Below are 55,420 nucleotides of genomic sequence, written 5' to 3'. Positions count from 1 at the left end.
GTACCGGAATCAACAATCGGCGCATCCTCGGGCACGCTCGGTCTTTCCGGTTTTTCGGATCCTTCGGGTCCTACCAAGACGTCCCCCAACAGAACGTGAAGCACGGATTCCGTATCCGCGCGCACAAGAGACCCATGGCTGGTACATGAGGTTGCACGGATGTTGATCACGATTCGGAATACCATGACGACCATGGCGAACAAGCTCGTGATCAAGGTGACAGCGGGGGCCGACGCCCCGGAGCGGTGCTCACAGGCGTTCACCGTCGCCGCGGTGGCCGTGGCCAGTGGTGTGGAGGTCTCCCTCTGGCTGACCGGGGAGTCCTCCTGGTTCGCGCTGCCGGGGCGCGCCGCCGAGTTCGAACTGCCGCACGCGGCGCCGCTGCCCGATCTGATCGACTCGGTCCTGGCGGCCGGGCGCGTCACCCTGTGCACCCAGTGCGCGGCCCGGCGCGACATCACGGAGAAGGACGTCCTGGAGGGCGTGCGGATCGCGGGCGCGCAGGTGTTCGTACAGGAGGCGATGGCGGACGGGACGCAGGCGCTGGTCTACTGACCGCCCTTACACCGGCCGCCGTTCCGCCGGCGGGGGCGGCGCTCGTCGCCGTCGGTCCGCGCGCCCCTACGGACCCCGTCTGCGCCGCGCGCGCGTGTCCACCCAGAGACAGAAGGGGTGGCCCGCGGGGTCGAACAGCACCCGTACGTCGTCCTGGGGCTGTTGCTCGGCGAGCCGGGCGCCCTGCTCCACGGCACGGACGGTCTCCTCGGCCAGGTCGTCGACCTCGATGTCGAGATGGAGCATCATCCGCTGGTCGCCGGGACCGGCGGGCCATACCGGCGGTGTGTAGAGCGGCTCGGTCTCGAAGGCGAGCGCGATGTCCCCGAACGGTGGGCCGATGAGCACCCAGTCGGGTTCCTCGGCCCGCACCTCGTACCCGAGCAGCCTCCGGTAGAAGTCGGCGAGTTCATGGGCGTCGGGCGCGTCGAGCACCACGGTGGACAACCTCGTTCGCGACATAGACGCTTTCCGCTCCTACTGCTGCCGCCGTTTCTTGCCGTCCAGCTCGTCCCACCACTCGTCGGACTTCGGGTCCCCGGACGGGTCGTCCCACCATCGGTCCTCGGGCCCCCGCCGGTTGGCCACCATCGCGGCCACCGGCGGAATCAGCATGGCCACCACGCACATGGCGACGGCCGCGGGGACCGACCACAGCCGTACGACGGCCCAGGCGAGGACGAACAGCACGATGCACGTCCCCATCATGGCGAAATACAGATGCCGCCTGCGCGCGTACATACCACCAGCGTAGGCCCGGACAACCCGTCCGGCGCAGTGCCGACGGGCCCGGACGGCGGAGCGGGCAAGCCGAAGGGCCGCACCCCGATCCGGTAAGCGTCCAACCCCCGGGGGTGCGGCCCTTCGGCCGTTCGATCGACTGCCGTCAGGGACGGCGGTCCACAGTTCAGACGGCGATCGCGACCTCGGCGAGGCCGCCCGTCTGGGCGACGACCGTGCGGTCGGCGGTGCCACCGGGGACCAGCGCGCGGACGGTCCAGGTGCCCTCGGCCGCGTAGAAGCGGAACTGGCCCGTCGCGGAGGTCGGAACCTCCGCCGTGAACTCGCCGGTCGAGTCCAGGAGACGGACGTAGCCCGTCACCGGCTCGCCGTCGCGGGTCACCTGGCCCTGGATCGTGGTCTCACCGGGCTTGATCGTCGAGGCGTCGGGGCCGCCGGCCTTCGCTCCACACATATTTCGATTCCGTCCTTCAGGCCTTGGGGATTACTTGTTGGCGCCGAGCTCGATCGGCACGCCGACGAGGGAGCCGTACTCGGTCCACGAGCCGTCGTAGTTCTTGACGTTCTGCACACCGAGGAGCTCGTGCAGCACGAACCAGGTGAGCGCGGAACGCTCACCGATGCGGCAGTAGGCGATCGTGTCCTTGGCGAGGTCGACCTGCTCGGCGGCGTAGAGCTCCTTGAGCTCGTCGTCCGACTTGAAGGTGCCGTCGTCGTTGGCGTTCTTCGACCACGGGATGTTGCGGGCGCTCGGGACGTGGCCCGGACGCTGCGACTGCTCCTGCGGCAGGTGCGCCGGGGCGAGCAGCTTGCCGCTGAACTCGTCGGGCGACCGGACGTCGACCAGGTTCTGCGAGCCGATCGCGGCGACGACGTCGTCACGGAAGGCGCGGATCGAGGTGTTCTGGGCCTTGGCCTTGTAGGCGGTGGCGGCGCGGCCGGGGATCTGCGAGCCGTCGACCAGGTCGCGGGAGTCGAGCTCCCACTTCTTGCGGCCGCCGTCGAGCAGCTTCACGTTCTCGTGGCCGTAGAGCTTGAAGTACCAGTAGGCGTAGGACGCGAACCAGTTGTTGTTGCCGCCGTAGAGGACGACCAGCGTGTCGTTGCCGATGCCCTTCGACGAGAGGAGCTTCTCGAAGCCCTCCTGGTCGATGAAGTCGCGGCGGACCGGGTCCTGGAGGTCCTTGGTCCAGTCGATCCGGATGGCGTTCTTGATGTGGTTCTTCTCGTACGCCGACGTGTCCTCGTCGACCTCGACGACCGCCACGTTCGGGTCGTCCAGGTGGTCCTGGACCCAATCGGCGTCTACCAGGACGTCGCTGCGGCTCATGCTCGTTCTCCTCCGGGGCAGTTGCGGCGGGGTGGTGCGGTGTGGAGAGGGTGCGCGGTGCGGTGCTGCAAGCCCGTGAGGGCTGCGCGGCGCAATCGTGGCCCGGACTAGAGAGGTCCAGGGGCCCGGCTCGCGGAAGTCGGAACGCTTCCGCTCAGAAGGTGCGACAGAGCATGGCGGCGACGCGGCACAGGTCTACTGCCCGCCGCTTCGTGAGGTCCGCCTGTCGCTTCATGGGTCCGATCGTAGGGACGGACAGGCGGGCATGTCACCGGCGTGTCGAATATTGAGACGCGATCGTCCGCACTACGAGACGAGCAGCCCTCCGGAGCCCGTACCGCACGGATTCCGGGGCCTCGCGCCGGCCTCCGCCCCGAGAGCCCATCTGCGGTACGGACGCGACTGTCTCGCCTTTCGGACAGCCCTCTCCGACGGGCCTCCCGCCGGTCCGGGCGCCCCTGACCGGCGGCACCCTCACGCCGGTCCGGACCGGCCGGCCGGACCCTTCGGACCCGCCGGTCCGGTCGGGCCTTCTACCCGACGAGCCTGACGTCCGAACCCTTCACCGAGATCTCGACGCCGTCCGGAGCCGCCTCGACCTTGTCGAGCCTGATACCGCCCGGCAGCTGCTCGATCTTCTGCTGGAAGTCGGTGATCGAGCGGATCCGGCCCTCGGCGAGCTGGACGCCGAGCTTGGGCAGGGAATCGGCGTGCACCTTCACCGTGTCGCCGGAGACGGTCACGGAGCTGAGCACCGAGAGCGTCTTGGCCGTCTTGGAGCCGACCGTCACCTCCACCGCGACCTTGACCTTGCCGTCACCACCGTCGGAGAGGCCGGTGACCCGGGTCCTGATCCCGAACCCGACGTCCACGGGCTCGGGCTTGGCGGCCTTGAGCAGTTCCGCGTACGAGATCGACGCGGTGCCCGTGGCGCTGTTCGCGGTGGCCGAGCTGTAGCCACCGCTGAAGGCGACACCGCGCATCTCCGCGTCGAGGTCGTCGATGCGGATCGTGCCCGCGGAGGAGTCCGTGCCGCCCGTCGACGCCTCGTAGTCCTTGATGCCGATCTTCACGTCGTCGAGTTCGCCACCGACGACCTGGGTGAGGAAGGGGAAGCCCTCGATGGATACGTCGGGGGTGGCGGAGAGTCCTTCCGTGCTCTTGATCCGGTCCGCCGCCTCGTCCTCCGCGAACCCGACGGCCACCCGGTCGGCGAGCACGAACAGTCCACCGAGAACGACTAACAGAATCAGGGTTATTCGCAGTGCGCGCATGCTCGTTGTTCCCTCACCTGGGACGGCCTCGTCTGGACGGCCGAGTGGCCACCGAACGCGAGCCTAACCCCGAAGGGCCCCCGAATCGGGGGCCCTTCAAGGTAGTTGTCGATCACCTGTGACGAATCGGCGAGGCCGGACGACCGCGGCCGGCCGCCTGACCGGCCGGTCAGCCCAGGGCGCGGCCCAGCAGGTAGACCGCCGGAGCGGCGGCGGCCAGCGGCAGCGCCACACCCGCGGTGAAGTGGACGAAGCGGGACGGGTAGTCGTAGCTCGCCACCCGGTGACCGATCAGCGCGCAGACAGCCGCGCCGAGGCCGAGGAAGGCGCCCTGCGTGCCCAGGTCCGTCATCCCGCCGACCGCGATGCCGGCGCCCGCGGCGGCCAGCAGCGCGACGACCACGGAGGCCGCCGTGGGCAGCGGCAGCGCGCGGGCCAGGATCGCCGCGGCGACCGCTGCCGCGCCCACCGTGACGGCGTCCGGCTCGGCCGCCAGATGACCGGTCGCGATGATCGCCAGCGCCGCGGAGACGACGGTGGCCATCAGCCCGTACATCCGGGTGTCCGGGTCGGCGTGGCTGCGGAGCTGGAGCACCAGGGTCAGCAGGACCCACACGCCGAGGGTGCCGAGGATCGCGGCGGGCGCGTTCTCCCGGCCGGCGGCGAGCAGCGCCACGTCGGCGGTCACCGCGCCCAGGAACGCCAGCGCGATGCCCTGCCGGGCGGGCCACATCCCGTTCAGCCGGAACCAGCCGGCCGCGGTGACGGCCTGGAGCAGGACGAGCGGCACGACGAGCGCGTACTCCCCGATCGCCGCCGTCCCCGAGAGCAGCAGCGCGAGCAGCGCCGTCAGCGCGGCCGGCTGGACGCCCGGCTCGATGATCGGCGACCGGCCCTCGGCGCGGGCGCGCTGCGCGTCGGTGATCCGGCTCTGCCCGGTGACCGTCGCGGGCCCGTAGGCGTCGCCGGCCTCGTCCACGCTCTCGGGCAGGGTCCCGCTGTCACGGAGCGTCCCGCCGGGGCGGGACGGGTCCGCCGGGCCGTCGGCGGCCGGAGCGTGGCCCGGGTTCCACGGCTGCGCCGGGGCCTCGGGCGGCAGGGGCGCTCCCGCGACGCCGCCGTACCCCTGGGACTCGTTGTAGGTCTGGTACCCCTGTGGAGGCAGGTACGAGGTGTCGGCCTCCTGGACCGGCGCCTGCGCCTGGGTCTCCCAGGTCCGCCCCTCCCACTGCTGGGTGTGCTGCGGCCAGTCGGCGTGCTGCTGGGGCTCCTGGGACGGTTGCTGCTGCGGTTGCTGATACGGGTCGTATCCCTCGCGGCGACCCTCGTACGGCTGGTTGCTCATCGTCTCGTTCACCCTCCTGCGAACGGCGGGAGCACCTCGACCGTGCCGCCCTCGGCCAGCCGTACCGTCTCATGCCCGCGGGTCCCCACGGGATCACCGTCGATCAGGAACGAGCATCGCCGCAGGACGCGGACGAATTCGCCGGGGTGCCGTTCGCGGGCCGCGTCGAGCGCCTCGGCGAGCGTGCCGGCGTCGTACGGCTCGTCGCCGACGCCTGCCGCGGCCTTGGCGGCGGCCCAGTAACGCACCGTGCCCTTTGCCATCTCGTTCCTCAATCAGCGATCTGGTGTGCTCTTGTGTTCTGGTGTGCTTGCTGTGGTGTCCGCGCACCTGTTTGCGTGAACCCCGCCAGGCTAGGCCCTGTCGTCAAATTCCCGCGTGGGCGGCACCCCAGCCCCCGATGCGGGTGAGCAGGTCGTCGGGGGCGGCGTTCTCCGCGTGCCCCATGCCGTGCTCCAGCCACAGTTCGGCGTGCCCGCCGGAGGCGTCGGCCAGCATGCGCGGGTGGTCGACCGGGAAATAGCCGTCGCGGTCGCCGTGGACGATGAGGAGCGGGGTCGGCGCGATGCGCGGGACGCACTCGACCGGGGACGCCGGCACCGGATTCCAGTCCCGGTGGTGGATACGGGTCCGCAGACCGATCCGGCCCACGATCCGGCCCGCCGGACGGGTCACCAGCCAGTGCACCCGCCGCATGGGGGCCGTACCCCGGTAGTACCAGCGGGCCGGCGCGCTCACCGACACCACCGCGTCCGTACTCGCCTCCGCGCGCCCCTCGCGCTCCGGGCCGGGCACCTGCTCACCGTCCGCGGATCCCACGCCGTAGAGGGCCGCGTGCCGCAGCACCACCGAGCCGCCCATGGAGAAGCCGACCGTCACGATCCGGGTGTGCCCGAGTTCACGCGCCCAGGCGACCGCCGCCGCCAGATCGTGCACCTCACGGTCACCGACCGTGGAGCGGCCGCCGGACCGGCCGTGACCGCGGAACGAGAAGGTGACCACCGCCCCGCGGCGGGCGAGGACGCCGGCCGCGCGGCGGACGTGCGGACGGTCGAGACCACCCGTGAATCCGTGGGCCACGATGAACGCAAGGTCACCGGAGGAATCCGTTCCGGGGTCGTACGCCGCATCGATCGTCACCCCGTCGACCGTGCGCAGAAACCTCCGCGAAGGGACGCGCGACGTTGTCTCAAGGCGTGGACTCTTGAAAGATCGCGTCACTTGACCTGCCGGACCTGAGCTCATGTGGGCTATTCTGCTGGGCATGAGGACTCGGGCAGAGTAGCCCCCGGGTCCTTTTGTGCTTTCGGAAGCGTTGTATACGAAGCGGGAAACCGCAGGTGTACGGGCCGCGAAGGCACAGCGGATCCTTGAGGGTTCGGGAGCCGCAAGTACCGAGCAGTGCCGCAAACGTCCTCGCAGGGACCGAGGAGGAACCAGACGTTATGGGCGAGCGAACCGTGCACGAAGGCAGGACGACCCGGGTGGGTGAGGCTCGATGAGCTCTCTTCTGCTCCTGACCAACGCCCTTCAGCCGTCGACGGAGGTGCTTCCCGCTCTCGGCCTGCTGCTGCACAACGTGCGCGTGGCGCCGGCCGAAGGCCCGGCTCTCGTCGACACCCCCGGTGCCGACGTCATCCTGATCGACGGACGCCGTGACCTCCCGCAGGTGCGCAGCCTGTGCCAGCTGCTGCGCTCCACGGGACCCGGCTGTCCACTCGTCCTCGTCGTGACCGAGGGCGGCCTCGCGGCCGTCACGGCCGACTGGGGCATCGACGACGTCCTCCTCGACACGGCGGGCCCCGCCGAGGTCGAGGCGCGCCTGCGGCTCGCGATGGGCCGCCAGCAGATCGTCAACGACGACTCCCCGATGGAGATCCGCAACGGCGACCTCTCCGTCGACGAGGCGACCTACAGCGCCAAGCTCAAGGGCCGGGTCCTCGACCTGACCTTCAAGGAGTTCGAGCTCCTGAAGTACCTCGCGCAGCACCCGGGCCGCGTCTTCACCCGCGCCCAGCTCCTCCAGGAGGTCTGGGGCTACGACTACTTCGGCGGTACGCGGACGGTCGACGTCCACGTACGGCGCCTGCGCGCGAAGCTCGGGCCCGAGCACGAGTCACTGATCGGAACGGTCCGGAACGTCGGTTACCGATTCGTTACCCCGGAGAAGGTGGAGCGCGCCGCGGACGGTGCGAAGGCCAAGGCCGCCCAGCCAAAGCCGGAGGATGCGGACGAGACGGCGCACACGGACGCCACCGCCCCGGCGCAGGCCGCGGTGGAGCCCCAGGAAGCCGCCGTACGCCCTGCCCAGAGGTAGGTCCATCCGCGTAGACTCCGCGCGTGGCCAAGGTGACTAGGGATGATGTAGCGCGACTGGCGGGTACGTCCACCGCCGTCGTCAGCTATGTCATCAACAACGGACCCCGGCCGGTCGCCCCGGCCACGCGCGAGCGCGTTCTCGCCGCGATCAAGGAGCTGGGGTACCGGCCCGACCGGGTCGCCCAGGCCATGGCCTCGCGGAAGACCGAGCTCATAGGACTGATCGTGCCGGACGCGCGCCAGCCCTTCTTCGGGGAGATGGCGCACGCCGTCGAACAGGCCGCCGCCGAGCGCGGAAAAATGGTCCTGGTCGGCAACTCCGACTACATCGCCGAGCGCGAGGTCCACTATCTGCGCGCCTTCCTCGGCATGCGGGTCTCCGGACTGATCCTCGTCAGCCACGCGCTGAACGACCACGCGGCCGCCGAGATCGACGCGTGGGACGCCCGTGTGGTGCTCCTGCACGAACGTCCCGAGGCGATCGACGACGTGGCCGTCGTCACCGACGACATAGGGGGCGCCCAGCTCGCCACCCGGCACCTTCTGGAGCACGGGTACGAGTACGTGGCCTGTCTCGGCGGCACGGCCGAGACGCCCGCCGTCGGCGACCCCGTCTCCGACCACGTCGAGGGCTGGCGGCGCGCCATGCAGGAGGCCGGCAAGCCGACCGAGGGGCGCCTCTTCGAGGCCCCGTACAACCGGTACGACGCCTACAAGGTCGGACTCGAACTGCTCGCCGGGCCGCACCGGCCGCCGGCCATCTTCTGCTCCACGGACGACCAGGCCATCGGGGTGCTGCGCGCCGCGCGCGAGCTGCGCATCGACGTGCCGGGGCAGCTCGCGGTCGCCGGGTTCGACGACGTCAAGGAAGCGGGCCTGACCGACCCTCCTCTGACAACGATCGCATCGGACCGGCCGGCGATGGCCCGCGCGGCCGTGGACCTCGTACTGGACGACGGGCTGCGGGTGCCCGGCTCCCGCCGCGAGCGGTTGAAGCTGTTCCCCTCGCGGCTGGTGGTACGCCAGTCCTGCGGCTGCGCGTAGGCCCTCCGGGGCGGCCCGGCGCCCCGCGCACCGCACGCGCGGACACCACACACGGACGACGGCGGAGATCCCCGCGCCCCTGAGGGGACGCGGGGATCTCCGTGTGCCGTGACGGGCCCGGCGGGACCTAGAACAGCAGGTTGTACTGGTTGAAGCCGGTGCCGAGGCTCTTGCGGGTGCCGAAGAGGCCGCTGGAGGCCTTGCCGGTGCCCGGGTAGAGCCAGAGCGTGCCGCCCGAGTCGCGGGCGATGACGTCCGCGATCCCGTCACCGGTCACATCGCCGTTGGCCACGTACGCGGTGAAGTTCCAGCCCGTACGGGCCTGGATGCGCGCGGCGAACGGGGTCTTCTCGACCTGCGTGCCGCGGTAGAGGTACAGGACGCCCGAACTGTTGCGGACCAGCAGGTCGGCGCGGCCGTCGCCGGACAGGTCGCCGTGACCGAAGATCCTGACGTTCTTCCACGCCTTGTCGACGATCTTGACGCGGCCGTAGAACTGGCCGGTGCCCTTGCCCGGGTAGAGGTAGACCGAGCCGTCCGCGTCCACCGCGACCAGGTCGGGGCGGGAGTCACCGGTCAGGTCGCCGGGGACGGCGTACGACTTGTAACCGCCCCACACCGAGCTGATCTGCATCCACTCGAAATCGCCCGAGTCGTGGTTCAGGTAGCTGCGGTAGAGCTTGCCGTCGCCCTTGTCCCGCATGATCAGGTCCTGGTAGAAGTCCCGGTCCAGATCGGCCTGGAGGACCCAGCTCGCGTTCTGCCAGCCGTTGCCCTGGTAGGCGCGGGTGGCGAGGGAGGTGCCCTTGCTGTCCTGCTCGAACAGACCGCCGGAGGGCGTGCGCTCCAGCAGGTCGGCCCGGCCGTCGAACGTCAGGTCGGCGTCGTCGATGCGGGGCTGTGCGGCCCAGGTGTACGAGGACACCTTGGTGAACACCGGGTAGGCGCCCTTGGCGGTGCAGCCGGAGACACCCCACGACACGATGCCGACGATCTTGCCGCCGGACATCACCGGGCCGCCGGAGTCACCGTTGCACGGGCTCTTGGTGCCCTCGTCGGCACCGGTCGCCGGGGTGCCCGCGCAGAACATCGAGCCCTCGACGAAGTCGTCCTCGCCGAGGACGGTGTTCATCGCGCTGTTGCAGGTCGAGTCCGACACCAGCGGCAGGGTGACCTTGCGCAGGTTCGCCGACAGGTCGGCGTCCGCGGCGCCCGAGGTCAGCCCCCAGCCGTAGACGGTGGCGGAGTTGCCGGCCTTGTACGCGGCGCTGTCGCCCGCGGCCACCAGCTTCGCCCACTGATTCTCCAGCGGGCGGTCCAGGGTGAGGACGGCGACGTCGTTCTGAAGGGTCGAGCTGGTGAAGTGCGGGTGGCTCCACTGGCGGTGGACGCCCGCGACGGTGCCGTTGGCGCTGTCCAGCAGACCGGTGGCACCGGCGACGACCGCGCCGTTGTCCGCCCAGTCCAGACCGGCGACGCAGTGGGCCGCGGTCAGGACCTTGTTCGGGGCGACGAGGGTGCCGCCGCAGAACGAGCCGGTCCCCGCCGTGCTGTCGTAGTAGGAGAGCTGGACCATCCACGGCGCGGAGGAGATCGTCGTCTCGCTGCCGCCGATGATGAACGGCGTCTTCTCGGGAGCCGTTCCGGGCGTCGCCCGGGTCCTGGCGGCCTCGACGACGCGGTGGCGCAGCTCCTTGTCGGAGGCGGTCGGCGCGGGCGCCGCGGTGGACCGGGCGACGCTCGCGTCGGGCAGTCCGGCCGGGTTGCCGGCCGCGGTGGCGGGCTGAGCCGCGAGGGCGCCGGCGCAGGTCAGCGCCAGCGCGAGAGCGGCCGTCGGCAACGCCGTGGCGGGGCGTCTCCAGCGGTCGCGCAGGGCAGGTACCACTCAGGACTCCTGGTGTGGGTGCGTGTGCGTTCTCGTCAGAGGCCCGAGAAGGGCGTACGACGCACCGGCCCGACCGTCGACGGCAATCGCTTGCATCGACATCGGGCGTAACCGCGGAGCCCCCCTCCGGCCCGGGAATCGTAGGCCTCACCGATGACGGGTCACACGGCCCTCACAGCGGTCGGAAGAGTGTTCGTCCCCGGCGTTCCGGGACATCACCCGAGCGCCACCCGCCGTTCGCCGGAAGCGAGGCGGGACCACCCACGGTGCACGGCCGGATACGCGGCGAAGCGCGCCGGAACCCCGGCGCGGGCACAGGGCCAGGGGTCACAGGCGACCCTCACGGTGTCCACAGGCGTCTCACGGGAGGCTCTCGGAAAGCGTCTTTATATCGGGCATACGAGGTTCTGTCGGGCTTCTCAGGGGGCACTCAGGGAGCTCTCATGATCGGGGGACAGTCTTTTTTCATGACCGAGAGCTTCCGCCGTAGCGGCGAGTACCCCCAGGGCGACCACCACGGGTCCGCGTACCCGGAGCAGCAGTCGCACCCCTCCTCCCCCGTGAACCCCGAGTGGCCGCCGCCCCCGGCGTACGACCCCGCCGCGCCCGTCCGCGTCGAGCCGGGCACCACCGTGTGGCCGGGCTCCGGTACCGGCGGCAGCGGCGGGCACGGCGGCCATGGCCACGACCCGTACGCCGGCCACCCCGGGTCCGACCCCGCCGGCACCACCGCCGTGTTCGCCACGGTCGGCTCCGGCCCCGCCGAGCCCCCCGCGCACGCGAACGCGACCGCCAAGCGGCGCGCCAAGGGTCCGTTCGCCCTGCTCGCCGCCGTGGCGATCGTCGCGGCGGCGATCGGCGGCGGTACCGCGTACGCCTTCCAGGAGCTGACCGGCAACGACACCGTCGCCACCTCCAGCACCACCAGCGCCAACGTGGTGCCCACCAGCCAGCGCGGCACGGTCTCCGGCGTCGCCAAGGCGGTCAGCCCGAGCATCGTCGAGATCAGCGCGACGTCGAGCGCGGGCTCGTCCACCGGCTCGGGCGTGATCATCACGACCGGAGGCGAGATCGTCACCAACAACCACGTCGTCTCGGGCGCCTCCGAGATCAAGGTCCAGCTGAACGACGGCACGTCGTACGCCGCGAAGGTCGTCGGCACCGACAGCAAGAAGGACCTCGCGCTGATCAAGCTGGACAACGCGCCGTCCGGTCTGAGGCCCGCGACGCTCGGCAACTCCGACGGCGTCCAGGTCGGCGACCAGGTCGTCGCGATCGGCTCCCCCGAGGGCCTGACCGGCACCGTCACCAGCGGCATCGTCTCCGCCCTCGACCGGGACGTGACCGTCTCCACCGACGAGAGCCAGGGCCAGCAGCAACAGCAGGAGGGCGGCAACGGCCAGTGGCCGTTCGAGTTCGGCGGCCGGCAGTTCAACGGCGACACCGGCTCCTCCACGACGACGTACAAGGCCCTCCAGACCGACGCCTCGCTCAACCCGGGCAACTCCGGCGGCGCCCTCATCGACATGAACGGCAACATCGTCGGGATCAACTCCGCGATGTACTCGGCCGCTTCGGACTCCTCGTCGTCCTCGTCGAGCGCGGGCAGCGTCGGCCTCGGCTTCGCCATCCCGATCAACACCGTCAAGTCCGACCTGGCCACGCTGCGGGCCGGCGGCTCCGACAGCTGACCCCGGAGGTCGTCATGATGATCAAGCGTGTCCAGCACACCGCGACGGCCGCGGACCCGGCCGGACTCGGCCTCGCCCTCGCGGTCGCCCGCGAACTGAACCCGCCCGTCCGGCGCGCCCCCGAACTGGCCCCCGCCGTGTCCCGGCCCGCCCAGCGCCGCGCCTCCGGCCGCCGCCGTACCGTACGAAGCTGATCCATTCCGGGACAGCCAGGAACGTGCGAGGCTGAAAACACCGGATCACACCCCATCCCACCCGAGGAACCCGACGCCCATGAGCTCCGCCGAAGGCGACCGTGACACCCAGCGCATCCTGATCGTCGACGACGAGCCGGCCGTGCGCGACGCACTCAAGCGCAGCCTCGCCTTCGAGGGGTACGACACCGAGGTCGCCGTCGACGGCGCGGACGCCCTGGAGAAGGCGACGGCCTACCAGCCCGACCTGGTCGTCCTCGACATCCAGATGCCCCGCATGGACGGCCTCACCGCGGCCCGCCGGATGCGTGGCGCGGGCACCACCACGCCCATCCTCATGCTCACGGCCCGGGACACGGTCGGCGACCGGGTCACCGGGCTGGACGCCGGGGCGGACGACTATCTCGTCAAGCCCTTCGAGCTCGACGAACTCTTCGCCCGCATCCGCGCGTTGCTGCGGCGCAGCTCGTACGCGGCCTCCGCGGGCGCGGTGGACGAGGACGACGCGCTGACCTTCGGCGACCTGCGCATGGACCTCTCGACGCGCGAGGTCACCCGGGCGGGGCGCCCGGTGGAGCTGACCCGCACCGAGTTCACCCTGCTGGAGATGTTCCTGGCCCACCCGCGCCAGGTCCTGACCCGCGAACAGATCCTGAAGGCCGTCTGGGGCTTCGACTTCGAGCCGTCGTCGAACTCCCTCGACGTCTACGTCATGTACCTGCGCCGCAAGACGGAGGCGGGCGGCGAACCGCGCCTGGTCCACACGGTGCGGGGCGTGGGGTATGTGCTGCGGTCCGGTGGCGCGGAGTGATGCCCAGATTCAGAACCCTGCCCCTGCGCTCCCGCCTGGCCCTGCTGGTGGCGGCGGCGGTGGCCTTCGGCGTGGCGACGGTTTCGGTCACCTGCTGGTTCATCGTGCAGGGGAAGCTGTACGAGCAGGTCGACAACGATCTGCAGAGGGGCATGAGAGGCCCGCCGGATGCGATCCTCAACGCCCTCAACTACTGCTCCGTGACCCCGGGCACCACTGATTCCCCCTTCCGGAACAACTACGTCCAGGTGGTCAAGGAGAACGGGACCGCCTGCCTCGTCAACAACTCCGTCGGCAAGGTCAAGGTGACCCAGTCCGACAGGACGGCGATCAAGAACGGCGAAGTCAACAAGTCCTACTTCCGTGACGGCACCGACGAAGACGGCAACGCGGTGCGTGTGATGCTTCGGCCGCTGAACACCTCCACCGCCGACGGACAGCCCGGCCCCAACGTGGGCCTCATGATCGCCACCTCGCTGAAGAGCACCCAGTCCACCCTGAACGACCTCGCGCTGGTCCTGCTTCTCGTCTCCGGCATCGGAGTGGTGGGCGCCGGGGCCGCCGGGCTCTGGGTCGCCCGGGCCGGGCTTCGGCCGGTGGACAAGCTCACGGACGCCGTGGAGCACGTCGCCCGCACCGAGGACCTCACCATCCGCATCCCCGTGGACGAGGAGAGCGACGACGAGATCGCCCGCCTCTCCCGTTCCTTCAACTCGATGACCGCCTCCCTCGCGAGCTCACGCGAGGTGCAGCAGCAGCTCATCGCCGACGCCGGGCACGAGCTGCGGACGCCGCTCACCTCCCTGCGGACGAACATCGAACTCCTCACCCGCAGCGAGGAGATCGGCCGCCCGATCCCCCCTGCGGACCGCAAGGCGCTGCTCGCCTCGGTGACGGCGCAGATGACCGAGCTGGCGGCGCTGATCGGCGACCTTCAGACGCTGTCGCGTTCGGACGCGGGACACCCGGCCGACCGCGTGGAGGTCGTGGCGCTCCAGGACATCGTGGAAGCGGCCCTGCGCAGGGCCCGGCTGCGCGGCCCGGAGCTGACGATCACCGCCGACCTTCAGCCCTGGTTCGTCCGGGCGGAGCCCTCCGCCCTGGAGCGGGCGATCGTGAACATCCTCGACAACGCGGTGAAGTTCAGCCCCGCGGGCGGAACGATCGACATCCGGCTGAAGGACGGCGAGCTGACCGTGCGCGACCACGGCCCCGGCATCCCCGGCGACGAACTCCCGCACGTCTTCGACCGCTTCTGGCGTTCCCCGGACGCGCGGGCCCTCCCCGGTTCGGGCCTCGGCCTGTCCATCGTGGCCCGCACGGTCCAGCAGTGCGGCGGCGAGGTGACGCTGAGTCCCGCGGAGGGCGGCGGCACGATCGCGGCCGTACGGCTTCCGGGGGCACAGACGGCCCCGCCCGACACGCCCTGACCCCCTCTCCGGCGCGAGCGAGCCCCCACCCGGCAGCGGGTGGGGGCTCGCTCGTCATCGGCCGGCGCCCGGACCGGACCGCTCCGGCCCGGCGGACCGAGTGCCGGACCGGTCGGCGGTTCCGGCTACTTCACGATCGTGATCCGGTCCGCCGCGGGGACCGGGTACGGCGTCGCGGCCGAGGAGTTGGCCGTCAGGTAGGCCCCCAGGGCCGCCAGGTCGTCGCCGCCGACACGGACGTTGCCGCCCTTGCCGAGCTCGGCGAAGCCGTCGCCGCCGCCCGCGAGGAAGGAGTTCATCGCGACGCGGTAGGTGGCGGCCGGGTCGATCGCCGTGCCGTCGAGCTTGACCGAGTCGGCGACGACACGCGCCGCGCCGGTCTTGGTCAGGTCGAGGGTGTAGGTGAGGCCCTTGGAGATCTGGAGGATCTTCGGGGAGGCCTCGTTGGCGCCGCTGACCTGCTGCTGAAGCGCGGTGATCACCTGGGCGCCGGTGAGGTCGACCAGGTTGACGGTGTTGGCGAACGGCTGGACCGTGTACGCCTCTCCGTAGGTCACCACACCGTCGCCCTCGGCGCCGCTCGCCGGGAAGGTGAGTCCGGCGCGGATGCCGCCCGGGTTCATCACCGCGAGGTCGGCCTCCGGGTCGACGGACTTGGCGTACGCGAGCTGCGCGTCGGCGATCAGGTCGCCGAGCGGGGACTCGGTGCCGGTGTTGCCGATGTCGCCCGCGATGTAGCCGAGGGGACGCGAGGCGACCGGATCGGCGAGGGCCTTCCACTTGGTGACCAGCGTCGTCATGTCGGTGGCCTTCGCGACATCACGGGTGACCACGTGGTTCGCGGACTTCACCGCCGTACGGGCGATGTCGCCGCTCCAGCGGTCGTACGTCAGGGTCGTGTCCGTGTACAGCCGGCCGAAGGAGGAGGCCGAGGTGACCATGCGGGGCCGGCCCGCCGGGTCGGGGATGGTGCACGCGTACGCCTGGTGGGTGTGGCCGGTGATCAGCGCGTCCACGGCCGGCGTGACGTTCTTGGCGATGTCGACGATCGGCCCGGAGATGCCGTCCCCGGCACCGGGGCTGTCGCAGTCGTAGTTGTACGCCGTCGACGCGGGCGCCCCGCCCTCGTGGATCAGCGCGACGATCGACTTCACGCCCTGGCGCTGGAGCTCCTTGGCGTACTTGTTGATCGTCTCGACCTCGTCGCCGAACTTGAGGCCCTTGACGCCCTCGGCGGACACGATGTTCGGCGTGCCCTCCAGCGTGACGCCGATGAAGCCGACCTTGACGCCGTTCTTCTTCCACACCCAGTAGGGCTTGAGGATCGGCTTCCCGCTCTTCTCGTCGGTCACGTTCGCCGCGAGGTAGGGGAAGTCGGCGCCGGTGAACTTCTTGCCGCCGTAACAGCCGTCCGTCGGGTGGCAGCCGCCCTTCTGAAGCCGGGCCAGTTCCTTGGCACCCTCGTCGAACTCGTGGTTGCCGACCGAAGTGACGTCGAGGTCGAGGCCGTTGAGCGCCTCGATCGTCGGCTCGTCGTGGAAGAGGCCGGAGATCAGCGGGGAGGCGCCGACCATGTCGCCGGCGGCCGCCGTGATCGAGTACGGGTTGCCCTTGCGGGCGTTGCGCAGATGCGTGGCCAGGTATTCGACACCACCCGCGTCGACGGTCTTCGTCGTGCCGTCCGCCTGGAGTTCCGTGACCCGGCCCGAGGAGCCGGTCGGCGGCTCCAGATTGCCGTGCAGGTCGTTGAAGGACAGCAGCTGGACGTCCTGGTAGCGGCCGCTGCCGTGGTGGTGCGACGGTGTCGCCTTGTCCTGGTGCGCGCTCGCCGGGACCGCGGCGGCCAGCGCCCCGACGGTGGCGAGACCGGCGGCGGCCGCGAGGAGTCGATGCGTGCGTCTGTACCGGATCGTGGGCGGCATGGTTCCCCCTGGAGAACGGTGAAGGCCGAAACGGTGTGCCGTGCGTGAGCCGAGCGGGTGGTGCGGGTGGCGCGTGCCACGGGTGCTGTGCGCTCCGTGTGCCGGCTGGTGAACAGCCGTCGCTTTGCACGCACTTTAGGATCAACGCGCGTAGCGCGGAAGGGGTTCAGGGGTTAAAGACTCGTTGCCATCACCACACCGAAAGCCGACAACCGCGTCACCGCAGCTCGTCGGGGGCACGCCCTCGACCCCCTCCCTCGACCCCCGGCCGCGACTCCCTGCTTCGGCCTTCTGCCGCGATCCGCCGAGGCCCGCTCCGGTCTCCTCGGCCACGGCGCCTCCGCCGTTCCCTGCTCCTCCCTCCCCGCCACGATCCGTGTCCGCGTCGCCCAACTCCTTGTCCCCCCATCGCCGAGCCGTACCCTCGTATCCATGACCAGCGACGACGCGGCACCCTTCGCCCTCTCCCGCTCCATCGAGGCCCACTCCGTGCTCTCCCCGGAGCAGGCCGAGGACGTACTCCGGCTGCTCTCGGACGCCGCCCGGGCGGATGGGCAGCAGGCCGTGTCCGAGCAGGGTCGGCTTCAGCTGAGGGGCGGAAGCCGTGAGGGCGTCCGGCATCTGCTGCTGACCGTCGGCGACGAACTGATCGGCTACGCACAGCTGGAGGACACCGACCCGGTCGAGGCTCCGGCCGCCGAACTGGTCGTCCACCCGGCGCACCGGGGGCACGGGCACGGACGGGCGCTCGGCTCCGCGATGCTCAACGAGTCCGGCAAGCGGCTGCGGGTGTGGGCGCACGGCGGGCACTCCGCCGCCCGGCATCTCGCCCAGGTCCTGGGCCTCACCCTCTTCCGCGAACTGCGCCAGATGCGGCGCCCGTTGGAGAACCTTGACCTGCCCGAGCCGAAGCTGCCGGAGGGCGTGACCGTCCGGACCTTCGTGCCGGGCCAGGACGATTCCGCCTGGCTCGCCGTGAACGCGGCCGCCTTCGCCCACCACCCCGAGCAGGGCTCCCTCACCCAGCGCGACCTGGACGACCGGATCGCCGAACCGTGGTTCGACCCGGCCGGATTCTTCCTCGCCTTCCGCGGCGACGAACTCGTCGGCTTCCACTGGACCAAGGTCCACGCAGAGGAGGGGCTGGGTGAGGTGTACGTCCTCGGTGTACGCCCCGGTGCCCAGGGCGGCGGACTCGGCAAGGCACTGACCACGATCGGACTGCGCCACCTCGCCGCGCAGGCCCTGCCCACCGCGATGCTCTACGTCGACGCCGACAACAAGGCGGCGGTCACCGTCTACGAGCGTCTCGGCTTCATCACCCACGAGACGGACCTGATGTACCGAACGGAGTCCTGAGCCCTCGCTCCGCGAGCCCGTTCCCGGGGCCGAAGGCGGAGGCCCAAGGCAGAGGCCCAAGGCAGAGGCCGAAGGCGCAGGCCGAAGGCGCAGGCCGAAGTCAACGGCCGAGGGCGGAGGCCGAGTCAGCGGTGGGCGAGGGCGATTGCCCGGCGCCGCCGCAGGGGTTCGGCCACACAGCGGGCTCCCACCAGCACCGCCACGACCAGGACGCCCGCCCATCGTCGGTGCGCGTCGTCCCAGTGCGGGTCGGACGAGCTGACGAACAGCTCCCAGCGCTGGGGAAGCAGCAGAGCTGCGGCGAAGAACGCGCCCACGAGTCCGGCGGATATCGCGAGCCCCGGTTCGGTGGCCGTCGAGTACCGCACGGCGATGAGCGCGGAGGCCAGCGCGAGGGTCATGACGGCGGCCGCTTCGAGGGTGATCGCGCCCAACGGGGGCCGGCCCCTGGCCGGTATGAGGAACAGCGCGGCCGTCCAGCACACCGCCATGAACGGCACGCCGAGCCCCAGCCGCAGCCCGGTCCGCACCGGGCGTCTGGCCGGCGCCGTGGCCGTGGTATGCCGGGCGGGATCGTCGAGCAGGAACGCCAGCCCCAGGGCGAACGCGAGGGCGGAGGCCCGCAACAGGGTCAGACACAGCCAGGGATCCGGTGGACCGGAGGCCGTCCGGGAAGCGCCGGCCAGCAGCAGCCCGAGGACGCCTCCTGTCACCAGGGCCTGTCGGGGCAGGCCGCGCCACACGGGGCGGAGCAGGGCGCGCGCCATGACGTGTGCGGGAGGAGGCCCGGCGGCTTCCGCGGGGCCCCTCCCACGGGGTCCGGCGGCTTCCGCGGGCCGACCGGCGGAACCCCCACCCACCGACCTGGCCGACCCGACCGATCCGACCGTCCCCACCGATCCGGCCGACCCTGCCGATCCGGCCGTCTCTTTCATCTCCCCCGCCTCCCCTGTCTCGCCCGCTACTCCCCGCACGAGCCACTCCCCGAGTCCGCCGCGGTCCCCTTGCCTCCGGCCGGTACGCCGAGCAGTTCGGCCACCCGCGCCGTGGTCGTCTTCGCGGACGTCAGTTCCGTCCAGTGCGCCTTCACCTTCGCGGCGACGCTGTAGTGCGGCTTCTGGAGCAGTTCGCGCACCACGGTGGTCTGCCGAGCGGACATGGACAGGGAGGTCGTGGGGGCGATCGCGACCGCGGAGCCCTCGACGCTGTCGTCGAGCCGGACATCGCGGAGGGACTTCATCGGGTCCGGCTGTGTGCTCAGGGCGAGCCACATCGTGGTCACCACGCGGGCGTCGCACATGCTGTCGACGGCGTCCTCGGTGCCCGCGACCAGGACCGAGGCGACACCGACCGCGAACTCGGGAAGGCGGTTGCCGCCCCAGTGCGTGCCCACGGTCACCGTTCCCGGCCTGGTGGACGGGGTGATCGCGGCATCGCTCTGAAGGCCGTAGCGGGCGTCGATCCTCTGGCGCACGGTCAGCCGCTCGCCTCTGGCCGACCCTCCCGCCCGGGACTGGATGCGGTCGACGGCCTGGGCCCAGTCGGCGGTGCGGCCGGTCCACTCCGGGAAGGCGCAGTACGTGGACCGTCCGTGCCGCACACAGGTCTGCTCCTTCTGCGGGCTGACGGACGCCTTGGTGCGGGCGGCGATCAGCGAGGCGGGCTCGCCCGGGGACTGCCCGGCCACACCGACGGCCGTCGCGGCGAGGGACAGAGCGGTCACGGACGTGATCAGCCTCGTGCGGCCGCCGCTCACCAGCACGGCGACGCAGAGCAGCAGGACCACCAGGCCCGTGAGATAGAGCGCGTGCCAGGCGGCCGGGCGGCCCAGCAGTTCGGAGGGGAAGGGGTCGGCCCCCTCTTCCACGACGACCGGTCCGAGCCAGCTCACCCAGTGCTTTCCCTGGGTGGCCGCGGAGACCAGGCTGGTGAGGACGAACGCGCCGATCACGAAGGGCGGGGCGACGAACCCGACCGGTATCACCCGGGCGAGCAGGACACCGAGGACACCGGCCAGCAGGACCAGCAGCGGGCCCACGACCAGTTCGGCGGGTGAGCCGTGGCCGACGGCGCCCGGCTTCAGCGCCGCCCAGGTGTACTGGAAGCCGACGACGAGCGCCGTGATCGCGCCGAGCGGCAGGACGGACAGCGCGTGCGCCACCGTACGCCGCCACCGCTCCATGGGCAGGACGTCGAAGTGCTGGTCGGTGGACTGCCGCCGGGACCGCAGCACCGCGCGGTTGACGCAGACGAACACGGCGACGGCCAGCAGCATGGGTGTCGGCTGGGTGGCCCTGTCGGCGTCCTGGAGGACCGGGAAGTCGTCCATGCCGTCGCCCCCGATGAACAACCTCCAGCCGGCATAGCCGACATACAGGAGGAGGAAGAACAGGACCGGGATCTGGAGCAGCAGTTCGCGTGCTTCGAAGCGGGCGAGGGCCAGGACCGCGGCCGACCGGGACTCCCTGCCCCGGGCAGGCGGCTCCACCCCCGTGGGAGCAGCCTGCGTGATCGTGTCCGTGGGGGCGCTCATGCCGCCACCTCCGCGGCCTTGGCGTCGAGCGTGAGCAAGTAGCCGTCCTCCAGCGTCGGTTCGAGGAGGTCGGCGCCCTCGGGCGGATCGCCGACATTGCGGAAGGCGCCCGTGCCTGTGCGCCATCCGGCTCGGGCCGACGGATCGCGTTCCGTGCTGCTCCACACCCGGCCGGCCGCTCGTTCGGTCAGCTCCGCGGGGGTGCCCTCGAAGCGGATGCGGCCGGCGTCCATGACGATCACACGGTGGCAGAGCATCGCGACGTCCTCGGTCTGGTGGGTGGAGAGCAGGACGGTTCGGCCCTCGCCCGCCTGGGCGATCAGTTCCCGGAAGCGCATGCGCTGTTCGGGGTCGAGGCCGACCGTCGGTTCGTCGAGGACGAGGAAAGCGGGGTCGCCGACCAGGGCGGCGGCCAGCGCGACCCGTTGGCGCATGCCGCCGGACAGCCGCTTGATGCGCTTGCCCCGCACATCGGACAGGCCGACGCGGTCCAGGACGCGGCGCACCTCGCGGTGCCGGGCGATCCGGTCGGTCAGTTCCTTGAGGATCGCCACGTAGTCGACGAACTCGAAGGCGGAGAAGTCCTGGTGGAACCCGGGTGTCTGCGGGAGGTAGCCCAGCGCGCGCCGCACGTCCAGGCGTCCGGCGGTGGTGCCCGGGTCGTGGCCGAGGACCGTGAAGGAGCCCCGGTCGGCGGGCACGGCGGTGGCCAGTACCCGCAACAGGGTGGTCTTTCCGGCGCCGTTGGGCCCGAGGAGGCCGGTGACTCCTTCTGCGAGGCGGACGGAGACGTCGTCGAGCGCGAGCGTCCCGCCGAAGCGGAGTGTCAGCCCGGAGGCGGAGACGGTGGGGATCATGCTGCGTTCCTGTCGAAGTCGGTGAACGGGAGGCGCGACGCGTCGAACCGGTCCCGCGCGAGATAGAGGAGTGCGGCGGCCAGAGCCGCGACGGCTCCGGAGACGCCCTGCCCGGCCGCGGTGAACGGGGCGAGCGTGGTGTCGGACTCCGCGGTCGCCTGAGCCACGGCCAGCAGGCCGACCCAGCCGCCACCGACCAGGGAGGGGGCGAGGACGGGACCGAGCCGGGCGGTGAGCGCGAGTCCGGTCGCGGTGAGGGCGAGGGCGGGCAGCAGCCAGGTCAGGGCGTGCAGTCCGTAGGAGGGGAGGGCGAGGGTCGCGAGCCCGCTGAGTCCCAGGCACACGGTCAGCACCGCGACCGTGCGGATCATCAGCAGCCGGAAGCCGTGCAGGGGTGAGACCACGGCCATCTCGTACGTCGGGTCGATCCCCGGGCCGTAGGACACCGCGACCCCGGCGAGCGGGAGCAGCGGCGCGAGGGCCAGGAAGAGGGTGGGCGTGGCCCCGGCCCGCGCCGCGTCGGCCGCGACCACGGTCATGGCCAGGAGGGCGCCGATCGCGCCCAGCCAGGAGCGGCGCAGGGCGGGGGAGGCGGTCAGCAGCCGTGCCGTGTGGTCGGCGACGCCGAGCCGGATGAGCAGCCACTCGACGGGGCCCGGCCGCGGGGCGTCGAGTTCGGCGTCGAGCCGCTCCCACCCGGTGTCCAGGGCGACCGGGTCGCTGACCGCGGCCAGTGTCTCCCGGCAGCGCGCGCACGCGGCGAGGTGGGTGTCGGCGGACCACAGGCGGGGCGCTGTCAACTCGCCCTGGACGTAGGCCCGAAGGTCCTCCTCCGGTACGTGCCAGGCCGTGCGGCTGTGACCGTTCATCTCGTCGCCATCGCTTCCGTGACGGTCGTCGCTCATGCCAACGCCTCCCGCAACTGCTTGCGCGCACGCAGTGCCCGCGTCTTGACCGTGCCCGGCGGAATGCCGAGCAGGACGGCCGCTTCCCTGGTGGTGAGTCCGTCGATCACCGTGGCCTGGAGCACCGCCCGGAGTTCGGGCGAGAGTCTGGTCAGCGCTCCCGCCAGGTCGCCGTGTTCGACGCCTGCCAGCACGCGTTCCTCCGCCGAGGCCTCGTCGCGATGCCGCAGCCGGGACAGCGCGTTGCGGAGCCGGCCGCGCGCGCCGTCGCCGCGCATCGTGTCGACCAGGCGCCGTGAGCCGATGCGCCACAGCCAGCCGGCCGGGTCGCCCTCCTCGCGGTAGCGGGCGGTGCCGCGCCAGACGGCGAGGAAGGTCTCCTGGACGATGTCGTCGACGATCCCGGCGTCGGCGCACCGGCCGCGCAGCCTCGCGGTCAGCCAGGGCGCGTACCGCCGGTACAACTCCTCGAAGGCGCGACGGTCCCCGTCCGCCGCGATGGCACGCAGCAGCTCTCCGTCGCTTCTCGTTTCCCTCACATCCCCTCATCGGACGAGCCCCGCCGATCGGTTCACACATCGGCCGGAAATTTCCGAAGGCCCCGCACACCCACCGGACAGCCCGATCCGCCACAGGATCCATCACGGGATCCATCACAGCGCTGACCAGCGGATTCACCGCCGGATTCACCATCGGGTCCACGGCCGGTCCACCGCCGGATCCACCACCCCGGCAACACCCGGGCGACTCCGGAGCAACACCCTCCGCTCGTCCGGGACTTGACCTCGACCCCTACCTTGCACCACCCTTTCACTACTCAATTAGTGAAAGGGTGGTTGTCCGAGTGGTCGCGTACCGCATCGACCGGCGCAGCGGCGTCGCCACCTACGTCCAGATCGTCCAGCAGACGAAGCAGGCGCTGCGCCTCGGTCTCCTCGAACCGGGCGACAAGCTCCCCACGGCCCGCGAGGTCGTGGAAGCCACCGCCATCAATCCGAACACCGTCCTGAAGGCGTACCGCGAACTGGAGCGCGAGGGGCTGGTCGAGGCCAGGCGCGGTCTCGGCACCTTCGTCCGCAAGACCCTCGGCGCCGCCCCGGCGGACTCGCCCCTGCGCGAGGAGCTCGACGCCTGGGCCCGAAGCGCCCACGCCGCCGGCCTCGACCACGAGGACGTGGCGGCGCTCTTCGCCTCCGTACTGGACGCACATTTCCCGAAGGGGGACCAGTGAGTTCCACCAGCACCACCCGATCCACCGTCGCCGTCGAGGCGCACGGCCTCACCGTGCGCCACGGCCGGCGCTCCGCCGCGGCCCTGGACGACTGCTCCTTCCGCCTCCCGGCCGGGCGGGTCAGCGCCCTCGTCGGCCCCAACGGCGCGGGCAAGTCGACGCTGCTGGCGACCGTGGCCGGGCTGCTGCGCCCCGCCGCCGGCACTCTCACCGTGCTCGGCGGCGGCCCGGCCGAGGCCCGCGAGAGCGTCGCCTACCTGGCCCAGGACAAGCCCCTGCACCCCCAGCTCACGATCGCCGAGACCCTGCGCCTGGGCGCCGAGCTCAACCCGGCCCGCTGGGACGCCGCGCACGCCGCCGCGATCGTGGAACAGGGCTCGCTCGACCCCGGCACCAAGGTCCGGAAGCTGTCCGGCGGCCAGCGGACCCGCGTGGCGCTCGCCCTCGCGCTGGGCAAGAGGCCCGACCTGATGCTGCTGGACGAACCGATGGCCGACCTGGACCCGCTGGCCCGCCACGAACTGCTGGGCACCCTGATGGCCGACGCGGCCGAACACGGGACCACGGTGCTGATGTCCTCGCACATCGTCACCGAGCTGGCCGACGCCTGCGATCACCTGCTGCTCCTGGGAGGAGGACGCATCCGGCTCGGCGGCGGCCTGGACGACCTGCTCATGGCGCACACCCTGGTGACCGGCCGCGGCACCCCCGCCGACCTCTCCCCGCATCTCGTCGTCGAGTCCCGCGCCGCCGGCCGCGGTCTCACGGCCCTGATACGCAACGACGGGCCGGTGGACGAGCACTGGGAGGCCGAACGCCCCTCGGTGGAGGAACTGGTCCTCGCCCATCTGCGCTCCCCGCAAGCCCCCGCGCTGATCACCCCCGGCACGACCGCGTCCCCCGTGGCGGTGACCCGATGAGCGCCGCCACCACGACGGCTCCCCCGCGCCGCGCCCTGCCCGCCCCGCGCGGCCTGGTCTGGACGGTTCTGCGGCTGCACCGCACCGCTCTGTGGGTCTGGACCGGCTTCGTCGCGCTCACCGCCGGGCTGCTGCTGTGGCTGTACGGCCCCGGCGCCGGCCACACGCAGCATCTGCTCGACACGTTCGGATACGCGGGTGTGCAGGAGGACGCCTGGACCGTCGGATTCACGGGCACCCTCTCGGGCACCTACAACGACCTCTTCCAGGACCCGGCCTCCCTGCTGAACATCGCCTCGTTGGCTGTCGCCGTCTTCGCGGCCGGCACGCTGACCGCCCGCGAACTGGAGAGCGGCACCGCGCGGCTGGCCTGGACCCAGTCCGTCACCCCGGCCCGCTGGCTCGCCGCCAAACTGGCGGTGCCCGCGCTGTTCATCACCGCGGGAACGGGGCTGCTGGTCGTGCTGTACAGAATGCTGTGGTCCGCCCACAGCAATCTCCTGCTGGCCGGCATCAGGCCGCGCGCCCTGTACTTCTCCATCGGCCCGGCCACCGTCGCCGCCCCGCTCCTCGCTCTCGCCCTCGGCGCCCTCGCCGGTCTCGCGCTGCGCCGCACCCTGCCGGCCCTCGCCGTCGCGGGCATCGCTCAGTACTCGGTCAACGCGTTCCGTGCCAACTCATGGCCTTTCCAGGGCAGTTACCAGCAGCCCGAACTGTCCGTCCGGAGCCGGGCGATCACCTCCACGGGCGCGGAGATCCCCGACCCGGGCTGCTACGACAGCCACGCCTGCCTCGCGCGGCACGACGTCGTCCGCTTCACCCGCGAGTACCTCCCCTCCCCCGACTACTGGCCCCGCCAGCTCCTGGAGACCGGCGTCCTGCTGGCCGCCGCCGCGATCCTGGTCGCCGCCGCCTTCGCCGTCCTGCGGAAGAGGTCGACCTCATGAGCACCCTGACCGGGCAACGCCCGTCCGGCCCGGCCCCGCACCGCCCGTCGGCCCTGACCCGGTACGGCCGCCCGACCGGCCTCACCTGGACCGTGCTGCGCCTGCACCGCACGGCCCTGTACGTCTGGGGCGCCGCCCTGCTCACCGTCGTGGCGGCCCTGGTCTGGATGCACGCCATCGGCCCCGACGCCCGCGCGGCCACCGGCGGCTGCGACGCGGCGGACCCGTTCCCGATGGACTGCGGAATCATCCAGGAGACCGAGGCGCACAAGATCTACGCCAACGGTCTGGCCCTGGTCTCCGCCTGTGTCACGTATCTGATGTACGCGGTCGCGGTCTGGGCTGGTGCCGCGCTGACCGGCCGCGAGCTGGAGAGCGGCACGGCGCGGCTGGCGTGGACCCAGTCCGTCACCCCGGCGCGCTGGCTCGCCACCCGGCTCGCCGTCCCCGCGGTCCTGCTGACGGCGGGCACCACCCTGGCGGTTCTGCTCGGCGACTGGGCACGCCGTGCCGGGAACCAGGAACTGTTCGGCGGCTGGTTCGACACGAACGTCTTCATCTCCTCGGGGCCGGCGGCCGTCGCGTACGCCCTCGCGGGCCTCGCCCTCGGCGCGCTCGCCGGCCTGGCCCTGCGCAGGGCCCTGCCCGCCGCGGCGGCCGCCCTCGCGGCGGCATACGTCCTGCACGAGGTGCTGGACAGGTTCCGGATGAGCCTGTGGCCCGCGGAGACGGCCACCGGACTGTCCGCGCTCCGGCTCCCGAACGGCACCCTGGTCCTGGAACACGGTGCCGTCACCGGCGACGGCGAGCGGCTGAGCACCAGCATGGCCTGCGTCGGAACCGACAGCGCCGCCGCCCTCGAAAGGTGTGTGAAGGGGTCGGGGCTGACCGATTTCTGGACGACCTACCAGCCGGAGTCCCATTTCTGGCCTCTCCAGTTCGTGGAGAGCGGCCTGCTGCTGGCCGTCACGGGACTCGCGGCCGCCGCTGCCTTCGCCCTGCTGCGCCGCCGCCACGCGTAGGCGGTGACACCGGCGCACCCTCGGTCGAAGCGGGTGGATATGTACACGGCTCCCGGACGTGCGGACGTCCGGGAGTCTCCCCCAGATATCCCGCACGTCATGTCGCCGTAACCATCGATTCAGGTGACCTTGCGACGCTCAAGGAATGCAGCCCGCCGTGCCCGAGCCTTCTCCCCCGCCGGAGAACGAGTCCTCACCGCCCACGGGGAGTGAGCGCCCGCCAGCCATGCGGAACGGAAAGCTCCGCATCAACGCACTGGTACCCGCCCTCTCCGACGCGCCGGTCTCGCCTCCGGCACGGAAGAATGGGTCCATGAACCAGCGAAGCGCCCAGGCACCCGTGCAGCACCCGCAGCCTTCCGTCGGCTCCATCGCCGCCCACCGCCCGCACACCGTGGCGGCGAACGTGTCCGACCTGGAGCCCGACCTCGACGCCGACCTCGACGAGTACGAGGACCTGGAGCAGGACGGGATCATGCTGCCGCAAGGCCGCTTCCTGGACCGCGAGCGCAGCTGGCTCGCCTTCAACGAGCGCGTTCTGGAGCTCGCGGAGGACCCGAACACGCCGCTTCTGGAGCGCGCCAACTTCCTGGCGATCTTCGCCAGCAACCTGGACGAGTTCTTCATGGTCCGGGTGGCCGGCCTCAAGCGCCGCATCGCCACCGGTGTCGCCACCAAGTCCGCGTCGGGCCTCCAGCCCCGCGAGGTCCTGGAGATGATCTGGGCCCGCTCGCGCGAACTCATGGCCCGGCACGCCGCCTGCTACCAGGAGGACGTCGCCCCCGCGCTCGCGGAGGAGGGCGTCCACCTGGTCCGCTGGAGCGAGCTGACCGAGAAGGAGCAGGCCCGCCTGTTCACTCTCTTCCGCCACCAGATCTTCCCGGTCCTGACCCCGCTGGCGGTCGACCCCGCGCACCCCTTCCCGTACATCTCGGGGCTGTCCCTGAACCTCGCCGTCGTCGTACGGAACCCGGTCAGCGGCCACCGCCACTTCGCGCGGGTCAAGGTCCCGCCCCTGCTCTCCCGCTTCCTGGAGGCCTCCCCGAACCGCTACGTCCCCATCGAGGACGTGATCGCGGCCCACCTGGAGGAGCTGTTCCCGGGTATGGAGGTGTTGGAGCACCACACCTTCCGGCTCACCCGGAACGAGGACCTGGAGGTCGAGGAGGACGACGCCGAGAACCTCCTCCAGGCCCTGGAGAAGGAGCTCATGCGGCGCCGCTTCGGCCCGCCGGTGCGCCTGGAGGTCGAGGAGTCCATCGACCGCTACGTCCTCGATCTCCTCGTACGCGAACTGAAGATCTCCGAGGCCGAGGTGTACCCGCTGCCGGGTCCCCTGGACCTCACCGGCCTCTTCGGCATCGGATCCCTGGACCGGCCCGAGCTGAAGTACCCCAAGTTCATCGCGGGCACCCACCGCGACCTCGCCGAGGTCGAGTCGGCGTCGCCGCCCGACATCTTCGCCGCGCTGCGCGAGCGCGACGTCCTGCTGCACCACCCGTACGACTCCTTCTCCACCTCGGTGCAGGCCTTCCTGGAACAGGCCGCGGCCGACCCGGACGTGCTCGCCATCAAGCAGACCCTGTACCGCACCTCCGGCGACTCGCCGATCGTGGACGCGCTGATAGACGCGGCCGAGTCCGGCAAGCAGGTCCTCGTCCTGGTCGAGATCAAGGCCCGCTTCGACGAGCAGGCGAACATCAAGTGGGCCCGCAAGCTCGAAGAGTCCGGCTGCCACGTGGTGTACGGCCTCGTCGGCCTCAAGACCCACTGCAAGCTCTCGCTCGTCGTCCGGCAGGAGGGCGAGACCCTTCGCCGCTACTCCCACGTCGGCACCGGCAACTACCACCCGAAGACCGCCCGGCTGTACGAGGACCTCGGACTGCTCACCGCCGACCCCCAGGTCGGCGCGGACCTCTCCGACCTCTTCAACCGGCTCTCGGGCTACTCGCGCCGCGAGACCTACCGCCGTCTGCTCGTCGCACCCAAGTCGCTGCGCGACGGCCTGATCGCGCGGATCAACAAGGAAGTGCAGCACCACAAGGCCGGGCGTCCCGCCTTCGTCCGCATCAAGGTCAACTCGATGGTGGACGAGGCACTCATCGACTCGCTGTACCGCGCTTCCCAGGCCGGCGTGCCGGTCGACGTGTGGGTGCGCGGGATATGCGCCGTCCGACCCGGCGTCGCGGACCTGTCCGAGAACATACGGGTGCGCTCCGTCCTCGGCCGCTTCCTGGAGCACTCCCGGGTCTTCACCTTCGGCAACGGAGGCGAACCCGAGGTGTGGATCGGCAGCGCCGACATGATGCACCGCAACCTCGACCGACGGATCGAGGCCCTGGTCAGGGTCACCGACCCGGCTCACCGAGCGGCCCTCAACCGGCTGCTGGAGACCGGCATGTCCGACACCACGGCCTCCTGGCACCTCGGCCCCGACGGCGAGTGGATCCGCCACGCGACCGACGCGGAGGGACAGCCCCTGCGGAACGTCCAGGAGATGCTCATAGACGCCCGGAGGCGCCGGCGTGGCACAGCAGCACCTTGATCCCCCCACCGGCTCCGTGACCGGGGCGGCCGCCCTCGACGAGGGAGACACCCCGATCGGTGACGCCCTGGCGGGCTATCTGCGGGCCCAGGCCACGGAATTCCTCCGCTCGCTGCGCCAGCACCGGGAGACCGGTGGCGCGGCGGGCGGAGCAGGGGAGTCCGGCGACGCGGCGCGCTCCCTGCGGCACTCCGCCCGCCGCATCAGCGGCAGCCTGCACACCTTCCGGCCGCTCCTCGACGCGGACTGGTCCGAGGGGATGCGCCCCGAACTGGCCTGGCTCTCGGGCACCCTGGCCCGCGAACACGCCTATGCCGCGCGCCTGGAGCGGCTGATCGGCGCGCTGAACCGGCTGTCCGGCACGGCCGCCCTGCCCGGCCAGTCCGGGCGGACCCCCGCCGCGGCCCCCAAGACCGGCCGTCTCACCGTCGGAGCCGCGAAGGCGGGCGCGCTCCTGGACCGCCAGCTCACGCTCGCCCGCACCCGCGCCCACTCGGCGGCCCTCCAGGCGCTCGGTTCCTCCCGCTTCCACGCCGTCGCCGACAGCGTCGCCGTACTGGCCAGCGAGGTTCCGCTGGCCCCGGCCGCGGACACCACCGATCTGCGGCCGCTGGCCGCCGCGGCCCAGGACCGGCTGGCCGACGCCGTCGGCGCGCTGCCGCTGGTCGTCGCGGGCCGCCCCTACAACGCCGAAGCCCTGGTGCACGGCCTCGCCGTCGACACCGCTCCCCAGTCCCAGGACGCGCCCTGGCACCAGGTCCGGCTGCTGCTGCGGCTGCACCGCTACGCCGGTGAGGTGCTGCACCGGGGGGAGTGCCCCGTCGACGTACGCCTGCTCGGCGCGGGCAAGGCGCTCAACCGGCACCGGGACGCGGCGGAGGCGGCCTCCGCGGCGGCCGCGGCGGCACGCACCCCGCGCATCGCGCCGGCGACGGCGTACGCGCTCGGTGTGCTGCACGCCGACCAGCGGCACGAGGTGGAGGCGGCCCGGTTCGCCTTCCAGCAGGCTTGGCAGAAGGAAGCCGTACGCATCCCCTGAGGGAGGCCCCATGGCCGACGACACCATTCACGCGGCGGGCTGCGTCCTGTGGCGCCGCTCCCCGGTCGACTCCGCGCTGGAGATCTGCCTCGTCCACCGGCCCAAGTACGACGACTGGTCGCACCCGAAGGGCAAGCTGAAACGCGGCGAGGGGTTCCTGACCGGCGCGCTGCGCGAGGTCGAGGAGGAGACGGGCTACGGCGCCGTCCCCGGCGCCGTGCTTCCCACACTCCGCTATCTCGTCGCCGGCCGCCCCAAAGAGGTCCGTTACTGGGGCGCCGAGGCGGCCGACGGCCGCTTCGCCCCGAACGACGAGGTCGACCGCCTGCTCTGGCTCTCCCCCACCGCCGCACGCCACCGCCTCACCCAGCCACGCGACCGCGATCTGGTCGACGCGCTGCTGGACGCGCTGCGTCCGGCCTGACGTGTTCCCCTGTATATGAGGGCGCCTCTCCCGGCATCCGGCGCGGCGCCCCGGCGTACGCGGAAACGAGCCTGGGGAGCCGACGGCGGGCACGCACCGTAGTGAGCGGGCCCTTCGCTGTTGCTCATGAGGAAATCGGGGCGAATGAGCTATGACGGGAACACGGGCACCGTCCGTCGCGTCCACCCCCGTTCGATTACCTGGAGTTTCCCTTCCGGCCCCCTCGGCCGGGACACGGTCGTGTCCTCGACGTGAGCGTTCCGTGACCTCACCGCACCGCCGTCAGGGGTTCACCCTGCGTTCACTTACGGCCTTCGGCGCCTTCACCTGATCTGCCTAATTTCGGCCTTACGCGGTGCGAAGGACGCCTCAGGGCGAACCCCTTCACCTCGCTACGGAACGCAGTTCACATCGCACGCCGCCACCTGACGGCGGCTCCTGGAAGGAACTCCCGAAGTGAAGCTTCAGCGCATGAACCGGCGGGCCCTCACCCTCGGTGCTCTCGCCGTCTCCGGCGCCCTGGCCCTCACGGCGTGCGGTTCTGACGACACCGGCGACACCAGCGGTGGCGGCAGCTCGGCCTCGGCCAGCAACAACAGCGCCATCAAGTGTGACGACGCCAAGGGTCAGCTGCAGGCCTCCGGCTCCTCCGCGCAGAAGAACGCGATCGACGCCTGGGTGACGACCTTCAGGGCCGCCTGCAAGGACGTGCAGATCAACTACAACCCGACCGGTTCGGGCGCCGGCGTCACCACGTTCATCCAGGGCCAGACCGCGTTCGCCGGTTCGGACTCGCCGCTGAAGCCCGAAGAGGCCACGGCCGCCAAGAAGACCTGTGGCGGCAACGCCGCGGTCGACCTGCCCATGGTCGGCGGCCCCATCGCGATCGGCTACAACCTCGACGGCGTCGACAACCTCGTCCTGGACGCCTCCACGATCGCCAAGATCTTCGACGGCAAGATCTCGAAGTGGAACGACGAGGCCATCCAGAAGCTGAACCCCGACGCGAAGCTCCCCTCCACCAAGATCCAGGCCTTCCACCGCTCGGACGAGTCCGGCACCACGGACAACTTCACCAAGTACCTGAAGGCCGTCGCCCCGTCCGACTGGAGCTACTCCGGCGGCAAGGCGTGGCAGGCGAAGGGCGGCCAGTCCGCGCAGGGCTCCGCCGGCCTCGCCCAGCAGGTGAACCAGACCCCCGGCGCGATCTCCTACTTCGAGCTCTCCTACGCCACCGGCAGCATCAAGTCCGTCGCCCTCAAGACGGACGCCGCCACCCCGGCCAAGGCCACCGTCGAGAACGCCACCAAGGCCATCTCCTCCGCCAAGGTCGTCGGCACGGGCAGCGACCTGGCCCTGGAGATGAACTACAAGCCGACCGCCGACGGCGCCTACCCGCTCACGCTGGTCACCTACGAGATCGTCTGCGAGAAGGGCAACAAGGCCGACACCCTGGCCGCCACCAAGTCCTTCCTCACCTACATCGCGAGCGAGGACGGTCAGAAGCAGCTGACCGCCGCCCAGTACGCCCCGATCCCCGACGAGATCATCACCAAGGTTCGTTCCACCATCTCGAACCTGAGCTGACCCGAGTGTGCGGCCCGCCTCGCCGAGGCGGGCCGCACCGTCCGGTGCACCGCCGCCTGGAGCCGCCACTCGACACGGCTCCGCAGACCGGAGACTCATGATGGACATATCGACACAGAGCACTGAAGCACCTCCCCCTGCCCCGAGGCCTTCGGATGCCGCGAGCAAGCGCGCCGCCCGCGGCGCCACCCGCCCCGGAGACCGCGTCTTCCTCGCGCTCTCCCGCGGCTCCGGCATCCTCCTCCTGGTGATCATGGCCGCCATCGCGGTCTTCCTCACCTACCGCGCCTCCCTCGCGCTCAGCAAGAACGAGGGCAACTTCCTCACCACCTTCGAGTGGAACACCAACCTCGTACCGCCGGTCTTCGGCATCGCGGTGCTGGCCTTCGGCACGGTGGTCTCCGCGGTCATCGCCATGGCCCTCGCGGTCCCGGTCGCGGTCGGCATCGCCCTGTTCATCACGCACTACGCGCCGCGCAGGCTCGGCGGACCCATCGCGTACGTGATCGACCTGCTCGCCGCCGTCCCCTCCATCGTGTACGGCCTCTGGGGCGCCATCGTCCTCGTACCGCACATGAACGGGCTGTTCGGCTGGCTCGACACCTACTTCGGCTGGACCGGCATCTTCACCTGGCAGGGCGGGGCGCCCCGCTCCATGCTCACCGTCGGCATCCTGCTCGCGATCATGGTCCTCCCGATCATCACGAACGTGAGCCGCGAGGTCTTCCGCCAGGCACCGCAGATGCACCAGGAAGCGGCACTGGCCCTCGGCGCCACGCGCTGGGAGGTCATCCGCATGTCGGTGCTGCCCTTCGGCCGCTCCGGCGTGATCTCCGCCTCGATGCTCGGCCTCGGCCGCGCGCTCGGCGAGACGATGGCCGTCGCCACCGTGCTCTCCCCGAGCTTCGGCATCCAGGCCAGCCTGCTCGATCCCGGCGGCGGCACCTTTGCGCAGAACATCGCGGCCAAGTTCAACGAGGCCACCGAGTTCGGCCAGGACGCCCTGATCGCCTCGGGTCTCGTCCTGTTCGTGATCACCCTGCTGGTCAACGGCGCGGCGCGCGTGATCATCAACCGCCGCAAGGAGTACTCGGGGGCCAACGCATGAGCAACGCACCCGTCACCCGCAAGCACGCCAGCACGCTGCGCGGCGCCCGCCTGCCCAAGTGGTCCTCCTGGGCCATCGCGGCGGGATCCGTCGCGGTCGGGGTGGGCGTCGGCCTGGCCGCCGGCCTGGACAGCAAGGTCCAGTGGGGTCTGATCTCCGCGATCCTCTTCGTCCTCGGTACGTACGTGATCGCCGCGCGCGTCGAGGGCCGCCGCCAGGCCAAGGACCGCGTCGCCACCAGTCTGGTGTGGGTCTGCTTCATCGTCGCCGTCGTCCCGCTCGTCTCCCTGGTCTGGGAGACCCTCAAGCGCGGTGTGAAGGCCTTCGACACCTACTTCCTCAGCCACTCCATGGGTGTGGTCGCCGACGCCCAGCCCGGCGGCGGCATCTACCACGCGATCATCGGCACCCTGGAGCAGGTGGGCATCGCCTCGCTCATCGCCGTGCCGATCGGCGTGCTCACCGCGATCTACCTCGTCGAGTACGGCCGCGGCGGTCTCGCCAAGGCCGTCACCTTCTTCGTCGACGTCATGACGGGTATCCCGTCGATCGTCGCCGGCCTGTTCGTCCTCAGCTTCTGGATCCTGATCCTGGGCATGGGCTACTCCGGCTTCGCCGGCGCGATGGCCCTGTCGATCCTGATGATGCCCGTGGTGGTCCGCTCCACCGAGGAGATGCTCAAGCTCGTCCCGAACGAGCTGCGCGAGGCCTCCCTGGCCCTCGGCATCCCGAAGTGGCGCACCATCCTCAAGGTGGTCCTGCCGTCGTCCATCGGCGGCATCACCACGGGCGTGATGCTCGCCGTCGCGCGCATCACCGGTGAGACCGCTCCGGTGCTGCTGCTGGTGTGGGGCACGGGCTTCATCAACAACAACCCGTTCGACGGCCCCCAGGCCTCCCTGCCGCTGTACATCTACCAGCAGTACGCGGCGGGAACCCCGGCGTCCACCGACAGGGCCTGGGCGGCCGCACTGGCGCTCATCCTGTTCGTCATGATCCTCAACATGGGAGCCCGCGCCATCGCGCGCTGGAAGGCACCCAAGACGGGCCGCTGACGCGGCCGATCAGCGACCCGATCCTTTTCGAAAGAAGCAGTGACTGACATGGCCAAGCGAATCGACGTAAGCGGTCTGACCGCCTACTACAGCGCCCACAAGGCGATCGAAGACATCTCCATGACGGTCGAGCCCCGCTCCGTGACGGCCTTCATCGGCCCCTCCGGCTGCGGCAAGTCGACCTTCCTGCGCACCCTGAACCGCATGCACGAGGTCACCCCCGGCGGGCGCGTCGAGGGCAAGGTGCTCCTGGACGACGAGGACCTGTACGGCACCGGCATAGACCCGGTCGCCGTGCGCCGCACCATCGGCATGGTCTTCCAGCGCCCCAACCCCTTCCCCACCATGTCGATCTTCGACAACGTGGCGGCGGGCCTGAAGCTGAACGGCAGCTACAAGAAGTCCGAGCTCGGCGACATCGTGGAGCGCTCCCTGAAGGGCGCGAACCTCTGGAACGAGGTCAAGGACCGGCTGAACAAGCCCGGGTCCGGCCTGTCCGGCGGCCAGCAGCAGCGTCTGTGCATCGCGCGGGCGATCGCGGTGGAGCCGCAGGTCCTCCTCATGGACGAGCCCTGCTCGGCCCTCGACCCGATCTCCACCCTCGCCATCGAGGACCTGATCGGTGAGCTGAAGGAGCGCTTCACGATCGTCATCGTGACGCACAACATGCAGCAGGCCGCGCGCGTCTCGGACCGCACCGCGTTCTTCAACCTCTCCGCGGTGGGCCAGCCCGGCCGCCTCATCGAGATCGACGACACGGAGCGCATCTTCTCCAACCCGTCCGTCCAGGCCACGGAGGACTACATCTCCGGTCGCTTCGGCTGACCGGACCGCCTCCCTGAACCCCTCGCGGTGCTGCATGGCGGTGCCACCGCGAGGACGCAAAGGGCCCGCCCCCGAGACCGGGGGCGGGCCCCTTCGCTTTCCCGGGTCCAGCCCCCGGGGCCCGGGCCCCGGAAACGCAAAAGGCCGGCCCCGAAGGACCGGCCCCGCACCGCCGGGCACCCCCAGCGGCGATCACGCCCTACAGGAACGCCAGGTTCACTACCCAGAAACTGAGCGCCGCCACGATCGCCGCGGCCGGCATGGTGATGAACCAGCCGAGGACGATGTTCTTGGCGACACCCCACCGCACGGCGTTCACCCGCTTCGTGGCCCCGACACCCATGATCGCCGAGGTGATGACATGGGTCGTGGAGATCGGCGCCTTGAAGAGGTAGGCCGACGCGAACATGATCGACGCGCCGGTCGTCTCGGCGGCGAAGCCCTGCGGCGGATCGAGCTCGATGATCTTCCGCCCGAGCGTCCGCATGATGCGCCAGCCACCCGCGTACGTCCCCAGCGACAGCATCGCCGCACAGACGATCTTCACCCAGACCGGGATCGGGTCGTTCGGACCCTGTTCGCCGGCGATGACCAGCGCCATCACCACGATGCCCATCGTCTTCTGGGCGTCCTGGAGACCGTGCCCGAGCGCCATGCCGGCCGCGGACACCGTCTGCGCGATACGGAAACCGCGCTTGGTCTTGTGCGGGTTGGACCGCCGGAAGATCCACATGATCGCGGTCATCACGAGATAGCCGACGAGCAGACCGATGACCGGCGACAGGAACATCGGGATGATGACCTTGTCGAGCAGCCCGCTCCAGTAGACCGTCGTCCCCCCGGCCAGCGCCGCGCCGACCATGCCGCCGAACAGGGCGTGCGAGGACGAGGACGGCAGACCGAAGTACCAGGTGATCAGGTTCCAGGTGATCGCGCCGACGAGCGCCGCGAAGAGGATGCCCATCCCCTTCGAGCCCTCGGGCGTCTGGATCAGCCCCTCACTGACCGTCTTGGCGACCCCGCTGCCGAGGAACGCACCGGCGAGGTTCATCACCGCGGCCATGGCGAGCGCGGCCCGCGGCGTCAGGGCACGCGTGGACACGGACGTGGCGATGGCGTTCGCCGAGTCGTGGAAGCCGTTCGTGTACGTGAATCCGAGCGCGACCCCAATGGTCACGATCAAAGCAAAGGTGTCCATGAACGGGTCAGGACTCCTTGACGGCGATGGTCTCCACCGTGTTCGCCACGTGCTCGAACGCGTCGGCCGCTTCCTCCAGCACGTCCACGATCTGCTTGAGCTTCAGCACCTCCATGGCGTCGTACTTGCCGTTGAAGAGGTGAGCCAGCAACTTCCGGTGGATCTGGTCGGCCTGGTTCTCCAGACGGTTGACCTCGATCCAGTACTCGGTGAGGTTGTCCATGGTCCGCAGGTTCGGCATGGCCTCGGCGGTCAGCTCGGCGGCGCGCGCCAGCACCTCGATCTGCTGCTCGACGCCCTTGGGCAGCTCCTCGACCTGGTACAGGACGACCAGATCGACGGCCTCCTCCATGAAGTCCATGATGTCGTCGAGGGACGAGGCGAGGTTGTAGATGTCCTCGCGGTCGAACGGCGTGATGAAGGAGGAGTTCAGCTGGTGGAAGATCGCGTGTGTCGCGTCGTCACCGGCGTGCTCCGCGGCCCGCATACGCTCTGCGATCTCGGCCCGAGCGGACGTGTCCGCCCCGAGCAGTTCCATCAGGAGCTTCGAGCCCGTGACGATGTTGTCCGCGGATGCGGAGAACATGTCATAGAAGCTCGTCTCCCTGGGGGTCAGACGAAAGCGCACGTTGGGGTCCTCGGGGTGCTTCGGTTCGGTCAGGCTGATGCTAGGCGCATCATCCGGCCACGGCTAATGGGCCGCCACCCAGTGTCGCCCATCAGGCACAGCGATCGGCACGGGGTCCGGTACGGGCGCCGGGCAAGGGCTCCTTACCCAGCAAAGTTCGGTACGATATACCCACCAGGGGTATATGTAAGCGGCGTATCAGACAGGTTCGCCGATCGAACCCAGCAGGAGGACGCGATGACGACCACCGAGGCCGGCGCACCGACGCCCTCCGGCGACGCCCAGAAGATCGTGACCGACCACGACCGCGGTGTCCACGGCTACCACCAGCAGAAGGACGAGCACCTGAAGCGGCTGCGCCGCATCGAGGGACAGATCCGCGGCCTCCAGCGGATGGTCGACGAGGACGTCTACTGCATCGACATACTCACCCAGGTGTCCGCTTCCACCAAGGCGCTCCAGTCCTTCGCCCTCCAGCTCCTGGAGGAGCACCTGCGTCACTGCGTGGCGGACGCCGCCCTCAAGGGCGGCGACGAGATCGACGCGAAGGTCGAGGAAGCGACGAAGGCGATCGGCCGCCTGCTGCGCACCTGAGCCGCCGACCCGCCCGCGGAGCGGCTGAGCGGCCCGCCGGCCGCGGAAACCACGAGAAGCACGCGAAACGTGAGAGATACGACGCATGTGACATCACCGACGCGCGCACCTCGGCCACCGGACGACGGCCGGACAGGGGCCGGAGGGGGCCGGAAAGGACTAGTCCTCCACGCCCCGCTGCCCGGGAGCGCGTTCTTCGGCCACTTTCAGGACCGCGTCGATGCTCTCCAGGCTGAGGCGGTCCTCGTGCGCCGTCGAGGCCGCGATGATCAGCTCGGCGCACAGGTCGATCTCGGCGAGGGCCACGTGGTCCTGAACTGCCGCACCGCCGACCGGAGCCACGCGCACCACCTCTTCCTGCCGTCACCGACTTCCTAGAGTAGGGAGCGGCCTACACACCGCGCATGGCACGGAAGGGCCATTTCCAGCCCTCATCCGAAGCTACGGCTCCGGATGCTCTTGCCCATCTCCCCGGAAGCCACTACTCCGCGATCTTCCCGGCGTAGATGTCCGAGGAATCCGGCAGCCGTACGACGGCGGGGCTGCCGAAGTCGTACAGCAGGAGCGTCGAGGCGACCGCGACGGTGCCCTTCCGCTGTCCGTTGACGAAGCTGAACCGGTGCCTGACCTTGCGCAGCCGCCCCTCGTCGTCGAGGTAGGCGTCGAACGGGACCTCGGTGGTGGCGAACCCCTTCGCCGCCGCCCTCAGCGCCGGCCGCTGCCCCGCCGAGGCGTCCCGCGCGGCGGTGCCGAGGTCGGCGGTCCCCCGATAGTGCCGGACGGGGATCCCGGCGATCTCGGTCGTGCCCACGTAGGTCACCGACCGCGCGCCGCGCAGCAGTTCGGCCGCGGCGTACGGGTCGGTGGCGCCCCCCGTGACCAGGTTGCCGTCCGTGAGACCGGCCGTCTCCACCCTTACCCATTTGTCGGCGGGCACCCCGGCACCCCGGTTCTTCATGAACAGAGCACCCGGGGCGAGGAGTTCGGTGATCGGGCGGTGCTCGGCCGCTCCCGCGGGGTCCTGCGGGAGCAGCACCTTCAGCCGCCCGGTCTGCTTCCTGAAGTCGTACACGCCCTGCCCGCGGATGGTGACCCGGGTCCCGCCGGTGGCCATCTCCATCGACGTGCTGGCCTTCGCGCTGCCGGCGCGCTCCAGGGCGGCCACCGCCCGACGCAGCGTCCCGACGGTGCCGGGCCCGGCACGGACGTCCTCCGCCGCCGCCCCGCCGCCCGAGCACCCGGTGCCGCAGGCGATCAGCCCCGTCGCGACGAACGCGACCAGGACCGCCGCCCGTTCCTGCTGCTGCGCCACCATCGTCCACCGACCCCCAGCCGGTCCGTCCCGGGCCTTCCCGTCGTTCCGGTTAACGACAGGTGAGGACACCCGTCACGCGGCGGGAGTCCGTTCACCGGGCTTGGGTAACGTTGTGGGTGTGGAGCAACTGGACGAGACGGACCCTCTCCCCGGTCACCGGACGACCACGGTCGAGCAGGGCCCCTTCTGTCTGGCCCGTTGCACCTGCGGCTGGCGAGGCCCTGCCCGCCGCGCCAGAAGCCAGGCCCGCACGGACGCCGACAGGCACAGCACGGGCTGAACCGGCGTACGGGCGGCGGCGACGGCGTGACCCGGAGCGGACTCCCGCGCACCACGGGTCGCTGTCAACGGCCATCTCCGGACATGGCCGCATCCACCCCTCTTCGATTGACGCTTCGAACAGCGCCGACCTAGGTTCCCCTTGATCCGAAGATCACATCGACTTCGTACAAGGGGGACCCGCTTGCGCAGGCGAACCATCGCGGCCGACGTCACGAAGCGTCGGCCGTTTCGCCCACCCCGCCGCTCCCGCCCGCCGGCGCGCGTGCCGGGACGCGCGGCTCTGTAGCGGTTCTGCGACACAGCCGCACGGAACCCCGGGGCCCGGGGGCCCGTCTCGTTCCACGGAACCTACGGGAGGCACACATGCAACGGCGTTCGTTCATCGGCGGAGCCACCGCCGTCCTCGCGGCGGCGACGACGTCCGCCTGCAACGGCAGCGACCAGGGCGGCGCCGACGGCAAGGCCGGGAGCACGAGCGCCGCGAGCGCCTCCGCCGAGAGCACCGGCATCCGAACGGCGACCGCGGCGAACCGCGCGGCCGCGAACTGGACCGCACTGTCCCACCAGCTCGACGGCGCTCTCGTCCGCCCCGGCGACCGGAGCTGGCCCGCCGCCCACCAGCTCTACAACACGCGCTTCGACAACCTGAGGCCCACCGCCGTCGCCTATGTCGCGCACGCCGACGACATCCGCACCACCATGGACTACGCCCGCGCCCACGGCGTGAAGGTCTCGATCCGCAACGGCGGCCACTCCTACGCGGGTTGGTCCTCCGGCGACGGCCGCCTGATCATCGACGTCTCCAAGCTGAACAAGATCCGCGCCTCGGCGAACGAGGCGGTCGTCGGCGCCGGTTCCAAGCTGATCGACGTCTACCGCGCGCTGGCCGCGAAGGGCGTCACCATCCCCGCCGGCTCCTGTCCCACCGTGGGCGTCTCCGGACTGACCCTGGGCGGCGGCCACGGTGTCGTGTCACGGGCGTACGGACTGACCTGCGACAGCCTCACCCAGGCGACGCTGATCACCGCCGACGGCAAGCAGCTCACCGCGAACGCGACCGAGAACAAGGACCTCTTCTGGGCGCTGCGCGGCGCCGGCAACGGCAACTTCGGCGTCGTCACCGAGCTCCGCTTCACGACGCATCCCGCGCCGCAGGGCGTCACGGCGTACATGACCTGGCCGTGGGCCAAGGCCGCCGCCGTGGTGAAGGCCTGGCAGGAGTGGGGTCCGAGCCAGCCGGACGAGATCTGGTCGTCCTGCCACCTGGCCGACGCGGCCGGCGGCACACCCACCGTCTCCGTGGCCGCCTTCTCCCTCGGCACCTACGGCGAACTCCAGAACGCCGTGGACCGGCTGGCCGACCGGATCGGCTCCCCCGCGCGCAGCGTCACGCTCAAGCGGCGCTCGTACGAGGACTCGATGGAGGTGTACGCGGGCTGCTCGTCGTTCTCGGCGGACGCCCAGTGCCACCTGCCGGGGTCGACGCCGGGCCGCAGCCCGCAGGGCGCCCTCGGCCGCGAGACGTACGCCGCCCGTTCGGACTTCTTCGACCGGTCGATATCGGCGGCCGGTGTCCAGACGCTCCTGAACCAGATCTCCGCCGTCCGCGGCGGCGCGGGCAGCATCGCGCTCACCGCGCTCGGCGGCGCCGTCAACCGCGTCGCCCCCACGTCCACCGCGTTCGTGCACCGCCGTTCGCGCATGCTCGCCCAGTACATCGTCTCCTGGCGGGCGGGCACCTCCGGGACCACCGCCCAGTCCTGGCTGACGGGCGCCCACGACGCGATGACCCGGTACGCCTCGGGCGCGGCCTACCAGAACTACACCGACGCGACGCTGACCAACTGGCGCAAGGCCTACTACGGCGACGCGGCCACCCGCCTGACGGCCCTGAAGCACCAGTACGACCCGCACCGCTTCTTCTCCTTCCCCCAGGCCCTGTAGGGGTCACCGGGGGTGCCGTGCGGGCGCCGTGGCCGGGCCCGGGAGTTACGCGGCGAGGTCCCGTTCCTCGGTGTGCTCGGTCCGCGCCCCCGGGATCAGGGCCTCCCGCCCGGCGGGTGCGGTGCCGCGCGCCCGGATCAGCCGGCCCGCGCGCGGAGCCCTCTCCACGGCCTTCATGACCGGGGTCAGCAGGGCCGTGGCGAGCGGCGACAGCAGCAGGACGACGGCCGTGCCGAGCGCGAATCCGCCGATGACGTCCGTCGGGTAGTGCACGCCCATGAAGACCCGGCAGAACCCTTCGAACAGCGCCAGCGCGATCCCGGCGAGTCCGAACCTCCGGTGGGCGACGAAGAGTCCGACGCCCACCGCCATGGTGATCGTCGCGTGGTCGCTGACGAAGGAGAAGTCGGTCTTGCCGCTCACCAGGACGTCCAGGCCCTGGTGGTCCACGAAGGGGCGCGGACGCTCCACGAACCCTCTTATCGGAACGTTCACCAGGAGCGCGATCCCGGCCGCGAGCGGTGCCCAGACGAGCGCGGCCACGGTCGCGGCCGCGTCGGCTCCGCCCCGGCGCCGCACGGAGGACCAGCACCACAGGACCAGCAGGACCATCGCGAGCAGCAGACCCCACTCGCCGACGAACTCCATGATCCGGTCCAGCCAGTGCGGCGCGTGCTTGGCCAGGCCATTGATGTCGTAGAGCAGGTCGACGTCGGGGTTCGAACCGGATTCGGCGAGTTGCGCCATGGCGCTGCGGCCCCTTCGTCGTCTTTCCCGCGACCGCGCCCTTTCGCGCGCCGCTCGATCCACCCCGTGGTTGTAGATCAGTTCTCTACGTCAAAAGGAACGCACGGTCCCCTCCCATACGTTCCACCCTCCACGGAATGATCACGCACACGTTATCGAAGAGAGATATCTCCGCAGATCAAGGGGTGGATTCATACCGAAGTGGGCAATGCTTTCGCGCCATCTTCCGTCACCCGGGTGGCCCCGAAGTAGTCGGGCGTGTCGACGGGGTCGAACCGGATGACGGCACCCGGCCGGGGAGCGTCGATCATGTATCCGCCGCCCACATAGATACCCACGTGCCGGATGGCGCGGGAGTTGGTGAGGTCGTCCGAGAAGAAGACCAGGTCCCCGGGCAGCAGTTCCTCCCGCTTGGGATGCGGGCCCGCGTTGTACTGGTCGTTGGCCACCCGCGGCAGGCTCACCCCGACGCTGTCGTACGAGGCCTTGGTCAGACCCGAGCAGTCGAACCGTCCACCCTGGTCAGCCGTGCCGTTGCCACCCCACAGATAGGGTGTGCCGAGCTTCTTCTGCGCGTACGTGATGGCCGCCGCGGCCTGCTTCGAGGGGTCCACGCGGGTCACCGGGGCCGCGAAGCTCTTCGCCAGCGTGGTGATCGTCTTCACATAGTTCCGGGTCTCCGCGTACGGCGGCACACCCCGGTACTTGATGACCGCGTAGGCGCCCGCGTTGTAGGCGGCGAGCATGTTCTCCGTGACGTTTCCCGGAGCGTTCTTCACATAGGAGGCGAGCTCGCAGTCGTACGAGGCGGCCGACGGAATCGCGTCATTCGGGTTCCATACATCGCGGACACCGTCCCCGTCGCCGTCGACCCCGTGCGTGGCCCAGGTCCCCGGAATGAATTGCGCTATCCCCTGCGCCTGCGCCGGACTCTTCGCGTTCGGATTGAATCCGCTCTCCTGATAGAGCTGGGCGGCGAGCAGGGCGGGATTGATCGCGGCGCAGAGGTTGCCCCACTTCTGCACGAGGCTCTGGTACGCGGCGGGTACCGCGCCCTTGGCGAGTCCGACCGAACCGCCGCCGATGCCGCCCGCGAGGTTCCCGGCGACCAGGTAGACCCCGACGACGAGCACCATCACGAAGCCCATCCCCGCGCCCACGGCCGCGGTCGCCACGATCCAGGCCTTACGCACCGTCAACCGCCCCTCGCCGCACAGGAGTCCGCCGCGGTCAGTGTAGAGGCGGGCCGCTGTGCGAGAGGGGTGTCGCGCGCGGGGACAAAACGGTTCGTCCCCGTGCGGGGGTGCTATCCGGCCAGGGCGGCCACGTGGTAGAGCTCCTCGGCCTCGGTGCCGAACACGGCGCTGTACGAGACGTCGTCGGTGTCCCCGCCCTGTTCGTGGCCGCCGATGACGCCGACGACCGCCCCGTCCCCGTTCACCCAGGGACTGCCGCTGGTCCCGCCGGCGAAGGCGGGGCAGGCGACGCGCTGCTGCGTGCGGCTCAGCGCGGTGGGCTTGTCGGTGCAGGTGATGGGGGTGTCGAGGGAGCCGGGATATCCGGTGACGGTGACGGCGGTGGCCCCGGTGGCGCGGTGCGCGGCGAAGGCGTTCCCGCCGCCGACGACGTCCTCGGCCTCCTCGCCGTCGCGGGTGCCGAGCACGGCGAAGCCGACGTCGCTGTCCTCGTCCTGGTCCTTGCGCCACCCCTCGGGGAGGAACACGCCCTGGACGTCCCAGAAACCGTACGGCGCCCTGCCGTCCCGGTAGCCGGGCGCGAAGGACAGTTCCGCCTCACCGTCCAGGCAGTGGGCGGCCGTGACGAGAAGGTCCCGCCCCTCACTGTGCATGACGGAGGCGGTGCAGAAGTGCCCGCCGCCGCCACCGCTCGCGGCACTCCCGTGGAACAGCGCGCCCACCCGGGCGCTCCGGCCGTTCTCGGCGGCCCGGACTGTCACGCCGAACGGCCCGGGGCCGTCGTCCGCCGCGGCGACGGACGAGGACGTCACGGCCAGCAGCACGAGGGCCGCGCCGAGCAGGGCGGGCCGCCGGGTTCCCGGGAGACGGGTGATGCGGATGCTCTTCATCGCCCCTCACCTTGCCCCGAGCGGGTGAGACAAACCTCGGACCAGTCCGAGTATCACCTGTGAACGCCGACCCCGCCCGGCCACCCGCGCTCGGCACGGCCCCACCGGCCCCGACCCGCCCCGGAGCCACCGGGAGCCGTTTCAGCCCCGCGCCTCCCCGGCGTGGCGGCACTCCGCCCACAGGAGCTTCCCGCCCCGCGACGCCCCCAGCTCACGCAGCACGGAGACCCCCCACGCGTCGGCGCAGGCCCGTACGAGGTGCAGTCCCCGGCCGTGCTCGTCGTCGTGCGCGGGCGGACCGGCGGAGGGCCCCTCCCGGAATCCCGACGGGACGGCCGGATCCGCGTCCCAGACGGCGACCCGCAGCCGGTCCGGTTCCGCCGAGAGAACGCGCAGCGCGTACGGTCCGGGCGCGTGCAGATGGGCGTTGGTCAGCAGTTCGGAGGCCAACAGCTCCGCGGTCGGCACCAGTTCGGTGAGCCCCCGGGCCGCGAGCACGGCACGCAGGGTGGCCCGGGCGATTCCCGGGGAGCGAGGATCGTGCGGGAGTTGGAGGGTGTAGGACCAGGGCGGGGATACGGTGGCCATGAAAGTCTCCGATCACGGAGGGGAGTTGACTGGTCTCGTGTCGCTACGGTGCCCAGTGACCGCGGCCGCTCCGTCGAGCGGGGTACTTCTGGGCGGGGTCCCAGCAATAAGGTAGCGGCATCTGTGAAAGGTCTTACACGGATGCGGTGAAAGTGATGATCTATCACCCGAGTGGGTGACTTGCCGCGTGAGGGAGGCGGGCCTGACCCGTGAGAAGCAACCCGACGGGTCGTCAACTCCGCTTGGGTGCCGAGCTGCGCAAGCTCCGGGAGCGCGCGGGTCTGACCTCCACCCAGGCCGGCAGGCTGCTCGGCGTCCAGCAGAACCAGATCAGCAACGTGGAGGCCGGACGCGCGGGGGTGAGCCCCGAGCGGGTGCGCACCCTGGCCGGCCATTACGCCTGCGGGGACAAGGCCCTCGTCGACGCACTCGGCGACATGACCGCCCAACGCGTCCGTGGCTGGTGGGAGGAGTACCGCGAGATCCTGCCGGGCGGGATGGTCGACCTGGCCGAGATGGAGCATCACGCCACCCGTCTGACCGCCGCGGTCACCGCTCACGTCCCCGGGCTGCTCCAGATCCACGACCACGCCCGCGAGGTCTTCCGCCAGGTCGTACCGGAACTCTCCCCGCCCGACGTCGAGCATCGGCTGTCGTTCCGGATCAAGCGTCAGACCGTCCTCTACAAGGACTCCCCCACTGCGTACCGGGCCGTCATCCACGAAGCCGCCCTGCGTATGCGGTTCGGCGGCTCCGCGGTCACACGGAAACAGCTCCGGCACATCCTCGACATGAGCGAGCGCGCGCACGTCACGGTCCGGGTCATCCCGTTCTCCGCCGGCGCCTACCCCGGGTCCGGGCAGTCGGTCCTGTACGCCCACGGAGCGGTCCCCCAGCTCGACACGGTGCACCTCGACCAGTCGCACGGCTCGGCACTGCTCGACTCCGAGGCCCAGCTCGACAAGTACCGCGTACTGCTCGACCGCATGGAGGCGACCGCCCTCCCGCCCGAGGAGTCGCAGTCGTTCGTCCACGACATCCTCAAGGACCTGTGAAGGAGTCCGCGATGCTCACACCCACCTGGCAGAAGTCCTCGTACTGCGGCGAGGGGGAAGCCTGCGTCCACGTGGCCGGAGAGAGCGCCTCCGGCGCGATCCGCCTCACCGAATCCGGTGACCCGAGCGGAGCGGTGCTCACGGCCACGCCCACGGCCTTCCGCTCCCTCCTGGGCGTCCTCAAGGAGGAACGGCCCCGTGACTGACGTCCCCGCGGACCTCGACTGGGTGCGCGCCGCCCCGGAGGACGCGACCGGCCCCGGCCCCTGGATCGAACTCGCTTTCAGTGAGAACGACTTGGTCCACATCAGGGAGACCGGCGACCCGGAGAACGTCGTCACCACCACCCGCCGGAAGTGGGACGCGTTCGTCCTGGGGGTCCGGGCGGGCGAGTTCGACCACTTCGTCGAGGGGCTGGAGGACGAGCGGCCCCCGGCTCCCGCCGAAGGCCGCTCGTAGGGTCATGACGTGAGCACGCCTGCCACGAAGCACGCGGCACCACCGGCCCGTCGCAGCGCGTCCACCCGGCGCGGACCCGACGACCCGGGGAACACCGGCACGACGCACCGTCAGAACCCCTCCGGAGCACCCGCGTCCGTTCGAATTCACACCGCGCGCGAACCGTAGAAGGGGACAACGACGGAACCACGCACCAGGTTCCGGTTCCACTTCATTGCCCGGCGTGACCACCCGTGATACACAGAGTGACGATACGACTCTTCGTACACCGCCGTACGCCTCCCGCGAGGGTCCCGCGTACGCCGGCGACAAGGAATTCGCACGAATCCCGCCAACCAATGACGTCAAGTCGACATACGAAGGCGTCATTGTCGGCGAGAATGGGCCCGACCTCTGCGCGCAGTGGCAGGGGGTGCAGAACTACCCACTAGGGGCGGTGACTTACATGCTTTTCGCAGCCGACAAGGGCGACATCAACACAATCATCGGTGGAATCGCCCCGGACTGGGGCCCCTTCGGCAGCCTGGGCAACGAAGCCAAGGTGATGGTCGAGGTGGTGATGGCGGTCGCCATCCTGCTCTGCCTCGGCATCGCGATCTGGGGTGCGGCCAAACAGCGCATCGGCGCTACCGCGCTCCGGGACACCTTCAGCGCCGAACAGGGCAAGGGGCTCATCATCGCCGGGCTCACCGGGGTCTTCATCATCGGATCCCTCGGCACGCTCTTCACCATCGTGTACGGCATGGCCGTGTAGCCCGGCCGGGCCGCGCCGCACCCGGCGCGCCGCCAGTACCCGGCCGGGCGCGCCCGGATTCTCGCTTCTCCGATCCATCTGTCCGTCGTGCCCACCGGCTGAGGTTGCAACTCCCTGATGTCCAGTCACCACACCGCGCCCGCACGGGAACCAGCACGGCTACCGTCGTACTACGTGGTTCAGCGAGAGATTGAGGGGGCGTACGCGGCATGAGTCTCGGTGACGAACCCGGGTACGGCGACGGCCCGCGCGGTGAGGACGGGGGGTACGGCGGCTCGGGCCAGACCCGCACCCGCCTGCCCGACCGTCCGGGCGACGTCTACGGCGGCGCGCGGCGCGGCCGCGGATCCTCCTCACGGAGCCTGGTCACGGTCGTCGGCGTCGTCGTCCTGCTCATCGCCGCGATCGCCTTCGCGAACCGCGGGGACGACGCGGCCTCGCCCGGCGACACCAGCGGCGACAAGGCGAAGACCTCCCCCACGGCGGCCTCCGGCAACCCCCCGGTGACCTCGAAGACAGCCGGCATCCCATCGGGCTTCGCCCACACCCAAGAGGGAGCCCAGAGCGCCGCCACGAATTACGGGGTCGCGCTGGGCTCCACCGGCATGTTCGAAGCCGACCAGCGGCACGCGATCGTCGACGCCGTGTACACGCCCGAGGTGGCAGCCGCACGGCAGCCCGACCTGGACTCGGCCTACACGAGTGAGAAGTTCCTGACGAACATCGGCCTGGACAAGAACGGCGCCGCGCCGGCCGGCCAGACCTTCATCTCGCGCATCATCCCGGTCGGCACCAAGATCAAGGACTCCAGCACGGACAGCGCCACGGTCGAACTCTGGTACACCTCGCTCTTCGGCCTGTCCGGCGACGGCTCCACCAACCCTGTGTCGGAGAGCTGGTACACGACGACCTACCAGCTGAAGTGGATCAACGGGGACTGGAAGGTCACCGACTTCACTCAGAAGGACGGCCCCGTCCCGGTGGGGCGCGACCAGAAGGCCTCCACCGCGGACGACATGACCAAGGCCGTCGAGGAGTACGGAGGGTTCACGTATGCCCGCTAACAAGCCGCGCCGTGTCCTCTCGCTCGCCGCCACGGTGGCAGCGATGCAGTCGGCCGCCGTCCTGCTGGCCACCAAGGCGGTCGCAGCCCCCAGCCCGACTCCCAGCCGCAACCCTTGTGAACTCGTCCGTGGCCCTGCCAGAAAGTATTGCGACAGCGGCACCAAGGGATCCGGTAAATCAGGTCTCACCACCGACCCCGGTGTCGGGTCCACGCTGGACCCCCTGTCCTCCCTGGCCAACGGCTGCGCCGACGCCGCCTCCTGGACCATCGACAAACTCTCCGCCGCCGTGAACGACACCGCCAACGTCGACTTCACGAACCCCAAGTTCCTCCAGCAGTACGCCGTCGTCTTCGCGGCGTCCACGATCCTGACCCTGCTGCTGTGGGTGCTGGCCGTCGCGAAACGGGCCGTACGAGGTGTCCCCCTCGGCACGGCCCTCTCCGAGGCGATCGGCTTCCTCTGGCTGACCGTGCTGGCCTCGGCGTTCACCCCGCTGATCCTCTACACGGTCGTCTCCGCGACGGACGGCGTGACGGAGGTGCTCGCCAAGACGACGGGCAACCAGACGGACGCGTTCTTCGGGACGTTCTCCGGCGCCCTGGACAAGGGCGGCAACATCGGCGGCGGCCCCATCATGCTCATCGTCGTCTCGATGGTCTCGATCCTGGCCGCCGGAATCCTCTGGCTGGAGCTGGTCATCCGGGCCGCCCTGCTCTACGTGGGCGCCCTGCTCGGCACCGTCGTCTACGCCGGCCTGGTCGACAAGAACCTGTGGAGCCACGTCCGCCGCTGGGCGGGCATCATGATCGCGGTGATCCTGGTGAAGCCGGTCATCGTGATAGTGCTCGGCCTCGCCGGAGCCCTCAGCTCCGACAACGGCCCCGACGCGTTCTCCGCCGTCGTCTCCGGGCTCGCCATCATCCTGCTCGCCATCTTCGCCAGCGCGATGATCTACCGCTTCGTACCGGGCTTCGGCGACGAGATCGCCGGCTCCCGCAACAACCGCATCATGCAGGGCGCCGAGGGCAAGGCCGCCGCCGTGATCAGCTCGCCGGCCACCCTGGTCGCGCAGGGCATCAAAACGCACAGCTCGCGCGCCGACAACAACGGCGGCGGAGGCGGCAACAGCCAGCCGCGCCCCGCCAACCCCGCGTCCGGCGGTGTGGCCGCGCACAGCAGCCGTACGCCGAACGGAGGCGGCGGATCTGTCCCCTCCGCCGCACCACCGCCGCGCAACAGCCCGATCAACACCCCGCACGCAAGCAACACCCGCAACAGCAACCGCACGGGAGGTGAAGGGCGTTGACGACCGAGTCCCACCTGTCCCATCCGGTCACGCCCCGCCGTACATATCTGATCGGCCGCGCCCGGCCGAACGCGATCGTCGGCCGGAACCGCGAGTCCGGCGAGATCGCGCTCATCATCGGCGGCGCGTTCCTGGGCATGATGTGCGGCCTGCTCGTCCCGGTGCTGTCCCTGCGGATCGTGCTGCTGATGGGCTTCCCGCTGCTCGCGCTCGCCGCGGTGTACATCCCGTACAAACGGCGCACCTTCTACAAGTGGTTCGAGATCAACCGCAGCTACAAGCGGACCCTGCGCCGGGGAACGGCCTACCGCAACCAGGTGATGGAGGCCGGCACCCACCTCGACGGCAGAGAGATCGAGATCGGACCGCCGCCCGGCATCGGGCGCATCGCCTGGCTCGCCGCCCCGTTCGGACCCGACGAGATCGCCGTCCTGCTGCACGCCGACCGCCGGACCGTCACCGCCGCCATCGAGATCGAGGGACCGGGTGTCGGTCTGCGCGACAGCGAGGACCAGGAGGCCCTCGTCGACCGCTTCGGCACGCTGCTCAAGCACGTGGCGAACGGCGACGGCTTCGTCACCCGCCTCCAGATGCTCGCCCGCACCCTCCCCGCCGACCCCGACGCCCACGCCAAGGACGTCTCCCAGCGCGGCGACGAGCGGGCCCCCGGATGGCTCCAGCAGTCGTACGACCAGCTCCAGTCGATGGTGTCCACGAGCAGCGAGCAGCACCGGGCCTACCTCGTCGCCTGCATGCACTACTCGCGTGAACTGGCCGCCGAGGGCCAGGCCATGGCGCGGGCGGCGCGGCCCCAGGGCGGACGCAAGGTCGACCGGGACGCCGGACTCGCCGTCGTCATGGCCCGCGAGCTGACCGACATCTGCTCCCGGCTCCAGGAAGCCGACATCCGCGTACGGCAGCCGCTCGGCCAGGGACGGCTGTCCTCCCTCGTGCACTCGATGTACGACCCGGACCACCCGATCGACCACATCCAGGCGATGACCAAGCGCAACGCCTGGCCGGCCGAGCTGGACGCCATGGAGCCGACGTACCTCCAGGCGAAGACCCGCGAGTCCTCCACCCGCGCGCCCTGGTGCCACGCCACGGCCTGGGTGAAGGAATGGCCGATGACCCCCGTGGGCGTCAACTTCCTCGCCCCGCTCCTCGTCCACACCCCCGACGTCATCCGCACGGTCGCCGTGACCATGGACCTCGAACCCACCGAGATCGCCATCGAGCGCATGCTGACCGAGAAGACGAACGACGAGGCCGAGGCCAGCCGCGCCGCCAAGATGAACCGCACCGTCGACCCGCGCGACATCGCCTCGCACAACCGCCTCGACCAGCGCGGCGAGGACCTGGCGAGCGGCGCCGCGGGCGTCAACCTCGTCGGCTACATCACCGTCTCCTCCCGCAACCCCGAGGCACTCGCCCGCGACAAGCGCACCATCCGCGCCTCGGCCGGCAAGTCGTATCTGAAGCTGGAGTGGTGCGACCGCGAGCACCACCGCGCCTTCGTCAACACCCTCCCGTTCGCCACCGGAATCCGCAGGTAGGGGCTGATGCACTGATGCGGGATCCGCTCTCCGCCGCGACGGACGCCTTCACGTCCTTCCTCTTCGGCAAGGTCGAGACCACCCGCCTCCCCGTGCGCACGTCCACGGGCCAGGCGCAGGCGGTCTACCTGCCCACCGCCGCACCGGGTCTCGGCGACTCGGGCGTCATCATCGGCCGCGAGGTGTACTCCGGCAAGGGCTACATCTACGACCCCTTCCAGCTCTACGGGCAGCAGCTCCCGGCCCCGCACTGGCTGGTCCTCGGCGAGTCCGGCAACGGCAAGTCGGCCCTGGAGAAGACGTACGTCCTGCGGCAGCTGCGCTTCCGCGACCGCCAGGTCGTCGTCCTCGACGCCCAGGGCGAGGACGGCGTCGGCGAATGGAACCTCATCGCGCAGGAGCTGGGGATAACTCCCATCCGGCTCGACCCCACGGCCGCCCTGGACATGGGCATCCGGCTCAACCCGCTCGACCCGACCATCACGACGACGGGCCAGCTGGCACTGCTGCGCACCATCATCGAGGTCGCGATGGGGCACAGCCTCGACGAGCGGTCCGGCTTCGCCCTGAAGGTCGCGCACGCCTACGTCAACGAGACGATCGTCGAGCGCCAGCCGGTGCTCACCGACATCGTCGAGCAGCTGCGCCACCCCGAACCGGAGTCGGCCGAGGCGATGAACGTCGCCATAGACGACGTACGGGCCTGGGGTCTGGACGTGGCCCTGGTCCTGGACCGGCTGGTCGACGGTGACCTGAGGGGCATGTTCGACGGCCCGACGACGGTCGGCATCGACCTGGACGCCCCCCTCATCGTCTTCGACCTGTCGCACATCGACCGGAACTCCATCGCCATGCCGATCCTGATGGCGATCGTCGGTGTGTGGCTGGAGCACACCTGGATCCGGCCCGACCGCAAGAAGCGCATCTTCCTGGTGGAGGAGGCGTGGCACATCATCAACAGCCCGTTCGTGGCCCAGCTCTTCCAGCGGCTGCTGAAGTTCGGGCGCCGTCTCGGTCTGTCCTTCGTGGCGGTGGTCCACCACCTGTCGGACGTCGTCGACGGAGCGGCGGCCAAGGAGGCCGCCGCGATCCTGAAGATGGCCTCGACGCGGACCATCTACGCGCAGAAGGCGGACGAGGCCCGTTCGACGGGCCGGGTCCTCGGCCTGCCCCGCTGGGCGGTCGAGATCATCCCGACGCTGACCCCGGGCATCGCGGTCTGGGACGTCAACGGCAACGTCCAGGTGGTCAAGCACCTCATCACCGAGACGGAACGCCCCCTGGTCTTCACCGACCGCGCGATGACGCAGTCGTCCGCCGACCTCATCTCCGACGACGCGATGCGCGCCGCCGAACTGGAGGCCGAGGAACGGGCCGCGGCCTTCATGGAGCACCATCTCAGCGATCTCGACGGCTCCACCGAGTCCACGGTGGCGTGAGATGAGCCAGCACCCCGACCGGCCCGCCCCCCGGCAGCAGGGGGCGGGCGGCATCCCGGACGGCCTGCTGATCGGGGTGCTGGGCTTCCTCCTGGGCATGACCCTGATGGTCTGGTCGGCGACGGGCCTCGCGGGATGGTTCTCCCGCGGCGCCTGGCCGGACGCGGTCACCTTCACCCGTACGCCCCTGGCCATGCGGCACCTGATCGGCAAGCCGCACGACATCGCCGGCGCCTGGCCCGACACCCCGGCCTCCCAGCTGTCGGGCTACGGCCTCTTCTGGGGCCTGTTCATCGGCCAGTTGATGGTGCTGCTGGTCCTCGCCGTGTTCGTGATGGGGACGATGGCGCGGTGGCGGGCGGGACGGGCGCGAAGACGAGTGCGGGGCGGGGAGGCCGAGAAGTTCGCGGACGCGCCCGACCCGGTGGTGCCGCCGGCCAGGACGGAACAGCGCCCGCTGCCCACACAGCCCCTGGAGACGGCCCACAGAACGGCCGAGACCGATCGGACGGGCACCCCGCCCCGGGAACGGCCGGGTGAGCAGACGGCCCAACAGGGAAACGGGCACCCGACCCAGCAAGGGAACGGGAACGGCCATCTGGCCTCGCAGGCGCCGACGCACGGGCTCGCGGCCTCGCAGGCACCGGCGCAGGCGCAGGTGGCCGCGCCGGCCCACGGAACCGAAAACGGCTGGGACGCCGTCACCTCCGGGACCGCACCGGCCCGCCCCGCCACGGCGTCCGGTCCCGTCACGGCACCCCAGCGGCAGCCCGCGTGGGCCTCCACGCACGCGGTCGTCCTCGCCCCCGCGGAGACCCGCCACCCCACCGCGGCCCAGGCCGTACGCGACGCCGAGGGCCCGGCCCTCGTCATCACCTCCGACCCCCGCACCTGGTCGGAGACCAAGGACGCCCGCGCCAAACTGGGCCCGGTCCTCCTCTACGACCCGGCCCACCTCTGCGACACCCCGGCCCGGCTGCACTGGTCCCCCTCGGCAGGCTGCGAGGACAAGGAGACGGCGGCGGCCAGAGCGGCCGCCCTCCTCGCCCCGGTGCGCCCCTCCGCCAAGGCGGACCAGGCGATGGCCGATGTCGCTGAGACACTCATGCGCAGCTATCTGCACGCCGCCGCGGTGGAGGGCAAGGCCTTCCGCCACGTCCACCGCTGGGCCCAGGGCTCACAGGTGCAGGACGCCGTACGAGCCCTGCGCACGAATCCGCGGGCCGCGTCCGGCGCCGCGGGCGAGCTGGAGGCCGCGCTCGTCTCGCACCCCGAACGCCGCGACATCGCACAGGAGCTGACCGCCAGGGCTCTGTCGGCGCTCGGCACGGTCAACATCCGAGAATCCTGCACTCCGAACCGAAATGACAGCCTCGCCTTGGATTCCTTCGTCAACGAAGGGGGCACGCTTTATCTGATCGGTGAACCCCTCGAGGACCCCAAGGCAGGCCCCGGCGCCATGCCTCTGCTGACGGCCCTCGCCTCAAGCGTGGTCGAGCGTGGCCGGCGCATGGCCGAACGGTCATCCTCCGGTCGGCTCGACCCACCACTTACGCTCGTCCTGGACGACATCGCGGCCGTGGCCCCGCTCCCCCAGCTCCCCGATCTCCTGGCCACGGGCCCGGCTCGCGGACTGCCGACGCTGGCTCTCCTCCGCTCCCGCGAACAACTCCGTTCACGCTGGCCGCAGTACGAACTGCCGACCTGACCCGGTAGACGCCTGCCCTGAGACAGACCCGCCCCGCGACCGGACCTGCTGCCTGCGGGCCGCGCTACCCCCGGGTGATGGCGAACTCCAGCTCCAGCTCGCCGGTGTCACCCGGCATCGGCACCGTCTCCCCGGTGGGCAGGAAACCCGTCTTCCGGTAGAACGCCTCGGCACGGCCGTTCTTCTCGTGAACGAACAGCCGCACGCGTTCGAGCCCGGCCTCCCAGGACCACGCGAGAGCGGCGTCGAAGAGCCCGCGGGTCACCCCGGCCCGACTCCCCCGGTACTCGGGCCGTACGTACACCCCCACCAGATGCCCCTGCCGCAGCTCGGGCACCGTCCCGAACGCGTCCGGCACCCCGGCCTCCTCGACCAGCACGGTCACGGTCCCGGCCCAGACCCCGTCCTCGCCCACGGCCACGATCTGCTGCCGCGCGGTGGCATCGACAGCCGCCCCGGACGCCCGCTCCTGCCAGAAACCGTCCGACCTGGCCACCGCATCCTCGTAGGTCTCCAGGAACGCGAGATGGGCGACGGGGTCCAGCAGGGCTTCGAGCCTGAGCTCCTTCACCTGCCGCCACTCATCGGAACGTATGGAACGGATCACGAGGGCAACGGAGTTCATGCCGTCACCGTAGTACGCGCATACGGCCGGGCTCACCTGATATCCACCCTGCCGACCACCGCCGGCCCGGCCACCGTCATGCTCTTCCCTGTACGGCATTGTGAGCCGACCGATCCGATCAAGAGCAAGCTCGCCAGGGAGAACACCGCATGGCCAAAGTCCAACTAGAGGAACTCCGCAGCGTCATCCACCCCACGGGCAAACTGGACAGCCGGGCGGAGCACTGGGCCGGACGCCTCTACATGAGGTCCCTCTCCCTGCGGGTGACCCGCCATCTCGTCGACGCCCGTATCTCGCCGAACCAGATCACCGTGATCATGGTCTTCGCGGGGATGCTCTCCGGAGTCGCCCTGATCCTGCCGGGCCTCGGTGGCGCCGTTCTCTCCGTCGTCTTCATGCAGCTGTATCTGCTGCTCGACTGCGTGGACGGCGAAGTGGCCCGCTGGCGGCGCCAGTTCAGCCCGCTCGGCGTCTACCTCGACCGCCTCGGCGCCTACCTCGCCGATGCCGCCGTGATGGTGGGCATGGGCATCCGCGCCGCCCAACTCGGCCTCAATCTCTACCTGATCGCCGGTCTGGCAGCGGCGATCGGCGTCCTGCTCCTGAAGTCGTCCTCCGACCTCGTGCACGTGGCCCGGTCCGACAGCGGCATGGAGAAGGCCACCGACGCTTCCGTCGTCCCGCGCTCCACCGGTCTCGCGCAGGTCCGCCGACTGGCCTCGGCCGTGGGCCTCCACCGCCTGGTCAACGGCATCGAGTGCACCATCCTGCTGCTCGTCACCGCGGTCGTCGACCTGGCGCTCGGCGATCTGACGGCCACGCGGATCGCGACCGTCGCCGTGACGGCGATCGTGTGGCTGCTCGTGCCGGCGCACATCGTCTCGATCGTCGCGTCGTCCCGCCTGAAGTAGCCGCAAGGCAACCGCGCCACGAGAAAAGGGGCGGTCTCCTCAGGAGGCCGCCCCTTTTCTCAGACGCGAGAAATACCTTTCGGAAATACCCTTGGAATGCGATTTTCCCCGGGAACGCAGAAAACCCCCGGACCGGTATCCCCGGTCCGGGGGTTTTCTCAAAAATTGTTCGGCGGCGTCCTACTCTCCCACAGGGTCCCCCCTGCAGTACCATCGGCGCTGTGAGGCTTAGCTTCCGGGTTCGGAATGTAACCGGGCGT

General features: G+C 70.7%; 56 protein-coding genes and 1 rRNA gene. 31 read left to right on the top strand and 26 right to left on the bottom strand.

Annotated features, from left to right (window positions below; translation table 11 throughout):
* Positions 1–192: 192 nt before the first annotated feature.
* Positions 193–555, top strand: a complete 363-nt coding sequence (locus ACF07B_RS32410; RefSeq protein WP_339130220.1) for a DsrE family protein — start codon at positions 193–195, stop codon at positions 553–555.
* A gap of 66 nt (positions 556–621) precedes the next feature.
* On the opposite strand, the gene ACF07B_RS32405 is transcribed toward ACF07B_RS32410, so the two are convergent.
* The 9 genes from ACF07B_RS32405 to ACF07B_RS32365 form a co-directional block, all read right to left on the bottom strand.
* Positions 622–1,017: a VOC family protein gene (locus tag ACF07B_RS32405; RefSeq protein ID WP_362401192.1), complete on the bottom strand. Its 396-nt coding sequence runs from the start codon at positions 1,015–1,017 to the stop codon at positions 622–624.
* 15 nt (positions 1,018–1,032) lie between these two features.
* Positions 1,033–1,296: a DUF3099 domain-containing protein gene (locus tag ACF07B_RS32400; protein ID WP_355983892.1), complete on the bottom strand. Its 264-nt coding sequence runs from the start codon at positions 1,294–1,296 to the stop codon at positions 1,033–1,035.
* A 166-nt stretch (positions 1,297–1,462) separates the two neighbouring features.
* Positions 1,463–1,750 (bottom strand): DUF1416 domain-containing protein, encoded by a 288-nt coding sequence (locus tag ACF07B_RS32395; protein ID WP_054232391.1) that lies wholly within the window; start codon positions 1,748–1,750, stop codon positions 1,463–1,465.
* A gap of 30 nt (positions 1,751–1,780) precedes the next feature.
* A complete protein-coding gene (locus tag ACF07B_RS32390) occupies positions 1,781–2,626 on the bottom strand; it encodes a sulfurtransferase (protein WP_261702083.1) in 846 nt (281 codons plus the stop codon).
* A gap of 154 nt (positions 2,627–2,780) precedes the next feature.
* Positions 2,781–2,861, bottom strand: coding sequence for a putative leader peptide (locus ACF07B_RS32385; RefSeq protein WP_350310325.1), 81 nt, complete (start codon positions 2,859–2,861; stop codon positions 2,781–2,783).
* A 298-nt stretch (positions 2,862–3,159) separates the two neighbouring features.
* Positions 3,160–3,900, bottom strand: a complete 741-nt coding sequence (locus ACF07B_RS32380) for a DUF2993 domain-containing protein (RefSeq protein ID WP_392181599.1) — start codon at positions 3,898–3,900, stop codon at positions 3,160–3,162.
* A 169-nt stretch (positions 3,901–4,069) separates the two neighbouring features.
* On the bottom strand, positions 4,070–5,245 hold the full coding sequence (locus tag ACF07B_RS32375; RefSeq protein WP_392181598.1) for a hypothetical protein: 1,176 nt from the start codon (positions 5,243–5,245) through the stop codon (positions 4,070–4,072).
* An 8-nt stretch (positions 5,246–5,253) separates the two neighbouring features.
* Entirely contained in the window at positions 5,254–5,508 is a 255-nt protein-coding gene (locus ACF07B_RS32370) for a MoaD/ThiS family protein (protein ID WP_037622382.1), read from the bottom strand.
* Positions 5,509–5,611: 103 nt separating this feature from the next.
* Positions 5,612–6,490 carry an alpha/beta hydrolase gene (locus tag ACF07B_RS32365; RefSeq protein ID WP_392181597.1) on the bottom strand — a complete coding sequence of 293 codons (879 nt, stop codon included), beginning with the start codon at positions 6,488–6,490 and terminating at the stop codon, positions 5,612–5,614.
* Positions 6,491–6,743: 253 nt separating this feature from the next.
* Between ACF07B_RS32365 and ACF07B_RS32360 the strand changes: the two genes are divergently transcribed.
* Both ACF07B_RS32360 and ACF07B_RS32355 read left to right on the top strand, forming a co-directional pair.
* The gene (locus tag ACF07B_RS32360; protein ID WP_392181596.1) at positions 6,744–7,562 is read left to right on the top strand and encodes a winged-helix domain-containing protein; all 819 of its coding nucleotides are present in this window, start codon (positions 6,744–6,746) and stop codon (positions 7,560–7,562) included.
* 23 nt (positions 7,563–7,585) lie between these two features.
* Positions 7,586–8,608 carry a LacI family DNA-binding transcriptional regulator gene (locus ACF07B_RS32355; protein ID WP_329300444.1) on the top strand — a complete coding sequence of 341 codons (1,023 nt, stop codon included), beginning with the start codon at positions 7,586–7,588 and terminating at the stop codon, positions 8,606–8,608.
* Positions 8,609–8,735: 127 nt separating this feature from the next.
* Here the strand turns inward: ACF07B_RS32355 and ACF07B_RS32350 are convergent, their stop codons facing one another.
* Positions 8,736–10,493, bottom strand: a complete 1,758-nt coding sequence (locus ACF07B_RS32350) for a trypsin-like serine protease (RefSeq protein WP_392181595.1) — start codon at positions 10,491–10,493, stop codon at positions 8,736–8,738.
* Between the two features lie 467 nt (positions 10,494–10,960).
* Between ACF07B_RS32350 and ACF07B_RS32345 the strand changes: the two genes are divergently transcribed.
* The 4 genes from ACF07B_RS32345 to ACF07B_RS32330 all read left to right on the top strand — a co-directional run bounded on the left by ACF07B_RS32345 (position 10,961) and on the right by ACF07B_RS32330 (position 14,619).
* Positions 10,961–12,184 carry a S1C family serine protease gene (locus ACF07B_RS32345; protein WP_392181594.1) on the top strand — a complete coding sequence of 408 codons (1,224 nt, stop codon included), beginning with the start codon at positions 10,961–10,963 and terminating at the stop codon, positions 12,182–12,184.
* Positions 12,185–12,198: 14 nt separating this feature from the next.
* Positions 12,199–12,378: a hypothetical protein gene (locus tag ACF07B_RS32340; protein ID WP_392181593.1), complete on the top strand. Its 180-nt coding sequence runs from the start codon at positions 12,199–12,201 to the stop codon at positions 12,376–12,378.
* Between the two features lie 79 nt (positions 12,379–12,457).
* Positions 12,458–13,189 (top strand): response regulator transcription factor, encoded by a 732-nt coding sequence (locus ACF07B_RS32335; RefSeq protein ID WP_362401162.1) that lies wholly within the window; start codon positions 12,458–12,460, stop codon positions 13,187–13,189.
* Positions 13,189–14,619 carry an ATP-binding protein gene (locus tag ACF07B_RS32330; RefSeq protein WP_392181592.1) on the top strand — a complete coding sequence of 477 codons (1,431 nt, stop codon included), beginning with the start codon at positions 13,189–13,191 and terminating at the stop codon, positions 14,617–14,619. Before ACF07B_RS32335 ends, ACF07B_RS32330 begins: the two co-directional genes overlap by 1 nt.
* Positions 14,620–14,744: 125 nt before the next feature.
* Here the strand turns inward: ACF07B_RS32330 and ACF07B_RS32325 are convergent, their stop codons facing one another.
* Positions 14,745–16,541 (bottom strand): bifunctional metallophosphatase/5'-nucleotidase, encoded by a 1,797-nt coding sequence (locus ACF07B_RS32325; RefSeq protein ID WP_392181591.1) that lies wholly within the window; start codon positions 16,539–16,541, stop codon positions 14,745–14,747.
* A gap of 432 nt (positions 16,542–16,973) precedes the next feature.
* Between ACF07B_RS32325 and mshD the strand changes: the two genes are divergently transcribed.
* Positions 16,974–17,900, top strand: a complete 927-nt coding sequence (gene mshD / locus ACF07B_RS32320) for a mycothiol synthase (RefSeq protein ID WP_392181590.1) — start codon at positions 16,974–16,976, stop codon at positions 17,898–17,900.
* A 125-nt stretch (positions 17,901–18,025) separates the two neighbouring features.
* On the opposite strand, the gene ACF07B_RS32315 is transcribed toward mshD, so the two are convergent.
* The 5 genes from ACF07B_RS32315 to ACF07B_RS32295 form a co-directional block, all read right to left on the bottom strand.
* Positions 18,026–18,667, bottom strand: coding sequence for an ABC transporter (locus ACF07B_RS32315; protein WP_392181589.1), 642 nt, complete (start codon positions 18,665–18,667; stop codon positions 18,026–18,028).
* Positions 18,668–18,861: 194 nt separating this feature from the next.
* Positions 18,862–20,433 carry an ABC transporter permease gene (locus ACF07B_RS32310; RefSeq protein WP_392181588.1) on the bottom strand — a complete coding sequence of 524 codons (1,572 nt, stop codon included), beginning with the start codon at positions 20,431–20,433 and terminating at the stop codon, positions 18,862–18,864.
* Positions 20,430–21,290 (bottom strand): ABC transporter ATP-binding protein, encoded by an 861-nt coding sequence (locus tag ACF07B_RS32305; protein ID WP_392181587.1) that lies wholly within the window; start codon positions 21,288–21,290, stop codon positions 20,430–20,432. The genes ACF07B_RS32310 and ACF07B_RS32305 overlap by 4 nt, the downstream gene beginning before the upstream one ends.
* Entirely contained in the window at positions 21,287–22,195 is a 909-nt protein-coding gene (locus tag ACF07B_RS32300; RefSeq protein WP_392181586.1) for a zf-HC2 domain-containing protein, read from the bottom strand. The genes ACF07B_RS32305 and ACF07B_RS32300 overlap by 4 nt, the downstream gene beginning before the upstream one ends.
* Complete coding sequence (locus ACF07B_RS32295) at positions 22,192–22,734, bottom strand: RNA polymerase sigma factor (RefSeq protein WP_392181585.1); 543 nt, start codon at positions 22,732–22,734, stop codon at positions 22,192–22,194. The genes ACF07B_RS32300 and ACF07B_RS32295 overlap by 4 nt, the downstream gene beginning before the upstream one ends.
* Before the next feature lie 305 nt (positions 22,735–23,039).
* On the opposite strand from ACF07B_RS32295, the gene ACF07B_RS32290 reads away from it, so the two are divergent.
* The 11 genes from ACF07B_RS32290 (at position 23,040) to pstB (ending at position 34,898) form a co-directional block, all read left to right on the top strand.
* Positions 23,040–23,426, top strand: coding sequence for a GntR family transcriptional regulator (locus ACF07B_RS32290; protein ID WP_362401331.1), 387 nt, complete (start codon positions 23,040–23,042; stop codon positions 23,424–23,426).
* Positions 23,423–24,346 (top strand): ABC transporter ATP-binding protein, encoded by a 924-nt coding sequence (locus ACF07B_RS32285; protein WP_392181584.1) that lies wholly within the window; start codon positions 23,423–23,425, stop codon positions 24,344–24,346. The genes ACF07B_RS32290 and ACF07B_RS32285 overlap by 4 nt, the downstream gene beginning before the upstream one ends.
* Positions 24,343–25,293, top strand: a complete 951-nt coding sequence (locus ACF07B_RS32280) for a hypothetical protein (RefSeq protein ID WP_392181583.1) — start codon at positions 24,343–24,345, stop codon at positions 25,291–25,293. Before ACF07B_RS32285 ends, ACF07B_RS32280 begins: the two co-directional genes overlap by 4 nt.
* Complete coding sequence (locus tag ACF07B_RS32275; protein WP_392181582.1) at positions 25,290–26,315, top strand: hypothetical protein; 1,026 nt, start codon at positions 25,290–25,292, stop codon at positions 26,313–26,315. The genes ACF07B_RS32280 and ACF07B_RS32275 overlap by 4 nt, the downstream gene beginning before the upstream one ends.
* A gap of 313 nt (positions 26,316–26,628) precedes the next feature.
* Positions 26,629–28,860 carry an RNA degradosome polyphosphate kinase gene (locus tag ACF07B_RS32270; RefSeq protein ID WP_369482923.1) on the top strand — a complete coding sequence of 744 codons (2,232 nt, stop codon included), beginning with the start codon at positions 26,629–26,631 and terminating at the stop codon, positions 28,858–28,860.
* Positions 28,841–29,899, top strand: a complete 1,059-nt coding sequence (locus tag ACF07B_RS32265) for a CHAD domain-containing protein (RefSeq protein WP_384233768.1) — start codon at positions 28,841–28,843, stop codon at positions 29,897–29,899. The genes ACF07B_RS32270 and ACF07B_RS32265 overlap by 20 nt, the downstream gene beginning before the upstream one ends.
* Before the next feature lie 10 nt (positions 29,900–29,909).
* On the top strand, positions 29,910–30,323 hold the full coding sequence (locus ACF07B_RS32260) for an NUDIX hydrolase (protein WP_369482924.1): 414 nt from the start codon (positions 29,910–29,912) through the stop codon (positions 30,321–30,323).
* Between the two features lie 456 nt (positions 30,324–30,779).
* Positions 30,780–31,910 (top strand): phosphate ABC transporter substrate-binding protein PstS, encoded by a 1,131-nt coding sequence (gene pstS, locus ACF07B_RS32255; protein ID WP_392181581.1) that lies wholly within the window; start codon positions 30,780–30,782, stop codon positions 31,908–31,910.
* 100 nt (positions 31,911–32,010) lie between these two features.
* A complete protein-coding gene (gene pstC, locus ACF07B_RS32250; protein ID WP_392181701.1) occupies positions 32,011–33,018 on the top strand; it encodes a phosphate ABC transporter permease subunit PstC in 1,008 nt (335 codons plus the stop codon).
* Positions 33,015–34,073 (top strand): phosphate ABC transporter permease PstA, encoded by a 1,059-nt coding sequence (gene pstA, locus ACF07B_RS32245; protein ID WP_392181580.1) that lies wholly within the window; start codon positions 33,015–33,017, stop codon positions 34,071–34,073. The genes pstC and pstA overlap by 4 nt, the downstream gene beginning before the upstream one ends.
* Before the next feature lie 48 nt (positions 34,074–34,121).
* Positions 34,122–34,898, top strand: coding sequence for a phosphate ABC transporter ATP-binding protein PstB (pstB, locus tag ACF07B_RS32240; RefSeq protein ID WP_362401124.1), 777 nt, complete (start codon positions 34,122–34,124; stop codon positions 34,896–34,898).
* A 199-nt stretch (positions 34,899–35,097) separates the two neighbouring features.
* On the opposite strand, the gene ACF07B_RS32235 is transcribed toward pstB, so the two are convergent.
* Both ACF07B_RS32235 and ACF07B_RS32230 read right to left on the bottom strand, forming a co-directional pair.
* The gene (locus ACF07B_RS32235) at positions 35,098–36,096 is read right to left on the bottom strand and encodes an inorganic phosphate transporter (protein WP_362401121.1); all 999 of its coding nucleotides are present in this window, start codon (positions 36,094–36,096) and stop codon (positions 35,098–35,100) included.
* A gap of 7 nt (positions 36,097–36,103) precedes the next feature.
* On the bottom strand, positions 36,104–36,724 hold the full coding sequence (locus tag ACF07B_RS32230) for a DUF47 family protein (RefSeq protein WP_326786950.1): 621 nt from the start codon (positions 36,722–36,724) through the stop codon (positions 36,104–36,106).
* Between the two features lie 237 nt (positions 36,725–36,961).
* On the opposite strand from ACF07B_RS32230, the gene ACF07B_RS32225 reads away from it, so the two are divergent.
* Entirely contained in the window at positions 36,962–37,318 is a 357-nt protein-coding gene (locus tag ACF07B_RS32225) for a metal-sensitive transcriptional regulator (protein WP_362401117.1), read from the top strand.
* Between the two features lie 159 nt (positions 37,319–37,477).
* On the opposite strand, the gene ACF07B_RS32220 is transcribed toward ACF07B_RS32225, so the two are convergent.
* Positions 37,478–37,666 carry a hypothetical protein gene (locus ACF07B_RS32220; protein WP_362401114.1) on the bottom strand — a complete coding sequence of 63 codons (189 nt, stop codon included), beginning with the start codon at positions 37,664–37,666 and terminating at the stop codon, positions 37,478–37,480.
* 133 nt (positions 37,667–37,799) lie between these two features.
* Positions 37,800–38,633 (bottom strand): hypothetical protein, encoded by an 834-nt coding sequence (locus ACF07B_RS32215; RefSeq protein WP_369482928.1) that lies wholly within the window; start codon positions 38,631–38,633, stop codon positions 37,800–37,802.
* A 645-nt stretch (positions 38,634–39,278) separates the two neighbouring features.
* Here ACF07B_RS32215 and ACF07B_RS32210 point away from each other — a divergent pair.
* The gene (locus tag ACF07B_RS32210; protein WP_392181579.1) at positions 39,279–40,859 is read left to right on the top strand and encodes an FAD-binding oxidoreductase; all 1,581 of its coding nucleotides are present in this window, start codon (positions 39,279–39,281) and stop codon (positions 40,857–40,859) included.
* Positions 40,860–40,904: 45 nt separating this feature from the next.
* On the opposite strand, the gene ACF07B_RS32205 is transcribed toward ACF07B_RS32210, so the two are convergent.
* The 4 genes from ACF07B_RS32205 to ACF07B_RS32190 form a co-directional block, all read right to left on the bottom strand.
* Complete coding sequence (locus ACF07B_RS32205) at positions 40,905–41,606, bottom strand: phosphatase PAP2 family protein (protein WP_369482930.1); 702 nt, start codon at positions 41,604–41,606, stop codon at positions 40,905–40,907.
* 191 nt (positions 41,607–41,797) lie between these two features.
* Positions 41,798–42,805, bottom strand: coding sequence for a bifunctional lytic transglycosylase/C40 family peptidase (locus ACF07B_RS32200; RefSeq protein WP_362401099.1), 1,008 nt, complete (start codon positions 42,803–42,805; stop codon positions 41,798–41,800).
* Between the two features lie 107 nt (positions 42,806–42,912).
* On the bottom strand, positions 42,913–43,692 hold the full coding sequence (locus ACF07B_RS32195) for a trypsin-like serine peptidase (RefSeq protein WP_392181578.1): 780 nt from the start codon (positions 43,690–43,692) through the stop codon (positions 42,913–42,915).
* Positions 43,693–43,833: 141 nt separating this feature from the next.
* Positions 43,834–44,280: an ATP-binding protein gene (locus tag ACF07B_RS32190; protein WP_384233760.1), complete on the bottom strand. Its 447-nt coding sequence runs from the start codon at positions 44,278–44,280 to the stop codon at positions 43,834–43,836.
* Between the two features lie 209 nt (positions 44,281–44,489).
* On the opposite strand from ACF07B_RS32190, the gene ACF07B_RS32185 reads away from it, so the two are divergent.
* From ACF07B_RS32185 to ACF07B_RS32145, 9 genes are all read left to right on the top strand, one after another.
* Positions 44,490–45,335 carry a helix-turn-helix domain-containing protein gene (locus tag ACF07B_RS32185; protein ID WP_392181577.1) on the top strand — a complete coding sequence of 282 codons (846 nt, stop codon included), beginning with the start codon at positions 44,490–44,492 and terminating at the stop codon, positions 45,333–45,335.
* An 11-nt stretch (positions 45,336–45,346) separates the two neighbouring features.
* A complete protein-coding gene (locus ACF07B_RS32180) occupies positions 45,347–45,541 on the top strand; it encodes a DUF397 domain-containing protein (protein WP_392181576.1) in 195 nt (64 codons plus the stop codon).
* Entirely contained in the window at positions 45,534–45,794 is a 261-nt protein-coding gene (locus tag ACF07B_RS32175) for a DUF397 domain-containing protein (RefSeq protein ID WP_392181575.1), read from the top strand. The genes ACF07B_RS32180 and ACF07B_RS32175 overlap by 8 nt, the downstream gene beginning before the upstream one ends.
* A gap of 445 nt (positions 45,795–46,239) precedes the next feature.
* A complete protein-coding gene (locus tag ACF07B_RS32170) occupies positions 46,240–46,548 on the top strand; it encodes a hypothetical protein (protein ID WP_037622434.1) in 309 nt (102 codons plus the stop codon).
* Between the two features lie 209 nt (positions 46,549–46,757).
* Positions 46,758–47,612, top strand: a complete 855-nt coding sequence (locus ACF07B_RS32165; protein WP_392181574.1) for a hypothetical protein — start codon at positions 46,758–46,760, stop codon at positions 47,610–47,612.
* On the top strand, positions 47,602–48,921 hold the full coding sequence (locus tag ACF07B_RS32160) for a hypothetical protein (RefSeq protein WP_369486260.1): 1,320 nt from the start codon (positions 47,602–47,604) through the stop codon (positions 48,919–48,921). The genes ACF07B_RS32165 and ACF07B_RS32160 overlap by 11 nt, the downstream gene beginning before the upstream one ends.
* Positions 48,918–50,477, top strand: a complete 1,560-nt coding sequence (locus tag ACF07B_RS32155; RefSeq protein ID WP_362401076.1) for an SCO6880 family protein — start codon at positions 48,918–48,920, stop codon at positions 50,475–50,477. The genes ACF07B_RS32160 and ACF07B_RS32155 overlap by 4 nt, the downstream gene beginning before the upstream one ends.
* Before the next feature lie 14 nt (positions 50,478–50,491).
* Positions 50,492–51,916 carry an ATP-binding protein gene (locus ACF07B_RS32150; protein ID WP_392181573.1) on the top strand — a complete coding sequence of 475 codons (1,425 nt, stop codon included), beginning with the start codon at positions 50,492–50,494 and terminating at the stop codon, positions 51,914–51,916.
* A 1-nt stretch (position 51,917) separates the two neighbouring features.
* The gene (locus tag ACF07B_RS32145) at positions 51,918–53,624 is read left to right on the top strand and encodes a type VI secretion protein (RefSeq protein ID WP_392181572.1); all 1,707 of its coding nucleotides are present in this window, start codon (positions 51,918–51,920) and stop codon (positions 53,622–53,624) included.
* A gap of 64 nt (positions 53,625–53,688) precedes the next feature.
* Here the strand turns inward: ACF07B_RS32145 and ACF07B_RS32140 are convergent, their stop codons facing one another.
* Complete coding sequence (locus tag ACF07B_RS32140) at positions 53,689–54,249, bottom strand: GNAT family N-acetyltransferase (RefSeq protein ID WP_392181571.1); 561 nt, start codon at positions 54,247–54,249, stop codon at positions 53,689–53,691.
* A gap of 149 nt (positions 54,250–54,398) precedes the next feature.
* Here ACF07B_RS32140 and ACF07B_RS32135 point away from each other — a divergent pair, with 149 nt between their 5' ends.
* Complete coding sequence (locus tag ACF07B_RS32135) at positions 54,399–55,160, top strand: CDP-alcohol phosphatidyltransferase family protein (RefSeq protein WP_392181570.1); 762 nt, start codon at positions 54,399–54,401, stop codon at positions 55,158–55,160.
* 167 nt (positions 55,161–55,327) lie between these two features.
* Here ACF07B_RS32135 and rrf read toward each other — a convergent pair.
* Positions 55,328–55,420, bottom strand: a 5S ribosomal RNA gene (rrf, locus tag ACF07B_RS32130); the annotation flags it as partial.

The sequence above is a fragment of the Streptomyces sp. NPDC015532 genome, from assembly GCF_043078065.1.
Taxonomy (GTDB): Bacteria; Actinomycetota; Actinomycetes; order Streptomycetales; family Streptomycetaceae; genus Streptomyces.
Note: the sequence above shows the minus strand (reverse complement) of the source record. Positions and strands in the feature narration are given on the sequence as shown.

What these genes read in the sequence shown, in the direction of transcription:
- ACF07B_RS32170 (WP_037622434.1), top strand. Translation starts at nt 46,240, where the DNA reads ATGCTTTTCGCAGCCGACAAGGGCGACATCAACACAATCATCGGTGGA.
- ACF07B_RS32405 (WP_362401192.1), bottom strand. Translation starts at nt 1,017, where the DNA reads ATGTCGCGAACGAGGTTGTCCACCGTGGTGCTCGACGCGCCCGACGCC.
- ACF07B_RS32360 (WP_392181596.1), top strand. Translation starts at nt 6,744, where the DNA reads ATGAGCTCTCTTCTGCTCCTGACCAACGCCCTTCAGCCGTCGACGGAG.
- ACF07B_RS32180 (WP_392181576.1), top strand. Translation starts at nt 45,347, where the DNA reads ATGCTCACACCCACCTGGCAGAAGTCCTCGTACTGCGGCGAGGGGGAA.
- ACF07B_RS32145 (WP_392181572.1), top strand. Translation starts at nt 51,918, where the DNA reads ATGAGCCAGCACCCCGACCGGCCCGCCCCCCGGCAGCAGGGGGCGGGC.
- pstB (WP_362401124.1), top strand. Translation starts at nt 34,122, where the DNA reads ATGGCCAAGCGAATCGACGTAAGCGGTCTGACCGCCTACTACAGCGCC.
- pstA (WP_392181580.1), top strand. Translation starts at nt 33,015, where the DNA reads ATGAGCAACGCACCCGTCACCCGCAAGCACGCCAGCACGCTGCGCGGC.
- ACF07B_RS32385 (WP_350310325.1), bottom strand. Translation starts at nt 2,861, where the DNA reads ATGAAGCGACAGGCGGACCTCACGAAGCGGCGGGCAGTAGACCTGTGC.
- mshD (WP_392181590.1), top strand. Translation starts at nt 16,974, where the DNA reads ATGACCAGCGACGACGCGGCACCCTTCGCCCTCTCCCGCTCCATCGAG.
- ACF07B_RS32165 (WP_392181574.1), top strand. Translation starts at nt 46,758, where the DNA reads ATGAGTCTCGGTGACGAACCCGGGTACGGCGACGGCCCGCGCGGTGAG.
- ACF07B_RS32235 (WP_362401121.1), bottom strand. Translation starts at nt 36,096, where the DNA reads ATGGACACCTTTGCTTTGATCGTGACCATTGGGGTCGCGCTCGGATTC.
- ACF07B_RS32195 (WP_392181578.1), bottom strand. Translation starts at nt 43,692, where the DNA reads ATGAAGAGCATCCGCATCACCCGTCTCCCGGGAACCCGGCGGCCCGCC.
- ACF07B_RS32275 (WP_392181582.1), top strand. Translation starts at nt 25,290, where the DNA reads ATGAGCACCCTGACCGGGCAACGCCCGTCCGGCCCGGCCCCGCACCGC.
- ACF07B_RS32335 (WP_362401162.1), top strand. Translation starts at nt 12,458, where the DNA reads ATGAGCTCCGCCGAAGGCGACCGTGACACCCAGCGCATCCTGATCGTC.
- ACF07B_RS32400 (WP_355983892.1), bottom strand. Translation starts at nt 1,296, where the DNA reads ATGTACGCGCGCAGGCGGCATCTGTATTTCGCCATGATGGGGACGTGC.
- ACF07B_RS32160 (WP_369486260.1), top strand. Translation starts at nt 47,602, where the DNA reads ATGCCCGCTAACAAGCCGCGCCGTGTCCTCTCGCTCGCCGCCACGGTG.
- ACF07B_RS32330 (WP_392181592.1), top strand. Translation starts at nt 13,189, where the DNA reads ATGCCCAGATTCAGAACCCTGCCCCTGCGCTCCCGCCTGGCCCTGCTG.
- ACF07B_RS32370 (WP_037622382.1), bottom strand. Translation starts at nt 5,508, where the DNA reads ATGGCAAAGGGCACGGTGCGTTACTGGGCCGCCGCCAAGGCCGCGGCA.
- ACF07B_RS32300 (WP_392181586.1), bottom strand. Translation starts at nt 22,195, where the DNA reads ATGAGCGACGACCGTCACGGAAGCGATGGCGACGAGATGAACGGTCAC.
- ACF07B_RS32260 (WP_369482924.1), top strand. Translation starts at nt 29,910, where the DNA reads ATGGCCGACGACACCATTCACGCGGCGGGCTGCGTCCTGTGGCGCCGC.
- ACF07B_RS32150 (WP_392181573.1), top strand. Translation starts at nt 50,492, where the DNA reads ATGCGGGATCCGCTCTCCGCCGCGACGGACGCCTTCACGTCCTTCCTC.
- ACF07B_RS32140 (WP_392181571.1), bottom strand. Translation starts at nt 54,249, where the DNA reads ATGAACTCCGTTGCCCTCGTGATCCGTTCCATACGTTCCGATGAGTGG.
- ACF07B_RS32390 (WP_261702083.1), bottom strand. Translation starts at nt 2,626, where the DNA reads ATGAGCCGCAGCGACGTCCTGGTAGACGCCGATTGGGTCCAGGACCAC.
- ACF07B_RS32340 (WP_392181593.1), top strand. Translation starts at nt 12,199, where the DNA reads ATGATGATCAAGCGTGTCCAGCACACCGCGACGGCCGCGGACCCGGCC.
- ACF07B_RS32395 (WP_054232391.1), bottom strand. Translation starts at nt 1,750, where the DNA reads ATGTGTGGAGCGAAGGCCGGCGGCCCCGACGCCTCGACGATCAAGCCC.
- ACF07B_RS32365 (WP_392181597.1), bottom strand. Translation starts at nt 6,490, where the DNA reads ATGAGCTCAGGTCCGGCAGGTCAAGTGACGCGATCTTTCAAGAGTCCA.
- ACF07B_RS32410 (WP_339130220.1), top strand. Translation starts at nt 193, where the DNA reads ATGGCGAACAAGCTCGTGATCAAGGTGACAGCGGGGGCCGACGCCCCG.
- ACF07B_RS32135 (WP_392181570.1), top strand. Translation starts at nt 54,399, where the DNA reads ATGGCCAAAGTCCAACTAGAGGAACTCCGCAGCGTCATCCACCCCACG.
- ACF07B_RS32210 (WP_392181579.1), top strand. Translation starts at nt 39,279, where the DNA reads ATGCAACGGCGTTCGTTCATCGGCGGAGCCACCGCCGTCCTCGCGGCG.
- ACF07B_RS32345 (WP_392181594.1), top strand. Translation starts at nt 10,961, where the DNA reads ATGACCGAGAGCTTCCGCCGTAGCGGCGAGTACCCCCAGGGCGACCAC.
- ACF07B_RS32310 (WP_392181588.1), bottom strand. Translation starts at nt 20,433, where the DNA reads ATGAGCGCCCCCACGGACACGATCACGCAGGCTGCTCCCACGGGGGTG.
- ACF07B_RS32325 (WP_392181591.1), bottom strand. Translation starts at nt 16,541, where the DNA reads ATGCCGCCCACGATCCGGTACAGACGCACGCATCGACTCCTCGCGGCC.
- ACF07B_RS32225 (WP_362401117.1), top strand. Translation starts at nt 36,962, where the DNA reads ATGACGACCACCGAGGCCGGCGCACCGACGCCCTCCGGCGACGCCCAG.
- ACF07B_RS32205 (WP_369482930.1), bottom strand. Translation starts at nt 41,606, where the DNA reads ATGGCGCAACTCGCCGAATCCGGTTCGAACCCCGACGTCGACCTGCTC.
- ACF07B_RS32375 (WP_392181598.1), bottom strand. Translation starts at nt 5,245, where the DNA reads ATGAGCAACCAGCCGTACGAGGGTCGCCGCGAGGGATACGACCCGTAT.
- ACF07B_RS32190 (WP_384233760.1), bottom strand. Translation starts at nt 44,280, where the DNA reads ATGGCCACCGTATCCCCGCCCTGGTCCTACACCCTCCAACTCCCGCAC.
- ACF07B_RS32215 (WP_369482928.1), bottom strand. Translation starts at nt 38,633, where the DNA reads ATGGTGGCGCAGCAGCAGGAACGGGCGGCGGTCCTGGTCGCGTTCGTC.
- ACF07B_RS32380 (WP_392181599.1), bottom strand. Translation starts at nt 3,900, where the DNA reads ATGCGCGCACTGCGAATAACCCTGATTCTGTTAGTCGTTCTCGGTGGA.
- ACF07B_RS32305 (WP_392181587.1), bottom strand. Translation starts at nt 21,290, where the DNA reads ATGATCCCCACCGTCTCCGCCTCCGGGCTGACACTCCGCTTCGGCGGG.
- ACF07B_RS32270 (WP_369482923.1), top strand. Translation starts at nt 26,629, where the DNA reads ATGAACCAGCGAAGCGCCCAGGCACCCGTGCAGCACCCGCAGCCTTCC.
- pstC (WP_392181701.1), top strand. Translation starts at nt 32,011, where the DNA reads ATGGACATATCGACACAGAGCACTGAAGCACCTCCCCCTGCCCCGAGG.
- ACF07B_RS32315 (WP_392181589.1), bottom strand. Translation starts at nt 18,667, where the DNA reads ATGGCGCGCGCCCTGCTCCGCCCCGTGTGGCGCGGCCTGCCCCGACAG.
- ACF07B_RS32280 (WP_392181583.1), top strand. Translation starts at nt 24,343, where the DNA reads ATGAGCGCCGCCACCACGACGGCTCCCCCGCGCCGCGCCCTGCCCGCC.